General features: G+C 47.8%; 47 protein-coding genes, 1 tRNA gene and 2 rRNA genes (1 of these 50 only partly in view). 32 read left to right on the top strand and 18 right to left on the bottom strand.

Annotated features, from left to right (window positions below; genetic code table 11):
* The 4 genes from ACOMG9_RS19325 to ACOMG9_RS19310 all read left to right on the top strand — a co-directional run.
* A 23S ribosomal RNA gene (locus tag ACOMG9_RS19325) occupies positions 1-1,631 on the top strand (it extends 1,462 nt beyond the left edge of the window).
* Between the two features lie 217 nt (positions 1,632-1,848).
* Positions 1,849-1,964 (top strand): 5S ribosomal RNA (gene rrf, locus ACOMG9_RS19320).
* A 584-nt stretch (positions 1,965-2,548) separates the two neighbouring features.
* Positions 2,549-2,624: transfer RNA gene (locus ACOMG9_RS19315), tRNA-His, on the top strand.
* A gap of 404 nt (positions 2,625-3,028) precedes the next feature.
* The gene (locus ACOMG9_RS19310; RefSeq protein ID WP_422135077.1) at positions 3,029-3,742 is read left to right on the top strand and encodes a glycerophosphoryl diester phosphodiesterase; all 714 of its coding nucleotides are present in this window, start codon (positions 3,029-3,031) and stop codon (positions 3,740-3,742) included.
* Between the two features lie 36 nt (positions 3,743-3,778).
* Here ACOMG9_RS19310 and yjgA read toward each other — a convergent pair whose 3' ends face one another.
* Positions 3,779-4,306: a ribosome biogenesis factor YjgA gene (gene yjgA, locus ACOMG9_RS19305; protein WP_422135076.1), complete on the bottom strand. Its 528-nt coding sequence runs from the start codon at positions 4,304-4,306 to the stop codon at positions 3,779-3,781.
* 203 nt (positions 4,307-4,509) lie between these two features.
* Between yjgA and pmbA the strand changes: the two genes are divergently transcribed.
* Both pmbA and ACOMG9_RS19295 read left to right on the top strand, forming a co-directional pair.
* Positions 4,510-5,865, top strand: coding sequence for a metalloprotease PmbA (pmbA, locus tag ACOMG9_RS19300; protein WP_448218081.1), 1,356 nt, complete (start codon positions 4,510-4,512; stop codon positions 5,863-5,865).
* A gap of 52 nt (positions 5,866-5,917) precedes the next feature.
* Complete coding sequence (locus ACOMG9_RS19295; protein WP_494529254.1) at positions 5,918-7,075, top strand: AAA family ATPase; 1,158 nt, start codon at positions 5,918-5,920, stop codon at positions 7,073-7,075.
* A 604-nt stretch (positions 7,076-7,679) separates the two neighbouring features.
* On the opposite strand, the gene mgtE is transcribed toward ACOMG9_RS19295, so the two are convergent.
* The 12 genes from mgtE to ACOMG9_RS19235 form a co-directional block, all read right to left on the bottom strand.
* Complete coding sequence (gene mgtE, locus ACOMG9_RS19290; protein WP_422137141.1) at positions 7,680-9,038, bottom strand: magnesium transporter; 1,359 nt, start codon at positions 9,036-9,038, stop codon at positions 7,680-7,682.
* 188 nt (positions 9,039-9,226) lie between these two features.
* Complete coding sequence (locus tag ACOMG9_RS19285; protein WP_422135073.1) at positions 9,227-9,496, bottom strand: HPr family phosphocarrier protein; 270 nt, start codon at positions 9,494-9,496, stop codon at positions 9,227-9,229.
* A complete protein-coding gene (gene rapZ, locus ACOMG9_RS19280) occupies positions 9,496-10,353 on the bottom strand; it encodes an RNase adapter RapZ (RefSeq protein WP_422135072.1) in 858 nt (285 codons plus the stop codon). Before rapZ ends, ACOMG9_RS19285 begins: the two co-directional genes overlap by 1 nt.
* A gap of 265 nt (positions 10,354-10,618) precedes the next feature.
* The gene (locus tag ACOMG9_RS19275) at positions 10,619-11,071 is read right to left on the bottom strand and encodes a PTS sugar transporter subunit IIA (protein ID WP_448218079.1); all 453 of its coding nucleotides are present in this window, start codon (positions 11,069-11,071) and stop codon (positions 10,619-10,621) included.
* A gap of 14 nt (positions 11,072-11,085) precedes the next feature.
* A complete protein-coding gene (gene hpf, locus ACOMG9_RS19270; RefSeq protein ID WP_422135070.1) occupies positions 11,086-11,397 on the bottom strand; it encodes a ribosome hibernation-promoting factor, HPF/YfiA family in 312 nt (103 codons plus the stop codon).
* Between the two features lie 170 nt (positions 11,398-11,567).
* On the bottom strand, positions 11,568-13,022 hold the full coding sequence (locus ACOMG9_RS19265) for an RNA polymerase factor sigma-54 (RefSeq protein WP_494529253.1): 1,455 nt from the start codon (positions 13,020-13,022) through the stop codon (positions 11,568-11,570).
* A gap of 257 nt (positions 13,023-13,279) precedes the next feature.
* On the bottom strand, positions 13,280-14,005 hold the full coding sequence (gene lptB / locus ACOMG9_RS19260; protein ID WP_422135068.1) for an LPS export ABC transporter ATP-binding protein: 726 nt from the start codon (positions 14,003-14,005) through the stop codon (positions 13,280-13,282).
* Between the two features lie 100 nt (positions 14,006-14,105).
* The gene (lptA, locus tag ACOMG9_RS19255) at positions 14,106-14,693 is read right to left on the bottom strand and encodes a lipopolysaccharide transport periplasmic protein LptA (RefSeq protein ID WP_494529252.1); all 588 of its coding nucleotides are present in this window, start codon (positions 14,691-14,693) and stop codon (positions 14,106-14,108) included.
* On the bottom strand, positions 14,677-15,249 hold the full coding sequence (lptC, locus tag ACOMG9_RS19250) for an LPS export ABC transporter periplasmic protein LptC (RefSeq protein ID WP_422135066.1): 573 nt from the start codon (positions 15,247-15,249) through the stop codon (positions 14,677-14,679). The genes lptA and lptC overlap by 17 nt, the downstream gene beginning before the upstream one ends.
* 318 nt (positions 15,250-15,567) lie before the next feature.
* On the bottom strand, positions 15,568-16,104 hold the full coding sequence (locus ACOMG9_RS19245) for a KdsC family phosphatase (RefSeq protein ID WP_448218076.1): 537 nt from the start codon (positions 16,102-16,104) through the stop codon (positions 15,568-15,570).
* On the bottom strand, positions 16,101-17,075 hold the full coding sequence (locus tag ACOMG9_RS19240; RefSeq protein WP_422135065.1) for a KpsF/GutQ family sugar-phosphate isomerase: 975 nt from the start codon (positions 17,073-17,075) through the stop codon (positions 16,101-16,103). Before ACOMG9_RS19240 ends, ACOMG9_RS19245 begins: the two co-directional genes overlap by 4 nt.
* Before the next feature lie 245 nt (positions 17,076-17,320).
* Positions 17,321-18,271 (bottom strand): calcium/sodium antiporter, encoded by a 951-nt coding sequence (locus ACOMG9_RS19235; protein WP_448218075.1) that lies wholly within the window; start codon positions 18,269-18,271, stop codon positions 17,321-17,323.
* Positions 18,272-18,666: 395 nt separating this feature from the next.
* Here ACOMG9_RS19235 and ACOMG9_RS19230 point away from each other — a divergent pair, with 395 nt between their 5' ends.
* From ACOMG9_RS19230 to ACOMG9_RS19180, 11 genes are all read left to right on the top strand, one after another.
* Positions 18,667-19,482: an ATP-binding cassette domain-containing protein gene (locus tag ACOMG9_RS19230; RefSeq protein WP_422135063.1), complete on the top strand. Its 816-nt coding sequence runs from the start codon at positions 18,667-18,669 to the stop codon at positions 19,480-19,482.
* Positions 19,479-20,273: a lipid asymmetry maintenance ABC transporter permease subunit MlaE gene (mlaE, locus tag ACOMG9_RS19225; protein ID WP_422135062.1), complete on the top strand. Its 795-nt coding sequence runs from the start codon at positions 19,479-19,481 to the stop codon at positions 20,271-20,273. The genes ACOMG9_RS19230 and mlaE overlap by 4 nt, the downstream gene beginning before the upstream one ends.
* 1 nt (position 20,274) lies before the next feature.
* Positions 20,275-20,736: an outer membrane lipid asymmetry maintenance protein MlaD gene (mlaD, locus tag ACOMG9_RS19220; RefSeq protein ID WP_422135061.1), complete on the top strand. Its 462-nt coding sequence runs from the start codon at positions 20,275-20,277 to the stop codon at positions 20,734-20,736.
* Positions 20,737-20,783: 47 nt separating this feature from the next.
* A complete protein-coding gene (locus tag ACOMG9_RS19215; protein ID WP_422135060.1) occupies positions 20,784-21,455 on the top strand; it encodes an MlaC/ttg2D family ABC transporter substrate-binding protein in 672 nt (223 codons plus the stop codon).
* A 42-nt stretch (positions 21,456-21,497) separates the two neighbouring features.
* Entirely contained in the window at positions 21,498-21,818 is a 321-nt protein-coding gene (locus ACOMG9_RS19210; RefSeq protein ID WP_422135059.1) for an STAS domain-containing protein, read from the top strand.
* A gap of 223 nt (positions 21,819-22,041) precedes the next feature.
* Entirely contained in the window at positions 22,042-22,305 is a 264-nt protein-coding gene (locus tag ACOMG9_RS19205; protein WP_448218074.1) for a BolA family protein, read from the top strand.
* 25 nt (positions 22,306-22,330) lie between these two features.
* Positions 22,331-23,593, top strand: a complete 1,263-nt coding sequence (gene murA / locus ACOMG9_RS19200) for a UDP-N-acetylglucosamine 1-carboxyvinyltransferase (RefSeq protein WP_448218660.1) — start codon at positions 22,331-22,333, stop codon at positions 23,591-23,593.
* A 194-nt stretch (positions 23,594-23,787) separates the two neighbouring features.
* Positions 23,788-24,432, top strand: a complete 645-nt coding sequence (hisG, locus tag ACOMG9_RS19195) for an ATP phosphoribosyltransferase (RefSeq protein WP_422138759.1) — start codon at positions 23,788-23,790, stop codon at positions 24,430-24,432.
* A gap of 78 nt (positions 24,433-24,510) precedes the next feature.
* Complete coding sequence (gene hisD / locus ACOMG9_RS19190; RefSeq protein WP_448218073.1) at positions 24,511-25,815, top strand: histidinol dehydrogenase; 1,305 nt, start codon at positions 24,511-24,513, stop codon at positions 25,813-25,815.
* Positions 25,781-26,524 carry a TVP38/TMEM64 family protein gene (locus ACOMG9_RS19185; RefSeq protein WP_448218072.1) on the top strand — a complete coding sequence of 248 codons (744 nt, stop codon included), beginning with the start codon at positions 25,781-25,783 and terminating at the stop codon, positions 26,522-26,524. Before hisD ends, ACOMG9_RS19185 begins: the two co-directional genes overlap by 35 nt.
* A gap of 74 nt (positions 26,525-26,598) precedes the next feature.
* Positions 26,599-27,174: a hypothetical protein gene (locus ACOMG9_RS19180; protein WP_422472185.1), complete on the top strand. Its 576-nt coding sequence runs from the start codon at positions 26,599-26,601 to the stop codon at positions 27,172-27,174.
* A gap of 7 nt (positions 27,175-27,181) precedes the next feature.
* On the opposite strand, the gene ACOMG9_RS19175 is transcribed toward ACOMG9_RS19180, so the two are convergent.
* Positions 27,182-28,309: a S1C family serine protease gene (locus ACOMG9_RS19175; RefSeq protein ID WP_448218071.1), complete on the bottom strand. Its 1,128-nt coding sequence runs from the start codon at positions 28,307-28,309 to the stop codon at positions 27,182-27,184.
* A gap of 198 nt (positions 28,310-28,507) precedes the next feature.
* Here ACOMG9_RS19175 and ACOMG9_RS19170 point away from each other — a divergent pair, with 198 nt between their 5' ends.
* From ACOMG9_RS19170 to tdh, 5 genes are all read left to right on the top strand, one after another.
* Positions 28,508-29,269 carry a Nif3-like dinuclear metal center hexameric protein gene (locus tag ACOMG9_RS19170; RefSeq protein ID WP_448218070.1) on the top strand — a complete coding sequence of 254 codons (762 nt, stop codon included), beginning with the start codon at positions 28,508-28,510 and terminating at the stop codon, positions 29,267-29,269.
* 154 nt (positions 29,270-29,423) lie between these two features.
* Positions 29,424-30,380 carry a sulfate adenylyltransferase subunit CysD gene (gene cysD / locus ACOMG9_RS19165; protein WP_448218069.1) on the top strand — a complete coding sequence of 319 codons (957 nt, stop codon included), beginning with the start codon at positions 29,424-29,426 and terminating at the stop codon, positions 30,378-30,380.
* Positions 30,380-31,999, top strand: a complete 1,620-nt coding sequence (cysN, locus tag ACOMG9_RS19160) for a sulfate adenylyltransferase subunit CysN (RefSeq protein WP_448218068.1) — start codon at positions 30,380-30,382, stop codon at positions 31,997-31,999. The genes cysD and cysN overlap by 1 nt, the downstream gene beginning before the upstream one ends.
* A 318-nt stretch (positions 32,000-32,317) precedes the next feature.
* Positions 32,318-33,517, top strand: a complete 1,200-nt coding sequence (locus ACOMG9_RS19155) for a glycine C-acetyltransferase (protein ID WP_448218067.1) — start codon at positions 32,318-32,320, stop codon at positions 33,515-33,517.
* A gap of 34 nt (positions 33,518-33,551) precedes the next feature.
* Positions 33,552-34,577 carry an L-threonine 3-dehydrogenase gene (gene tdh / locus ACOMG9_RS19150; RefSeq protein WP_422135049.1) on the top strand — a complete coding sequence of 342 codons (1,026 nt, stop codon included), beginning with the start codon at positions 33,552-33,554 and terminating at the stop codon, positions 34,575-34,577.
* A gap of 221 nt (positions 34,578-34,798) precedes the next feature.
* Here tdh and pstB read toward each other — a convergent pair whose 3' ends face one another.
* The 4 genes from pstB to pstS form a co-directional block, all read right to left on the bottom strand.
* Complete coding sequence (gene pstB / locus ACOMG9_RS19145; RefSeq protein ID WP_448218066.1) at positions 34,799-35,644, bottom strand: phosphate ABC transporter ATP-binding protein PstB; 846 nt, start codon at positions 35,642-35,644, stop codon at positions 34,799-34,801.
* Positions 35,641-36,483: a phosphate ABC transporter permease PstA gene (gene pstA / locus ACOMG9_RS19140; protein ID WP_448218065.1), complete on the bottom strand. Its 843-nt coding sequence runs from the start codon at positions 36,481-36,483 to the stop codon at positions 35,641-35,643. Before pstA ends, pstB begins: the two co-directional genes overlap by 4 nt.
* Entirely contained in the window at positions 36,483-37,394 is a 912-nt protein-coding gene (gene pstC, locus ACOMG9_RS19135) for a phosphate ABC transporter permease subunit PstC (RefSeq protein ID WP_422492182.1), read from the bottom strand. Before pstC ends, pstA begins: the two co-directional genes overlap by 1 nt.
* Positions 37,395-37,490: 96 nt before the next feature.
* Positions 37,491-38,540, bottom strand: a complete 1,050-nt coding sequence (gene pstS, locus ACOMG9_RS19130; protein WP_422135046.1) for a phosphate ABC transporter substrate-binding protein PstS — start codon at positions 38,538-38,540, stop codon at positions 37,491-37,493.
* Positions 38,541-39,275: 735 nt separating this feature from the next.
* Here pstS and ACOMG9_RS19125 point away from each other — a divergent pair.
* The 10 genes from ACOMG9_RS19125 to ACOMG9_RS19080 all read left to right on the top strand — a co-directional run bounded on the left by ACOMG9_RS19125 (position 39,276) and on the right by ACOMG9_RS19080 (position 53,157).
* Complete coding sequence (locus ACOMG9_RS19125) at positions 39,276-40,259, top strand: transposase (RefSeq protein ID WP_494529251.1); 984 nt, start codon at positions 39,276-39,278, stop codon at positions 40,257-40,259.
* Between the two features lie 380 nt (positions 40,260-40,639).
* Positions 40,640-42,133: an RING finger protein gene (locus ACOMG9_RS19120; RefSeq protein WP_448218063.1), complete on the top strand. Its 1,494-nt coding sequence runs from the start codon at positions 40,640-40,642 to the stop codon at positions 42,131-42,133.
* A 71-nt stretch (positions 42,134-42,204) separates the two neighbouring features.
* Positions 42,205-43,653 carry an RING finger protein gene (locus tag ACOMG9_RS19115; protein ID WP_448218062.1) on the top strand — a complete coding sequence of 483 codons (1,449 nt, stop codon included), beginning with the start codon at positions 42,205-42,207 and terminating at the stop codon, positions 43,651-43,653.
* A gap of 749 nt (positions 43,654-44,402) precedes the next feature.
* Positions 44,403-44,561 (top strand): RING-HC finger protein, encoded by a 159-nt coding sequence (locus ACOMG9_RS19110; protein ID WP_448218061.1) that lies wholly within the window; start codon positions 44,403-44,405, stop codon positions 44,559-44,561.
* Positions 44,562-44,953: 392 nt separating this feature from the next.
* Complete coding sequence (locus tag ACOMG9_RS19105; RefSeq protein WP_448218060.1) at positions 44,954-46,237, top strand: RING finger protein; 1,284 nt, start codon at positions 44,954-44,956, stop codon at positions 46,235-46,237.
* Between the two features lie 326 nt (positions 46,238-46,563).
* Positions 46,564-47,991: an RING finger protein gene (locus ACOMG9_RS19100; protein ID WP_448218059.1), complete on the top strand. Its 1,428-nt coding sequence runs from the start codon at positions 46,564-46,566 to the stop codon at positions 47,989-47,991.
* Positions 47,992-48,324: 333 nt separating this feature from the next.
* Entirely contained in the window at positions 48,325-49,746 is a 1,422-nt protein-coding gene (locus ACOMG9_RS19095) for an RING finger protein (protein ID WP_448218058.1), read from the top strand.
* A 305-nt stretch (positions 49,747-50,051) separates the two neighbouring features.
* Complete coding sequence (locus tag ACOMG9_RS19090; protein WP_448218057.1) at positions 50,052-51,326, top strand: RING finger protein; 1,275 nt, start codon at positions 50,052-50,054, stop codon at positions 51,324-51,326.
* A 159-nt stretch (positions 51,327-51,485) separates the two neighbouring features.
* Complete coding sequence (locus tag ACOMG9_RS19085; protein WP_448218056.1) at positions 51,486-52,901, top strand: RING finger protein; 1,416 nt, start codon at positions 51,486-51,488, stop codon at positions 52,899-52,901.
* 19 nt (positions 52,902-52,920) lie between these two features.
* Positions 52,921-53,157, top strand: coding sequence for a hypothetical protein (locus ACOMG9_RS19080; protein ID WP_487247188.1), 237 nt, complete (start codon positions 52,921-52,923; stop codon positions 53,155-53,157).

Below are 53,157 nucleotides of genomic sequence, written 5' to 3'. Positions count from 1 at the left end.
CGATAAAGGGAGTGAGAGGCTCCCTCGCCGGAAGACCAAGGGTTCCTGCGCAACGCTAATCGGCGCAGGGTGAGTCGGCCCCTAAGGTGAGGTCGAAAGACGTAATCGATGGGAAACAGGTTAATATTCCTGTACCCCTTTTGACTGCGATGGAGTGACGGAGAAGGCTAGGCCAGCCCGGTGATGGTTATCCGGGTTTAAGGTCGTAGGCTGTGGACTCAGGCAAATCCGGGTCCACAAAGCCGAGAACTGATGACGAACCCACCAAGGTGGGGAAGTGGTTGATGCCAGGCTTCCAGGAAAACCTTCTAAGCATCAGGTCAAAAGGGACCGTACCCGAAACCGACACAGGTGGTCAGGTAGAGAATACCAAGGCGCTTGAGAGAACCTGGGTGAAGGAACTAGGCAAAATGGCACCGTAACTTCGGGAGAAGGTGCGCCGCTGCCGGTGACCGGACTTGCTCCGTAAGCTGGCGGTGGTCGAAGATACCAGGTGGCTGCGACTGTTTATTAAAAACACAGCACTGTGCTAACACGTAAGTGGACGTATACGGTGTGACGCCTGCCCGGTGCCGGAAGGTTAATTGATGCTGTTATCGCAAGAGAAGCGGTTGATCGAAGCCCCGGTAAACGGCGGCCGTAACTATAACGGTCCTAAGGTAGCGAAATTCCTTGTCGGGTAAGTTCCGACCTGCACGAATGGCGTAACGATGGCCACGCTGTCTCCACCCAGGACTCAGTGAAATTGAAATCGCTGTTAAGATGCAGTGTATCCGCGGCTAGACGGAAAGACCCCGTGAACCTTTACTACAGCTTCACAGTGGATCTTGATGTTGCTTGTGTAGGATAGGTGGGAGGCTTTGAAGTGTGGACGCCAGTCTGCATGGAGCCAACCTTGAAATACCACCCTGGCAATATTGAGGTTCTAACCCAGGTCCTTTAGCAGGATCGGGGACATTGTGTGGTGGGTAGTTTGACTGGGGCGGTCTCCTCCCAAAGAGTAACGGAGGAGCACGAAGGTTGGCTAAGCACGGTCGGACATCGTGCGGTTAGTGTAATGGTACAAGCCAGCTTGACTGCGAGAGGAACATCTCGAGCAGGTACGAAAGTAGGTCATAGTGATCCGGTGGTTCTGAATGGAAGGGCCATCGCTCAACGGATAAAAGGTACTCCGGGGATAACAGGCTGATACCGCCCAAGAGTTCACATCGACGGCGGTGTTTGGCACCTCGATGTCGGCTCATCACATCCTGGGGCTGAAGCCGGTCCCAAGGGTATGGCTGTTCGCCATTTAAAGTGGTACGCGAGCTGGGTTTAGAACGTCGTGAGACAGTTCGGTCCCTATCTGCCGTGGACGTTGGAAGTTTGAGGAGAGCTGCTCCTAGTACGAGAGGACCGGAGTGGACGAACCACTGGTGTTCGGGTTGTGTCGCCAGACGCATTGCCCGGTAGCTAAGTTCGGACGGGATAACCGCTGAAAGCATCTAAGCGGGAAGCCCCCTTCAAGATGAGACTTCCCTGGCCGCAAGGCCCATAAGAGACGTTGAAGACTACGACGTTGATAGGCGGGATGTGTAAGCGTTGTGAGGCGTTGAGCTAACCCGTACTAATGACTCGAGAGGCTTGACCATATAACGCCAAAGCGATTTGCGCAGCGAAGCTGCCAGCAAAAGCTGGAAGCCTGAAGCTGGAAGCTTGAAGCCGTACACAGTGAAAGAGAGTGTTGAGCAAGAATAGACGACACATCTTAAAAGAGATTTGGATTCCAGAGCCTTAGTTTTCGAGAAACAGCTTCAAGCCTCCAGCTTAAAGCTTCCAGCTCGAGAGCCAACGGCTCGACCAGTTTTGCCTGGTGACCATAGAGTGTTGGAACCACCCGATCCCATCCCGAACTCGGAAGTGAAACGACACATCGCCGATGGTAGTGTGGGGCTTCCCCATGTGAGAGTAGGTCATCGCCAGGCATTGAATAAAGCAGAACCCCGGTTGAGAGATTGACCGGGGTTTTTGTTTTGTGGGCAAAGGAATGTGGCAGAACAGAAGTGAAACGAAACATGCCTGGGCGGCCCCACCTGGGCGGCCCCACCTGGGCGGCCCCACCTGGGCGGCCCCACCGATGGTAGTGTGGGGCTTCCTCATGTGAGAGTAAGTCACTGTCAGGCATTGAATAAAAAAAGGCCCAAGATCGAATTCGTTGGGCTTTTTTTATTCAGTGATTTGCGACCTTATACCCATCATAGAGAAAAGTCGCACTGGCATCGGCGATAAGTAAGCGCTAAATCCCCCTAATCGACATCGTCAAAAACTCCGGTTAATGTTTTGCTTTTAACTGGGGTTTGATTATGACGGTAGAAAAAAGCGCCTGAATGAAAGGTCTCTCGTAGCGGTGCTTACAAGGGCAACATGTATCCGGAATATTTCAAGCCGACAGAACAAAAAGATTTCGGTTTTTACCAGAAGTGCTATTTTTTGCTTGCAAGGAACTCGGCTTTCCTTATAATCAGCCGCGTCTTCAGGGATGGCATTTCTTCCCCGAAGCAACGAAGTGGTGGGCGTAGCTCAGTTGGTAGAGCCCCGGATTGTGATTCCGGTGGTCGTGGGTTCGAACCCCATCGTCCACCCCACTTTTAAAAAAGGCCTGACTATCAAGTCAGGCCTTTTTTTTGAACTTAGCACTCATTATTTTCTAATACTTCTGCTGATCTTCACTCAGCTCAAGATAAATCCTGTATTTTCTGTCATAGTCTTCTGCAAGCGATGTGTCAGGAGATAGCGTTTCTTTTCGCTTCATTCAAGCCTTCAGCATAGGAAAGATGACTGCTTGGCAGGTGGTCAATCAATGCTCCCGACACTGATCGAACAACAACGTTGTGTTAAAAGCCTTCAAGGGCTGAAGGCATAAGATGTCATCAGAGGGCTGCATTATTGTGTCAGAAGTCTGCCAGAGCTTTAGTGTCTGGGTTTTTTTGCCGCAAAAATAAGCATAATAGTAGACGAGTAATTCAGCAGGCTTTGAAGAGATAAGCAAATGATTATGGACTCAGTGATCGGGCATCGAGGTGCAGCTGCTCTGGCTCCGGAGAATACTCTGGCTGGTATTCGGAAGGCGGCCGATTTGAGGCTGAAATGGATAGAGCTCGATGTGACACTGCTGGGAGATGGCTCAGCAGTGATGTTTCATGACCCAACAATGAGCAGGACTTCTTCAGGAAATGGGCATTTGAGGGGAAAGAATCTGGCTCAGGTCGCTACTCTGGATGCCGGACGCTGGTTCTCGGAGGCGTTCGCCGGTGAAAAGGTGCCAACACTTCTTGAAACACTGGCTTTGATCAAGAAACTGAAGCTGAGCCTGAATCTTGAGCTGAAGCCCAATCGCTGCGATTTAAAGCTTTTGGTTGAGGAGGTGGTTGCAGCCATAGAAGCAGCTGATTTCCCCGAGGATCAACTGTTGGTATCGAGCTTTAATCATAAACTGCTGGTTCTGTATCGGGCAAAAGCTGGCAGCAGGATTGGTTGTCTTTTCGAGTCGCTGCCTCGAAACTGGAAATACAAAGCCAGACAGGTTGGTGCCAAAACGATTCACCTGAATGGCAAAAAACTCAAAGAGAAAAACGCGCATGACATCAAAGCGGCAGGTTATGAGTTGTATTGCTATACCGTTAACGACAAGGATATGGCTGATCGATTAAGAGCCTGGGGTGTTGATGGCGTCTTTTCGGATAATCCTGCTTTAATCGCTTGACAGAGTGCCGGGCAGGCACTCGGTTGCGAATGAAGATTAGTGCTCTTCGTCTACTTCTCTCAAGTATTTGAATAGTTTTCTGAAAGCTGCGGGAGGTTTGTCCTGTACGGCTTCCTTTTGAGCGTTACGTACCAGTTGTCGTATGTGTTGATGATCGGCTTCAGGGTATTTGTCGAGGTATTCAGTGAGCACCTCATGCCCCTCGTTTATCAACCGGTCACGCCAGCGCTCCAATTGATGAAAGCGACGGCTGTATTCCTCACTGGTGGAATCCAGGCTGTCGAGATATTTCTGGATGGGTTCCAGCTCCTGGTCTCGCATTAATTTGCCTATGAAGCCCAAGTGCCGTTTGCGGGCATTATTGCTTTTAATTCGCTTGCTCTCATCCAGCGCTTCCCTGAGGCGTTCATTCAGGGGCAGCTTGTCCAACATGGCTGGCTTCATATCCATCAGGCGGGCACCCATGGCCTTGAGCTCGTCCATATCGCGTTTGAGCTCGGATTTGCTGACGTAAATGATTTCTTCAGCGTCGTCTTCAAATGGGGAGAGGTCTTGATCTGACATGGTTCAGGTCTACTTAGAGAGATGCAGGCATTTTACTCCAGTTACGGATATTCAGCTATGAGTGTAGAAGGCTGCCAGACTTGTTTTGGGCCAATGGTGATAGTGCTTATGGTGAATGGTTTGTTTTTCTTTCGCTATGGGCATTTGTGGCTGGGCACGGCACAATAGGACTTACACGTATAATTCTGAAAGGCAGGAATTTCATGGGTGATAAAACCAACGCTGTACTGGATCCCCGCTCTGAAGAGGATCGCCTGAAGACCCTGGTCAGCGATATTCTGGCTGAAGCCCGACGTCAGGGCACAGATGCCTGTGAAGTCGGTGTCAGTCTCGATGCAGGTCTTTCGGTGGGCGTCAGAATGGGTGATGTTGAAACAGTGGAGTTTAACCGTGATCAGGGTTTCGGTATCACCGTTTATCAGGGGAAGAAAAAAGGATCAGCCAGTACTTCAGACAGTACACCTGAAGCCATCAGGGAGACGGTGAAGGCAGCTTGTGATATTGCTGGATATGCTTCGGAAGATCCCTGTGCCGGTCTTGCCGATGCAGAGTTAATGGCGACTGAACTGCCAGAGCTGGACCTTTATCACCCTTGGGGTGTTGGTGCAGAAGAGGCTATAGAGCTGGCTTTGAAGTGTGAGGAAGCTGGCAGATCGTTTAGTAGTAAAATCAAGAATTCTGACGGTGCCAATGTCGGTACTCATCAAGGCTGTCGTGTATATGGGAACAGTCACGGCTTTGTAGGCAGCTATATTTCCAGTCGTCATAGTCTGAGTTGTATATTGATTGGTGAAAAAGCCGGTGAAATGCAGAGAGATTATTGGTACACCGTCGCCCGTGATGGTAATGATCTTGAGTCTGCTGCGGATGTCGGTCGCAAGGCAGCGGAAAGAACGGTGGCCCGGCTGGGTGCCAGTAAAGTCCCTACGGGTCAGGTGCCCGTGCTGTTTGCAGCAGAAGTGGCTTCAGGCCTTGTGTCACACTTGTTGGAGAGTATCAGTGGTGGCAGCCTTTATCGTCGGGCTTCATTTCTGCTGGATCATCTGGGTAAGCAGATATTTCCTGACTGGGTGCGCATCCATGAGCAGCCATACCTGAAAAAAGCACTGGGTTCGGCCAGTTTTGATAATGACGGTTTGGCTACCCGGGCCAAGGATTTTATCTCTGATGGCGTTCTGGCCAGCTATCTCCTGAGTACTTATTCTGCCCGTAAGCTGGGCATGAAGAGTACGGCTAATGCCGGGGGTGTCAATAACCTGTTCCTTGACTGCAATGCAGGCGGCAGGGAAGAGTTATTGAAACAGATGGGAACGGGCTTGCTGGTGACCGAGTTGATGGGGCAGGGTGTGAATATTGTCACAGGTGATTACTCAAGAGGTGCGGGCGGCTATTGGGTTGAAAATGGCGAAATACAGCATCCTGTCTCTGAAGTGACTATCGCTGGAAACCTGAAAGATATGTTTATGAATATGGTGGCTGCGGGGAGTGATTATGATCGCAGAGGGAGTATTCAGACCGGTTCGATTCTGATCAGTGAGATGACTCTGGCGGGTGAGTGATAAGGGTTCAGCCTGTTATCTATTTGGCTGAGTATAAAAGCAGGTTAAATGAATGATAATCACATCTTTAAAGCTAAAGAATTGGCGGAACTTCCGTGATGCTGAGATCAATTTGGCCCAGGTTTCTTATATTGTCGGACCGAACGCGTCCGGTAAGTCAAACTTACTCGATGTTTTCAGGTTTATAAGGGATATCTGTAGAGCCGATGGCGGAGGACTTCAGAAAGCTGTGAAGGACCGTGGGGGTATCACAAGACTGCGTTGTTTGCACCATCGTCGAGATACGGAAGTAAAAATAGAAGTTTCTATGTCAGAAGGAGGACAATCGGATGCTGCAAGCTGGAAATATGTACTGGCCTTCAAAACAGAAGGTAAGGGTGCACAGAGGATTATGATTTCCAGCGAAGAAGTATGGAAGAATGGCAAAAGAATATTAAATCGACCTGATAAAGACGATAAAAAAGATGCTTTGTTGTTAACTGAGACTCACCTGGAGCAGACCCGGGCAAATAAAGAATTTAGATCAATCGTTACAAGTTTTTCGGAGGTCACTTATCTCCATCTTGTTCCGCAGCTGCTTAAATATGCAGATCATATTGGCGGGAACAGGCTGGAAAACGATCCTTTTGGGCAAGGCTTTCTTGAGCGATTGGCCAGAACTCCAAAAAAAACCAGGGATTCGAGACTAAAAAAGATTGGGGATGCACTTTCCATTGCCGTACCACGATTTAAAGGCTTGAGATATATACAGAACGAAAGAGGTCAACCTCATCTGGAAGCGCAATATGAACATCATCGTCCAAATGCAGGGTGGCAATCAGAGGAGCACTTTTCTGATGGAACCTTGAGATTGTTGGGTATTCTTTGGAGTTTGTTGGAAGGTAAGGGGGTTCTGCTACTGGAAGAGCCAGAATTATCACTCCACAATGCTGTAGTGGAGCAAATTCCTTTGATGATTGATCGAGTTCAAAGAAGGGCAAAAACGAGAAGAAGGCAGGTCATCATAAGCACTCACAGCGAAGCAATTCTGAATAATGAGGGTATTGATCCAAAGAGCGTAATCATTCTGGAGCCCGGCAGAGAAGGTAGCCAGATTCGAACAGTCAGCAAGGCTGAAAATAAAGCACTTGAAGCGGGTTTGACAGTGAGTGAAGTGATATTGCCTAAAACCCGACCCGCAAATGTCCAGCAGCTAGGGTTGTGGGGATGATACCGCTGTATGTCGCTACTGAGGATCAGTTGAGTAGCGCAGTAGCTGTTTCAATGATAAGGACTGTAGATAAGAAAGGGCTCTTTGATATTCAGATGATAAAGCCCACGGGTAATGGTCAGTTAAAGAGTAAATTGTCAAAATATATAAACCTGTCGTATACGTATCCCGTCTTGATGATAACTGATCTTGACAGGATTTCATGTGCTCCGATTCTGATTTCTCAGTGGCTTGGTCAACAGAGAGTGCCTGATAATATGCTTTTCAGAGTTGCCGTGAGGGAAACGGAAGCATGGTTGCTTTCAGACTCGGATGGCTTTTCGCAATATTTTCAGATTCCTTTGTTGAAAGTGCCAGATCATCCCGAAAATTTAGATGACCCCAAACTTATGCTTTTGAATCTGATTCGAAGGTACGGATTACAGAAGGATAAGCTGGAAATCTTGCCTCCAAAAGTTAGTGGGTCAAAAGTCGGTATCGGATACAACAATAGTCTAATCACTTTTGTAGAGAGAGAGTGGGAAGCAGAAAGAGCCTCTTTGAGATCAGATAGTTTGAGTAAGGCTATGGGGCGCCTTCAAGAGTTATCAGACAGACTCCAGTGTCAGCCATAAAACAAGGCCGCCAGTCCCAGAAAGGATAGGAATCCAACAACATCGGACACTGTCGTTAGTATTATGGTGCCAGCTAATGCGGGATCTATGTTCATGGATTTGAGAACAACGGGCAGGCTGGCACCGACAATAACGGCAGTGCTGAGATTGATGATCATAGCACAGGCGATCACCAGAGAAATGACCGGGTCATGAAACCATAAGTAGGCAATCAGGGAAACCAGAGCAGCCCAGAGTATGCCATTGAGAAACCCTGCCATTAATTCACGACTGAGCAGCCATCGAAGGTTGGTCCGACTGATCTGGCCCAGTGCCATGCCTCGAATCACCAGGGTCAGAGCCTGTCCGCCAGCATTGCCGCCCATTCCTGCAACAATGGGCATCAGGACAGCCAGGGCAACGACCTTGTCTATGGTAGCCTGAAACATACCTATGACAGAAGCGGCAATAAAGGCTGTTATCAGGTTGATACCCAGCCAGACTGCACGCCGACGGGCTGTCTTCAGTGCGGGAGCAAAGGTGTCTTCATCGTCATCCAGGCCTGCCATGCTCATCATGGAGTGTTCGGCTTCTTCCCGGATAACATCTACCACGTCGTCAATCGTAATGCGGCCTAGAAGCTGACCATGCTCCGAAACTACTGGTGCTGATACCAGATCCTGCCGTTCAAACAATTGCGCAACCTGGCTGTCTTCCATATCGGCAGCGATAGGTTTCAGATCGGTCTGCATTACTTCAAAAACTGTGGCTGAAGGGGATGTGGTCAGGAGAACGGATAAAGGCAATGCCCCAATGTATTCGTCTCTGCGGTTGACGACAAACAGACTGTCTGTCATCTCCGGAATATCCTTGTGACGCCTGAGGTAACGAAGCACAACATCAAGCGTACTGCTGGGTCGGATGGTGATGACATCAGTATTCATCAGTCCACCGGCTGTGTCTTCCGGATAAGAGAGAACGGCTTCTACCCGTTGCCGGTCCTGGCTGTCCATAGAATCCAGCACTTTTCGGGTGATGGCGTCGGGTAGCTGCTGTAGCAAGTCAGCTATGTCATCAACGTCCTGACCTTCGGTAATGACTTTGAGTTCTGCCACATTCATCCTGTCCAGGAAAAACTGCCGGACTTCGTCGCTCAGCTCCTGCAATACGTCGCCTTCCATCTCTCGATCGATCAGGCGCCAGAGAAGGCTGCGAAGTTTGGGAGGGGAAGATTCAAGCAGGTGTGCCGCATCCGGAGCCGGAAGACCATTCAGCATACGCCTGAGTTCAGGAGAAACGCCGTGCTCAAGGGCTTCGTTGAGCTCCTGAAATGCCTTGTCTCCGATACTCAGTTGCAGCTGTTGTACCATAGATGCGTATCCGGTTTTTTTGGTAGAAGTGTCTGAGTATCGAACTTCTGTTCTTTTAACCATCAAGTCTGATAGTCAGACTCAGTCATTTCACATGTTATTCTTTGTTAGCTTTGCCGGGCTTTCAATCTCTGGCAAAGCTTTTCGAGAGACCAGTATAAACAGGGATTTAATGATGAAAAGGGTGACTACTCACCCTCTTCAAAAAAATCATTGATCAGATTGCACAGAGCCGAACAGGCCTCTTCTTCATCATGGCCTTCAAATGTCAAATCAAGGACAGAGCCTTTTCCAGCAGCCAGCATCATGACGGCCATGATACTTTTCCCATCCACTTCACGGCCGTTAAAGCTCACCTTCACCTGGCTGGCAAAAGCCGTCGTTGTAGAAACAAATTTGGATGCTGCCCGAGCATGTAAACCAAGTTTATTAATAATGGTGATCTGCTTCTGGATCATTATTTGGAAAGCTCCCGATGTCTGACCTGAACACAGTCAAAACGTTCTTTGAGCCACTCGCCCAGTTTTTCACTAATAAATACGGAACGGTGCTGCCCCCCGGTACATCCGATCGCAATCGTCATATAACTGCGCTGTCCGGATTCGAACCTTGGTAACCATTTTTCCACGAATGTGCTGAGATCTTCAAACATCTCATTCACCATGGGTTCTGATGCCAGAAAATCTTTAACTGGCTGATCCTGGCCAGTGAAGGATCTTAAGGCTTCAACCCAGAAAGGATTAGGCAGACAGCGAACATCAAAGACGTAGTCGGCATCAACTGGCATACCGTGCTTGAAGCCAAAGGACTGAATCATCAGGGTCATACTTTTGCTGGTGGAGCCGCAGAGTCGTTGTCTTATCTGTTCTCTGATTTCATGGACAGACAGTGGCGAAGTGTCCAGCCTAATATCAGCTTCTTCAGCCAGTGGGGCCAGCAGTTTCTTTTCCAGATTAATGGCTTCTGTCAGGGAAACCTTGTCATTGCTCAGAGGATGGCGACGGCGTGTCGAACTATAGCGCTTCATCAGGGTGTTGCTGTCTGCGTCGAGAAAGATTACTTGACACTCAACCCCCTGTTTTTTCAACTTTTCCAACAATGTCGGGAAGCGTTCCAGAGAGCCGGGCACATTACGAACATCGAGGCTGACAGCCATACGGTGCGGTTCGACCAGGTTGCTTTTAAGATTGGTTGGCAGATCATTCAGCATGCTGGCAGGAAGGTTGTCTACACAGTAAAAACCCTCATCTTCAAGGGCGTGAAGGGCGGAGCTTTTGCCGGAGCCTGAACGTCCACTGATGATGACCAGCTTCATGGTGTGTCCTTCCCGATTGTTTGACTGTGTAAACAGGTCTCTCACCTGGTTCCGAGTGAGGCAAGTCTATCAAAACCTAATGAGATTAGAACCAGTCGCTTTCTTTTATTTCTAGCATAGTCCGGATATTTCTATTCCATGCAGTTTTGAAGGATAAATAGGCTTTGTAGTGACAAAAGTGAAGAAGAAAGGATTTCTGAGCAAGAAACATTTTGCCTGCTTCTGTTATCAGATCAGCAAGCAAAATATTTTTTATCTACAGTCGTTAAACGGGGGAACAGATGATGCTGTAAAGTGCCTCGGAATTTTCTGCCGCTCGCATCTGACTTAACAATACTTCTGATTGAAAGCGCTCAGCGACAGCCTGCAATATATTGAGATGTTCCTGAGTATTTTCTTCCGGAACAATAAGTGCGAACACCAGATCGACCGGCTGCTTGTCCACAGAGTCAAAATCTATGGGTTCAGACAGTTTGATCAGAAGTCCGGTAGGATGCTGACAAGCACTGGAGCGACAGTGAGGCAGGGCTATGCCTTTGCCCAAACCGGTGGTACCGAGTCGCTCTCTGTTAATCAGCTTGTTAAACAGATCCTTGGTTTTGATAGCGGGAACATGCTCACTGATGATTTCCGCAACAATTTCCAGGATTTTCTTTTTGCTGGCCCCCTGCACATCGCAGAGGGTGCGCCCGGGGGTTAGAATGTTTTCAATAATCATACAACGATCGATGCTTACAGGCGGCCGTTGGCACCCTGTAGCCGGTCAAGCGTTTTCTCTTTGTGTTTTACCAGTTGTCGATCCAGTTTGTCCGACATGTCATCAATGGCAGCGTACATATCTTCAGCCTCAGCGGTTGCATTAATATCCGCCCTACGAACATGTAGAGTCGCTTCCACTTTGTGCTTCAGTTTCTCAACACTCAGAGTGACCTGAACGTTTGTAATCTGATCAAAGTGGGCGGCAAGGCGGTCGAGTTTCTTGGTGACATAATCTTTCAGAGCCTCAGTCACCTCTACATGATGTCCACTGATGTTGACTTGCATGTAACGCTCTCCTGCTGATCCCGATTCTCGACATTGGACTGCCCCCGGGATTGTACGGGCAACCCTGATTGAAAGTCTATCACTGTCAATGACAGTTAGCGCTGTTCTGAGACAAAAAATCTATGGGGCGATTTGTGGTATAAGGGCTTGTTACCTCAATCGCTGAAGGCTCAGATAAGCTGCTTGCGTTCATTCGATGGCGGTATATTCATTGATTCACGATATTTGGCGATGGTTCTCCTGGCCACTTTGATCCCCTGGTCCCCCAGCAAGCCGGCGATTTTGTTATCACTCAGTGGTTTTTTAGGGTTTTCATCGGATACCAGTTTTTTAATCAAGGCTCTGATGGCTGTTGATGAGCACTCTCCACCAGTGGCTGTGCTGACATGGCTGGAGAAAAAGTATTTCAGCTCAAACACGCCTCTTGGAGTGTGCATGTATTTCTGTGTAGTGACCCTGGAAATAGTGGACTCGTGCATATCCACTGCCTGAGCAATGTCTGCCAACACCAGGGGCTTCATGGCCTGCTCACCCTGCTCCAGAAAATCTTTCTGAAATTCAACAATCTTGCCGGCTACTTTCAGTAAGGTTTCGTTACGACTTTGCAGGTTTTTCAGAAACCAGCGGGCTTCCTGCAGCTGGTTCTTCATAAAGACATTGTCACGACTGTTGTTGGCACGTTGCACCATTGAGGCGTAATTGTTGTTGATGCGAAGTCTGGGCAGGGATTCTGAGTTCAGTTCAACCGCCCAGCGGTCCCTGACTTTGGTGACCGAAATATCGGGGGTGACGTATTCCGTGTCCGCCTGGCCGATTTCTGATCCGGGCCTCGGGTTGAGGCTTTGAACAAGGTTAAGGGCTTCCCTCAGTTGATGTTCTTTGAGACGGGTACGCCGCATGATTTGGGCATAGTCACGACTACCCAGAGCCTGTAGATGATTCTGGATCAGCAGACGTGCTTCTTTCAGGAAGTGGGTTTCTTGTGGCAGTTGATTGAGTTGAACTTCGAGACATTCTTTCAGGTTGGCGCTGGCACAACCCACCGGATCAAAGTGAAGAATCCGTCGTTGCATGACCTGAAGTTCTTCAAACGCCAGTTCCTCTACCTGTTCCTGTAGCGAGAGATAAATTTCTTCCAGGGAGTGAGTGAGGTACCCGTCATTATTGATGGCTTCGATCACAGCCAGGCCCATCAGCCTGTCTCTGTCAGTCATGGGAGTCAGGTTTAACTGCCATTCCAGATAGTCCTGGAGGGACTCATTGGCCCGGGAGCGGGCAAAAGGATCATGTTCTTCATCGGTTGCAGCGGGCAGGCTGGAATAGACATCATCCCATCCGGAGTCAACGGGCAGGTCATTGGGTATGCTGTCAGCCCACTGGGGTTCTTCTGGTTCCGGGGGCTGTTCTGCTTTTTCATTGAAGTCAACAGGCTGTTCCCCTTCATCACCAGATGCAGGTGGTTCCTCAACGGACTCTTCAGACTCCAGCATCGGATTGGATTCAAGAACTTCCTGGATTTCCTGCTGAAGGTCCAGAGTGGAAAGTTGCAGAAGCCTTATGGCCTGCTGCAGCTGAGGTGTCATGGTCAGCTGCTGGCCCATTTTTAGCTGTAAGGATGGCTTCATAGGCAACTGTATACCTTTACTTCGGTGTCTGCACTGAGGGTGCCAGATTTGATGCCATCAGCGCCTGACAGTTATATCTCAGTGTCTGCTCATTATTTTGATTGGGCTACTCTCCATGTCACTGGGATTATAATCACATCTGAAGCTTCGGGAAAGTGATTCATCAAGTCAGCCATGCAACATTCAGAACAAGAGTATGAAAATAAATCAGCTCAACATCTTTGCCCGCTTCTTTCGCGAGACCAGTCAAGAGATGATCAGAGACTGAACTGATGCCCGAGATAAACGTCACGAACCTTTTGATTAGCCAGGACAGTCTGACTATCACCCTCGGCAATAATAGTGCCTTCGCTGACAATGTAGGCCTTCTCGCAGATATCCAGTGTCTCCCGGACATTGTGGTCGGTAATCAGGACTCCGATGTCCCGGGCTTTCAGGTGCGTGATAATGGCCTTGATGTCACCAACAGAAATGGGGTCAACACCGGCAAAGGGTTCATCGAGCAGAATAAATTTTGGGTCAGTGCAAAGAGCTCGGGCAATTTCTACCCTGCGCTTTTCACCACCGGAAAGGCTCATACCCGGATTGTCCCTGATATGATTGATATTAAACTCTTCCAGCAATGACTCCATTTTTGCGATGCGATCTTTCCGGGAAAGGTCGGAACGGGTTTCCAATATCGAGAGCAGGTTATCGGTGACCGTCAATTTCCTGAAAATAGAAACTTCCTGTGGCAGATAACCTACGCCAGCTCTGGCCCGGCCATGCATAGGTTCGTGAGTTAAACTCTGGCCACTAAGGTCAACCTGTCCACCGTCTGCTTTTACGAGACCTACAATCATGTAGAAGCAGGTAGTTTTACCTGCCCCGTTGGGGCCAAGAAGTCCGACAATTTGACCACTGTCGACAGCCAGAGATACATCTTTGACGACCTGTCTGCCTTTGTAGCTTTTACTGAGATGTTCTGCCTTAAGCGTTGCCATCCGGAGTTTGTCTTCCTGTTTAAAAGTTAGCTGTCGTTTTTCTGGCAGCCCTTTCAAGCCTGTTCAGTCGTTGAGCAGTGAGTGTAATGGGATATTAGTACTACTGCTTGCTCTCAGGTTTGGGTTGGTAAATCATTTTGACCCGACCATCCGGGTTGCTTTTGTTCTCGCTGCCCTTGGCATTCACGGTCTGTTTGGTCAGGTCATAATCAATACGTTCACCTGTGAAGGTATCACCCTTCTGGGTCAACTGCGCCTGTTTGATCAGTTGGATCTTATCGCCAGCCACCTGATAATCGATAGTATGACCCCAGGCTTTCAGAATGCCTTGATCATCAGGTTGCTGTTCTTCGTAGTAAGCTCTTTCCTTGTCGCCTTCTGCCACAATTTTTTTAACTTCCTGCTGGACGGAATAGATGGTCACCTTGTCTCCGGTAATTCGGGTGGTGCCCTGAATCATCACAACATTGCCTTTATAGATGGATACACCTTTCTTGTTATCGATATCGGCGGTGTTGGACTCGATCTCAATAGGCTTCTGCCGGTCAGATGGCAATGCTTGTGCCATGACTGGAAGCAGAACCGCGGCCCCCAGCATCAGGTAATATTCGACCCCGCTGCGACGACTCTTTCTGTCTGGCCGCTCATTTGGATCAAGGCGCTTGGCCTGTTCATGGCTTTGGCTCATGAAATCCTCTTACCCTAGACTTGAGTTTAACCAGACTCTCCTTGAAGAAAGCCTCCATACCAATGGCGCGCGTACGTCCAGTGTCGTTGGTGATCAGTACCGGTCGATCAGTGACTGCCAGATCCTTTTCAGAGTATATGGTCATGAAATCAGTGTCTATTCGAACCTTACTACCATTGCCGAGGTTCGTCTGGGTCATCACCACATCATCCCAGAGCTCTATATCCTCGCTGCCGGGCAACAGTTTGCCATAGAGGGCGTCGGCCACCATGGGTTTTCCGGGGGTATTGAAATTCTCCAGATGAGGGGTTTGCAGCAACGTTGTGTCATTGTGCGGGTAATGGGTGATACTGTCTGAGACCAGTATGTAATCCAGTTCGCCCTCTTTGTTGTACTGGGTGACCCTGGTGTCAATGAAATAGTAGTCAGCGTTCTCACGAACCAGAGGCTGTTTTTTCTGAACCCCAACATGGAGTTTGCTGTCATAAGCCCAATAGCCAACGCCGACCATTATCAGCATCAGAAAAGCAATCATTATCAGGTTCCGATTGGGCATCAGATCATTGGCTCCGGGTCACAATCTGGTCAGAGTCTGCAAAGGCAGATACCGACAAAAGAAGGCCATTCAGGAAAATGATGCCCGGTTTGTGCAGTCGGCAGCATTTTCGCAGCAAATGAATTCAGTTTACCATGATTTTATTTGATCATCAGGGGCTGCAGACGAATGTTTTCAAATACTAGACACTCGCTGTCGGCCTTACGTAAGAAGAGTTGAACGGTAGTGCTTTCTTGTCGTCAAAGAAACGCTTGAATGGAAAGGTATCGCTGTAATGGTGGAAAACTATCACAGCGATATTTTGGGTATTTTAACTCTCTATTTCAGGTAACTGGCCAGCATGTCATCCAGCTTGCCTTTGGCTTTAAGAATGAAATCACAAAATTCTCTGGCTGCACCTTCGCCGCCACGATTAGTAGTGATAGCAGGTGAGTGTTCACGAACGTAGTAGTGCCCGTTAGGAACGCTGCAGCCAAAACCAACCTGTCGAATGGCTGGAAGATCTGGCAGATCGTCTCCGATGTAGGCCACTTCATCCAGGCTAAGACCTTGCCCTTCTTCCTGAAGCAATTCTTTCAGAGCGACAAACTTGTCTTCGCGGCCCTGATAGAGAAAATCTACGCCCAGGTCGGAGGCTCGTTTTTCAACAAATACGGATCGACGGCCGGTGATGATGGCTGTTTTTACACCCGACTGCTTGAGCATTTTCAGGCCATGACCGTCGAGAGTATTGAATATTTTCATTGATTCACCATGCTCACCAAACAACAGTTTGCCGTCAGTGAGAACACCATCGACATCAAAAACAGCCAAACGAACCCTGGCGGCGGCAGATTGTAGTGAAGAACTGATCATACAACGCCCGCCTTCAGTAGGTCGTGCATATTAATGGCACCGATCAGTTCATTGTCATCATCAACACAGATCAGAGCATTGATTTTCCGGTCATCCATAATCTTCAGGGCTTCAGCCGCAAGAATCTCGGGGTGGATGGTTTTGCAGTGGCTGGTCATCACTTCATCAATCAGTGTGGATTTGGGGTCGACGCCCTTGTCCAGAGCCCGACGCAGGTCACCATCGGTGAAAATGCCAATGACATGGCGTTTGTTATCGACAATGGCGGTCATGCCCAGGCCTTTGCGAGTAACTTCCAGCAGGGCTTCGCTCATTGGTGTGCCCAGGGGAACTTCTGGTACCCGTCTGCCAATGTGCATGATGTCTTTTACTTTCAGAAGCAGTCGTTTACCTAAAGAGCCACCAGGGTGAGAGAAAGCAAAGTCTTCTGCAGTAAACCCGCGGGCTTCCAGCAGGGCAATGGCCAGTGCGTCGCCCATTACCAGGGCTGTGGTCGTGCTCGAGGTAGGCGCGAGATCCAGAGGACATGCTTCTTTTTCCACCCCGGTGTTGAGATGGGCTTCAGCATCTTTCGCCAGTGTTGAATTCGGGTTGCCGGTCATGCTGATCAGGGGGGTGCCCAGTCTTTTCAGCAGGGGCAATAGAGTAATGACTTCGCTGGTTTCGCCAGAATTGGAAAGAGCCAGAACCACGTCTTCATGGGTGACCATTCCCATATCACCATGGCTGGCTTCCCCGGGGTGTACAAAGTAAGCAGGGGTGCCGGTGCTGGCGAGGGTTGCAGCAAGCTTGCGGGCAATATGTCCCGACTTGCCCATGCCAACGACAATAATCCGGCCACGGCATTCAAGCATAACACGGCAGGCACTGGCAAAACTGCTGTCGATCCTGTCTATCAGGCTCTGAACAGCTTCCAGTTCCATGGTAACGGTGCGGCGACCAATTGAGATGAACGGCTCGTCAGTAGTCATATTACGTACAGATTAGTTGTGACACGGCTATTCTATAGTGCCTTTCGCCACAGTAACAGTTCGGGATTTCTGCATTAAAACCTGTGCACTATGATCAGTTCCTCCTGATTCCGATACTATAGACCTTATCGCAACCGCACGACCGCATGGATGCAGGAGCAGTTGCCGTGCAGGATAGTCTTAACACGGGCTAAAATGGAGAAGCCCGGGAGGCAGGGCTGACCGGTCAGCCCTGCCTGAAAAAGTCAGTGCTGAATGAATAACCAGGCACCATAGAGAAAGTATATTGAGAGCAGCGCAATGCCTGTCATTCTGCCCAAATGTCGAGGTTTCCGGCCAATCACGCAGACCAGGGCCAACAATATTGTCATGCCCAGCATAACAGGATAATCCCGCAGGATAACTGCCTGATCCAGTGCTCCGGGAGCTACCAGTCCGGGCATGGAGAGAACCGCCAGAAGGTTAAACGTGTTTGAGCCGATCACATTACCCAGGGCAATATCATGATGGCCTTTCAGAGCGCTGGTGATGGATGCGGCCAGCTCTGGCAGACTGGTGCCAATGGCAACAATCGTCAACCCGATCACAAGGTCGCTGATGCCCATGGCCTTAGCAATCTCGGTGGCCCCCCATACCAGTAGCTGTGAGCTGCCCAGCAACAGTAAAAGACCAGAACCCAGCATAAACCAGGCTTTTGCTGAGGACAGCTCTGGAATGTCTTCATCTTCCACCACTGCCTCATCCGGGTGTTGTTTCTGCCAGCGAATCATCAGGTAAAGGGTAATGACGAGGCCTGCCAGCAGAATCAAACCATCTATTCGACCCAGATAACCATTGGCAATGCAGAGACCGGAAATAATAGTTATCACCAACAGAAGGGGAATTTCTCTCTTGGTCAGAGCCGCTTTAACAGGCAGGGGGGCTATCAGGGCAGTAACACCCAGAACCAGGCCGATGTTGGCGATGTTTGAACCCATGGCATTGCCCACGGCCAGTCCCGGGAATCCTTGCAGTGCAGCCGATAGAGAGACCAGAATTTCAGGTGCAGAGGTGCCTATGGAGACCACTGTCAGGCCGATTAACATTCTTGAGACGTTCAGATTGCTGGCCGTAGCAGCGGCACCGGCAACAAAACGGTCTGCACTCCAGGTCAGGATAATGAAACCCACCAGGATGGCAGCAAGGGCAATGAGCATAGGATAAATTCTCTTCTCTAATTCAGGATGATTGGCTGAGATACTTTTTTTTTTACCTTGGAAGCGGCAAGATGATTTTATTCAGTCATTATTGTGTGAAAAAACCATTATCAGAAAGGGAGCAGTCATTCTCGGAACGGATCGGTTCATATAGCATTGTTCTGCCAGTCCGGACTCTAGATAAAAAAGCCCAGTCTAAGTCTGTTGATAGTGAAAAGATAGTAAAAAGCCGGTAAAGAAGCTGTTTGGATGCAGTGATACTGATAAGGATACGTTCCCACAGTTCAAAAGGTAGCTGAAAGTCGCCATAATTAGATGCGGGTTGGTGGTAAGCTACCAGGGGATGGCGGTTGCTACTGAGTGCAGTCCACACATAGACAAGGAATAGCCTTCCAATGACAAAGGCAAGTGATAACTTTATTGAGATCCGTGGTTTGACGTTTCATCGAGGCGATCGAACGATTTTCAAGAATGTTGATATCGCCATTCCCAGAGGAAAGGTGGTGGGTATTATGGGGCCATCGGGTACTGGTAAAACGACGTTATTACGTTTGATCGGACGTCAGCTTCGCCCTGACTCCGGACAGATCTTTGTGGATGGCCAGAATCTCGATCTGCTCTCCCGTGAAGAGTTGTTTCGTACCCGTCGTAAGATGGGCATGCTTTTTCAGAGTGGTGCGCTTTTTACCGATTTGTCGGTGTTTGAAAATGTTGCCTTTCCTCTGCGCATTCATACCAGACTGGCTGAGCCGATGATTCGGGATATTGTCTTTATGAAGCTGGAGGCGGTAGGGCTAAGGGGTGCCTGGTCGTTGATGCCGGCAGAACTGTCAGGTGGAATGAACCGTCGTGTGGCACTGGCCAGAGCCATTGCACTGGATCCGGCTATGGTGATGTACGACGAGCCTTTTGTAGGGCAGGATCCTATAGCCATGGGTGTGCTGGTAAAATTGATCAGAATGTTGAACGAAGCACTGAATATTACCAGTATTGTGGTATCACACGATCTTCATGAAACAGCGTCAATCTCCGACTACCTCTACCTGATAGCCGACGGTGAAGTTATTGGCCAGGGTGAGCCGAAGCGTCTTATGAATTCCAATGATTCCCGGGTTAAACAGTTTATGAACGGACTATCTGATGGTCCTGTGCCATTCCATTATCCGGCACCGGATTATAAAGAAGTATTGCTGGGTGGGGAGACCGGATGAGCACAGGTATTCTTGACAGATTATCGCAGCTCGGCCGTTTTGGGTTGGATCAGATTCAATCCATGGGCCGGGCAGGCATTTTTCTGGTACTGGCTATTTTCTCCCGAGCCGGTTTCAGTAACCGATTCTCCTTGTTGATTCAGCAGTTATACAGTGTCGGTGTCATGTCGCTGATTATTGTTACCGTGTCAGGGCTGTTTATTGGTATGGTGCTGGCCTTGCAGGGCTATAACATACTGATACGATACGGCTCAGAAGATGCCGTGGGGCAGATGGTGGCTCTCAGCCTTTTGAGAGAACTCGGGCCGGTAGTTACAGCTTTGTTGTTTGCTGGACGAGCAGGTTCGGCTCTGACGGCTGAGATAGGGTTGATGAAAACCACAGAACAACTGTCCAGTATGGAAATGATCGGGGTTGATCCACTCAAGCGCGTCATTGCGCCTCGATTCTGGGCAGGGGTGATCTCCATGCCATTGCTGGCCGCCATTTTCAGTCTGGTCGGTATACTGGGAGCTGTGATGGTTGGCGTGGATTGGCTGGGTATTTATGAAGGTTCTTTCTGGGCCACTATGCAGGCTTCGGTCAGTCTGGCGGCGGATATAGGGAATGGGCTGATCAAAAGTCTTGTATTTGGTTTTGTCGTGACCTGGATAGCGGTATTCCAAGGATATGATGCCATCCCCACTTCAGAGGGGGTCAGCAGGGCCACAACAAGGACTGTTGTTTATTCTTCGCTGGCCATTCTGGGGCTGGATTTCATTTTGACCGCTGTCATGTTTGGAGAACTCTAAGATGCGGATGAGAACGGTAGAGATAAGTGTCGGCGGTTTCATGTTGGCCGGGATGCTGGCATTGGTTGTACTGGCGCTAAAAGTCAGTGGTCTTTCATTGGAAAGCGGCAAGCAAACCTATACCGTGACTGCCATGTTTGATAACACTGGAGCCCTCAAGCCAAGAGCTAAAGTAGCCCTGGCCGGTGTCATCATTGGCAGGGTCACCAAGGTTGAGCTCGACAAGCAGACCTATATGGCAAAGGTTGATATGGAAATCGATTCCCATATAAATAACATTCCTGTCGACAGCACTGCCTCTATCGTGACGGCAGGGCTGCTGGGAGAGAAATACATTGGTATCAGCATTGGTGGAGATACTGACTACATCAAGCCCGGTGGTCGCTTCGAGGATACCCAGTCGGCTGTTATCCTGGAGGAGTTGATTGGCAAATTCCTTCTGGGTTCAGTCGATAAGGACTAAAGGCTATTAACTCCAATATATAAAGCCTGTAGAGGATGATGGAATCAATGATGAAAATGGTAAAGTCTGTTCAACAATTCATGACGACCCTGGTCTGTCTGATGGTGATGGGTGTATCTTATGCTGCGCCCGCTTTGCAGCCCCCGGAAGTGGAAGTCAGGAAGATTACCTCCGAGTTGCTGGATACTTTCAATAAGAACAAGAAGCAGTACCAGAAAGATCCTGAAGGTTTTTTCAAGGAAGTCGATCGTCTTTTATCTCCGGTGGTGGCTTTTGACCAGGTAGCCCGCTATGTCATGGGCAAGTACGCTCATCGCAATCCTGAACAGGTTGAGAAGTTTGAGTCGGTATTCAAGGATAGTTTAATCCGTTTCTATGGCAAGGCACTGTTGTCTCTGGACGACACTAGTCTGGTTATCGAGAGTGTGGATAAAACCTCACCTGAGTTGCTGAAAAAATATCAGGAAGGTCAAATCAGCCGTATACCCGTCAGGATGAAGGTTCGTACCAGCACCAACACGGTCGAGATCTTTTACTCAATGGTGCATGTTGATGGTCGCTGGAAGCTGCGTAACGTGACAATCGAAGGAATCAATATTGCCAAGCAATTCCAGAGCCAGTTTGCAGACGCTATGAAAAAGCACAAGAAAGTATCCTACGTGATAGATAACTGGGCTGCTATCATGTCCGCTTCAGCAGACGGCAGCAGTAAGAAGTAGTTTTGTCCATTTTTTTGCTATGAGCATTCAGGAATCAAAATCATGCAGCTTGAACGATTGGCACCGGGACAGTTTTCTCTTAACGGGATTGTCAATTTTGATAATGCTGTCGAGGTGGAGAGTGAGGGGCGTAAGCTGTTGGAAGAGGACGTAGCTCCCGGAGGCGTCCTGAGAGTCAGCCTTGGGCAACTGCATAAAGGGGATAGCTCAACCCTGTCTGTTTGCCTGTCCTGGATCAGGCTGGCTCAGAGTAGAGGTGGTCATCTCTGCCTTTCTGACATACCGGAGGAGCTTGCTGCCCTGGCCAAGGTCTGTGGAATAGCGTCGATTCTGCAGGAAAGCACTTGCCCTTCTGCTTCCTGATTAAATGCAAGTGAGTGACGCCCTTTTGCCTGTTTATTCGCTACCAGTCTCCTTTCGGGACTGGTCAGTACAGTCAATGTCCGATATGATCCATCGATTTGCCCGCGAGTACGTACAAAGAGTACGGGCTTGTTGAGTGGTTGTTATTTTTTCATGAAAATACTGCTGTTGGGTGGTGTTTTTGTGTTTATGCTTTTAAGGCGTGAGGCGGTCTTTCCGGCTCATGACTGTTTTGAGAGGTGAATGCATGCAAGCCACCGAAGTGAAGGCGCTGCTGGAAGAGAGTTTCCCGGGTTCAGAGGTTCTGGTAGAAGGAGAAGGGTGTGACCTTCGGCTGACCATTATCAGTGACCAGTTTGAAGGGGCCCTGCCTATCAAACGTCAGCAGATGGTGTACAAACACCTCAATGAACTGATCTCCAGTGGTGCCATTCATGCGGTGACCATGATCACCCAGACACCTTCAGAAGCGCAGCGTCAGGCCTAACCAGCGAATCACAGGTGAAACTATGATGGATAAACTGATTATCACTGGTGGTACGCGTCTGGATGGCGAAATCCGTATCTCCGGTGCCAAGAACTCTGCACTGCCTATTCTGGCAGCCACCCTGCTGGCGGATGATCCTGTTACTGTCTGCAACCTTCCCCATTTACACGACATCACTACCATGTTTGAGCTGTTTGGCTGCATGGGTATCGATCTGATGGTCGATGAGCGTATGAACGTTGAAGTTCATGCCAGCACCATCAAGCAGCTGAAAGCGCCCTATGAGCTGGTAAAAACCATGCGGGCTTCCATTCTGGTTCTGGGGCCTTTGCTGGCCCGGTTCGGTCGTGCTGAAGTCTCTTTGCCCGGCGGTTGTGCCATCGGCAGTCGACCTGTGGATCTGCATATTCGTGGCCTGCAGGCTATGGGTGCTGATATTTTGGTTGAAGATGGTTATATCAAGGCCAGTATCAGGGATCGTCTGAAAGGTGCCCGTATTTTCATGGATACCGTGACCGTAACCGGAACTGAAAACATTCTTATGGCAGCCTGTCTGGCCGATGGTGAAACCATTATCGAGAATGCTGCCCGTGAGCCGGAAGTGGTTGATTTGGCAGAATGTTTGAAAACCATGGGGGCCAAAATTGAGGGTGCTGGTACCGATGTTATACGTGTTCAGGGGGTTGAGCGTCTTAAAGGGTGCACCTATTCCGTTCTACCTGATCGAATTGAAACCGGTACTTATCTGATCGCGGCAGCTGCAACCGGAGGCCGCGTTCGTCTCAAGGACACTCAACCTGATCTGCTGGATGCGATTCTGATTAAATTGCGCGAAGCTGGTGCTTCCGTAGAATGGGGTGAGGATTGGATTGAGCTGGATATGAAAGGTAAGCGTCCGGAAGCGATTGATCTTAGGACAGCTCCCTACCCTGCCATGCCAACCGATATCCAGGCCCAGTTTACGGCGTTGAACCTGATTTCTGATGGCGTAGGCAGCATCACAGAAACCGTCTTCGAAAACCGCTTTATGCACATTCAGGAAATGAAGCGGATGGGAGCTGACGTCAAAGTAGAAGGCAATACCGTTGTGATTAAGGGGGTTGACTCACTGAAGGCAGCTCCGGTTATGGCGACTGATCTGAGAGCATCAGCCAGTCTGGTGATTGCGGGCCTGATTGCTGAAGGTGACACGGTTGTGGAACGTATTTACCACATTGATCGTGGTTATGAGTGTATTGAAGAGAAACTTCAGCAGCTCGGTGCGAAAATTCAGCGTGTACCTGCCTGATAGCATTCTGTTCATTGCAGCTATGTAGCAGGGGCAAGCTTCAAGCTTGTCCCTGCTGAGCCTCTTAGATCAGTTCTGAATCTTTCTCTCTCATAAAAGTATAAAAATCCTCAGTCGGCACGGGTGTATGACACCCACGTTATCTTCTGTTTGGTGTAAACTACGCCACTTAAAGCAAAGGAAGCCTGTCCCGGATGTCCAGTCAGATCACAATAGCGCTTTCCAAAGGGCGCATACTCAAAGATACACTGCCTCTTCTCAAGGCGGCGGGTATTGAACTAGCTGAAGACCCTGCCAAGAGCAGGAAGCTGATTATTTCTACTACTCATCCAGACGTCAATCTGTTGATTGTCAGAGCCAGTGACGTACCCACCTACGTTGAGTACGGCGCTGCGGACGTCGGTGTGGCTGGAAAAGATGTGTTGCTGGAGCATGGATCGACCGAGCTTTATGAGCCTTTGGACCTGCAAATTGCTCAATGCAAACTCATGACTGCTGGTAAAACCGGGCATGAAGAGCCAACAACCGGTCGGGTCAAAGTAGCGACCAAGTTTGTGAATGTTGCCAGACGCTACTATGCATCCCAGGGGCGTCAGGCCGATGTTATCAAACTCTACGGTTCTATGGAGCTGGCGCCACTGGTGGGCCTGGCAGATATCATTGTTGATGTCGTGGATACCGGTAATACCTTGAGGGCCAATGGGCTGGAGCCAAGAGAATTGATCACTCAGGTATCCTCCAGGCTAGTGGTGAACAAGGCTTCCATGAAAGTGAAGTTTGAAGCCATTAATGCACTGATTCAGCAGTTGAGAGCTGCTGTAGACGCCCAAACCCATTAACTGCCATGACGGAAGAGCGTTTTTGTTCCAATCCGGGATGAAAAGTTTTTATGATAAAAAGTGCGACGGAGTAATACGATGACGGTGAATCCTGTACAACTGAGCTACGGAAACCGGGATTTTAATGAGCAGCTGGGTCTTCTACTGGCCTGGGATAGTGTCTCTGACGAAGAGGTTCAGCATCGTGTTAAGCATATCATCGCCGAAGTGCGCTCCCGTGGTGACGAGGCTCTGGTAGAGTTCACCCATCGTTTTGATCGCCTTTCTGTTTCCGGTATGGCAGATCTTACTCTGGGAGCAGAGCAACTTCAGAAAGCGCTGGAAACCATCCCGCAGGAGCAGAGGCAGGCTCTGCAAACAGCGGCCAGCAGAATCAGAAGCTATCACGAGCGACAGGTGCAATCTTCCTGGACTTACCAGGAAGAGGACGGAACCGTGCTTGGACAACAAGTGTTGCCTATGGATCGCGTCGGTCTCTATGTGCCCGGAGGGAAGGCTGCCTACCCTTCATCCGTAATGATGAATGCCATTCCGGCTCATGTTGCTGGCGTAAAAGAAATTATTATGGTGGTGCCCACACCGGATGGTGTAGTCAATGACATGGTGCTTGCCGCTGCCGCTGTTGCTGGCGTCAAAAAAGTGTTCACCATTGGTGGAGCTCAGGCCGTGGCTGCTCTAGCCTACGGTACAGAAACCGTTCCCGGCGTCGACAAGATCGTTGGCCCTGGCAATATCTATGTCGCCACCGCCAAGCGTGAGGTGTTTGGTCAGGTGGGCATTGATATGATCGCAGGTCCATCGGAAATCCTGATCCTATGCGATGGTCACACGGATCCGGACTGGATAGCCATGGATCTGTTTTCACAAGCTGAGCACGATGAAGACGCTCAGTCAATTCTGGTGTCTCCGGATCAGGCTTTTCTTGATCAGGTTGTAGCAAGTATGCGCCGCTTGTTGCCTGACATGGAGCGCAGGAAGATCATTGCAGAATCGGTGAATAACCGAGGCATTATGATCCATGTTCCGGATATGAAAGCCGCCTGTGAGGTCAGCAACCGAATTGCTCCCGAACATCTGGAGTTGTCTGTAGAAGATCCTCAGGCTTTGTTGTCTGATATTCGTCATGCCGGTGCTATTTTTATGGGTCGTTATACGGCCGAAGCCTTGGGTGACTATTGTGCCGGTCCTAATCATGTATTGCCCACATCCGGTACGGCCCGGTTTTCCTCCCCGCTGGGGGTTTACGATTTTCAGAAGCGCTCTTCACTGATTCACTTTTCACCCGAAGGGGCTTCAGAAATAGGTAAAGTGGCTTCTGTAATGGCAAGAGGAGAATCCCTGACAGCTCATGCCCGTTCAGCAGAATACCGCATCAAGAAATGAAGCATCGACTTCTGGTGTGTCGTTGTTATCACTCTTCAGGAAAAACAGAAAGCCTGTTATAGCTGCGCTTATGCTCAGCTGTACACCACTACTATTCAGTTCCTGGGCGGCTTCACTGTTAATCCGGTATCAGGTTGACCTTTCAGCCCTCAGTGTTGGGCAGTGGTTACCTTTCTTTCTATTGAGTGCTGTGACCATGGCTCTGGCTCTGACGCCCAGCACTTTTGTGGCACTGGTAGCCGGTTTTTTTCTTGGCTGGGATGCTATTCCCTATGTGTTGTCAGCTTATCTGATGGCTTCAGTAATGGGCTATTGTGCGGGAGCACTTCTGGATGGTGGACACCTGATGCATACCTTTCGAAACAGCCCGCGTGTCAAAAAAGCACTGAAAACCCTCAATGCCAGTGGCTGGAGCCTTATGTTTCTGGTCAGGCTTTCGCCCGTTTTGCCTTTTGCATTAATGAACCTGTTGATGCCCGCATTGAAAGTCCCGTTTTCGGTTTTCCTGCTAGGTGGGTTCCTTGGCATGTTGCCCAGAACGCTTTTCTCCATCTGGCTGGGTCTCGGAACCTACGACATTGTTTCCCTGATGAATAGTGAAGCATTAGCGTCTCAGTCAAGCTGGTTGGTCATGCTGCTGGTCGTCCTGTCTGGTGCAGGGTTGTTCTTTCTACTGAATCGTGCGGTAAAACAGGCAAAGACGATATAACAGGAAGAGTATCAGATGAGCTTTCTCACTAACTGCTATGTTTGTCACTCTCAGTCGAATAAAGAGGGGCAATTATGTGTAGGACTGTTCTGCGGCCACTGCTTGGAAGTGTATGTCTGATTTTAATGTGTCTCAATAGTTGGGCTCTGGGCTATTCTGAAACAGAAGCCGTTTGTCACGTTTCTGGAAAAAAAGTGTGTGTGACTGTTGAAAAGACCACTTCTTATGAAAAGTGGCTTTGGTTTTCCACATCATGCGATTTGAGGTGCGAGTATTATCATGATGCTTTTGTGGAACAGTTTTTTCCGCTGGAACATCTGAGCGAGTTTGATGGTTTCGGAATAAATCTCCGAAAAAAATCAGATGGCAGGCTGGTTTGGAGTCATTACATGCTCGGCAGAGGGTATAAAAAGCAGGCTTTGATCGTCGAGATAGAAGTGACGAAGGAGGATCGCTTTGAGAGTCCTGAAGGCAAACTGTTTAACCAGCTGTTATTAGAAGATCTGTCGAGACTCCAGCCTGTAACCCCGGAATTATTGAAACGTCACAGCACCAATTACAGGGGATGGCTTTGGTGGGGGCTGGGTCATACTGTGAGTTTATTTTCTGGTTTTTTTGGTTCCTTTTTATTTCTGGCTTTAATGTCATAAACCTGAATCAGTTGACCATATTGGGTCGGGTCGCGACAACCGCCTTCATTTCAAGAGGGTGGTTGTTGCGCAGAATTTGTAGGGTGACTTCACTCCCGGGTGCTTCCTGAGCAACCATATTCATGACCTTCCTGCCATCATTGGTGCTTATGTTGTTGATGGCCATCAGAATGTCTCCACGTTTCAGGCCGGCCAAATCTGCTGGACCATTGTCGTAGACACCCGAAATCAAAATGCCAACATTGCTTTCAACACCGTACGCTTGCGCCAGTCGACTGGTGAGTGGCTGTGATTCTATGCCCAGCCAGCCTCGCACAACACGACCGTATTTGATGATGGACTGGGTGACAAATCGTGCCATGCTGGAGGGAATCGCAAAGCCAACGCCTTCATTACCTCCTCCTCTGGAAAACAGCAGCGTGTTAATGCCCACTAATTCACCACGGGCGTTGATCAGGGCGCCCCCTGAGTTACCCACGTTGATGGCGGCGTCGGTTTGAATAAAATCTTCATAAGTATTGAGACTGAGGTCATTCCTGCCAGTAGCGCTGATAATCCCCATGGTGACTGTTTGACCCAGTCCGAAGGGGTTACCTATAGCCAGAACCACGTCCCCAACCTCGGTCTGGCCAGAATCGGCCAGATCCAGGCTGGGTAAATCGTTTAAATCAATTTTCAGTACTGCCAGATCCGTCTCTGGGTCCCTGCCGACGATGGTTGCGGATTCTTCTCTGCCATCTTTCAGCACAGCCACAATACGGTCAGCGCCATCAATAACGTGATTATTAGTCAGCAGGTAGCCATCAGGGCTGATAATGACTCCGGAGCCGAGGCTGGTTTCTACCTTGGCTCTGCCAAGGTTGTTTTCTGTGAAGGGACTTTTCGGCATTCTGGAGGGGCTGGATTCATTGATCAGTGTGGCGGTAGCAATGTTAACCACGGCAGGTGCTGCTTCCTTGACTGCCGAGCTGAAGGAAACCTCACCAATGCCCAATAGTTGTTCGCCTCTGCTGAGCAGATTACTGAGACTCAAATGGGGCAGACCCAGCCATTTCGGAGCAAGCAACATCACCAGCAAGGCAACAATCAGGCCTGACAGGGCGGGATAGATGAGCTGGTTGAGGAGTCTTTTCATGATCTGCTTGTCAATGATTGTGGGCCGAGATTTCTGCTGCTGGAAATAAAAATTCTTGAAGCCCGAAAGCCAGCAGTATAATTCTCTAATATACCTGTATTTTGTGGCTGATAGATAGCCCCCGAACTTGTGGGAAGCTGGTCATGATCATGACGTGACAGCTTCCCGGACCCAATAAAATAAACAGTGGAGTGAAAAATGAGCATCACGCTGAAGCAGCTGGTGAAGATTCTCGAAGATGAACTGCAACCGGGGCTGTTCAAAGATTACTGCCCTAATGGTCTTCAGGTCGAAGGAAGTGAACAGATTAAACGTCTTGTGACCGGTGTGACGGCTTGTCAGGCCCTGATTGATAAGGCCGTTGAGCTCAGAGCCGACGCTATTCTGGTTCACCACGGCTACTTCTGGAAGGGTGAAGATTCTGCTATTGTCGGCATGAAGAAGCGCCGGATTGAAACACTTCTCAAGCACAACATCAGTTTGATCGGCTATCACCTGCCGCTGGATGGGCATCAGGAGCTGGGTAACAATGCTCAGCTAGCCAGACTCCTCGGCTGGAAGACAGAAGGTGGCATGGAGCCGGGAAAAGCTCGCTCGGTAGGCAGTTGGGGAAGGCCTGAGACACCTGTTTCTCTGGAAGTTCTGGGCAAGCAGATTGAAGAAAAACTGGGTCGTAAACCCCTGCTGATTGTGGGCGGTGACCATGAGATTAAAACTCTGGCCTGGTGTACTGGTGCGGCCCAGCGCATGATTGATCTGGCCCTGGATCTGAAGGTAGATGCTTTTGTGAGTGGTGAAATCTCCGAGTCCACAGTCCACTTTGCTCGCGAAAATGGCATTCACTACATCAGCGCCGGACACCACGCTACTGAGCGCTACGGTGTCAGGGCTTTAGGTGAATGGCTGGAAGAACAGCAAGGTGTTGAACATACCTTTGTCGATATTGACTCTCCTGTCTGAGCTTTTGATCAAACAGGCAGACCGATAGTTTATGGCGTTTCAGGGTTAATATAATGTTATGAATTATTGGTATAATTTTTTTGTTTTATATTCCATTGATGCTGCTAGTATTCGAACTAAGAACAACTCTTAGCCAGCTTCGGGTTTAGCATTCATGTCTGACATAGCCACTCAGGAGAGCACTAAAGAACGTGCTATCGAGCTTTCTGGAGAGCGCCTCAACCATTTGAAGCAGCTCGAAGCAGAAAGCATCCAGATTATCAGGGAAGTTGCTGCCGAGTTTGATAACCCGGTTATGCTCTATTCCATTGGCAAAGATTCAGCGGTAATGCTGCATCTTGCCATGAAAGCCTTTTATCCGGGTAAACCGCCTTTTCCGCTCATGCATGTGGACACCACATGGAAATTCAAGGAAATGATTCAGTTCCGTGACCAGTTGGTCGATGACCTGGGTCTTGAGTTGATTGTGCATATCAATCAGGACGGCGTAGAGCAGGGCGTTGGCCCTTTTTCCCACGGCAGCGCGAAACATACTGATATCATGAAAACCCAGGCCTTGAAACAGGCTCTGGACAAACACGGTTTTGATGCTGCATTCGGTGGCGCTCGTCGTGATGAAGAAAAGTCACGGGCGAAAGAGCGGGTTTACTCTTTCCGTGACAGGCACCACCGCTGGGATCCCAAGAACCAGCGGCCGGAACTCTGGAATATCTACAACAGTGAGGTAGAAAAAGGCGAAAGCATTCGGGTCTTCCCTCTGTCCAACTGGACTGAGCTGGATATCTGGCAGTATATCTATCGCGAAAATATTCCTATTGTTCCTCTCTATCTTTCTAAAGAACGCCCGGTGGTAGAACGTGATGGCAACCTGATTATGGTTGACGATGAACGTATGCCTCTGGAACCAGGCGAGAAACCAGTGATGCGGAAAGTGCGCTTCCGAACTCTGGGCTGCTACCCATTGACGGGAGCCGTTGAGTCAGAAGCTGACACTCTGCCTGATGTTATTCAGGAAATGCTGCTCACCAAAACCTCTGAACGTCAGGGGCGGGTCATTGATCACGACAGTGCCGGATCAATGGAGAAGAAAAAACAAGAGGGGTATTTCTAATGTCTCATCAGTCTGATCTGATTGCTTCGGATATTCAGGAATATCTCCGCAGGCACGAGCAGAAAGAGATTCTGCGTTTCCTGACCTGTGGCAGTGTCGACGACGGTAAAAGCACCCTGATTGGTCGGCTTTTACATGACACCAGCATGATCTACGAAGATCAGCTGGCCTCTGTTGAGAACGACAGCAAACGTGTAGGAACCCAGGGCGAAAAAGTTGATCTGGCTTTGCTGGTGGACGGTTTGCAGGCTGAGCGGGAGCAGGGCATTACTATTGATGTGGCCTATCGCTACTTCTCTACAGAAAACCGGAAGTACATCATTGCTGATACTCCGGGTCACGAACAATACACCCGAAATATGGCCACCGGAGCTTCCACCTGTGATCTGGCCATTATTCTGGTAGATGCCCGCCAGGGGGTGCTGACACAAACTCGTCGTCATACCTACATTGCCAGCCTGCTGGGTATCAAACACCTGGTAGTAGCGATCAACAAGATGGATCTGGTGGGTTTCAGTCAGGCACGTTTTGAGGAAATTCGTAATCAGTACCTGGACTTCTCGGAATCACTGAACCTGGGGGACGTTCGTTTTGTTCCTGTATCGGCTCTGGACGGAGACAACGTTGTTCATCGCAGTGACAAGGCTGACTGGTATACCGGGCAGACTCTGATGGAAGTAATGGAAAGTGTTGAGGTGGCTAATGACCGTAACCTTGATGACTTCCGTCTTCCGGTTCAATATGTGAGCCGACCCGACCTCGATTTTCGGGGGTATGCAGGCACTATCGCTTCCGGTGTGGTTAAGCCCGGCGACAGAGTAAAGGTATTACCCTCCGGACTGGAAAGTTCTGTGGCGCGAGTGGTGACCTACGACGGCGATCTGGAAAAAGGTTTTGCGGGTCAGGCTGTAACTCTGACGCTGGAAGACGAGATCGATATCAGTCGCGGTGATATGCTGGTGCATGCCCGGGATGATATTTCGGTCTCTTCGCACCTGAATGCCAGTGTTGTCTGGATGGCAGAGCAGGTCATGAAGCCTGGGCGCCAGTACCTGATCAAATTTGCCACCACCAAAGTAGCGGGAAGTTTCACAGCCATTAATCACAGGGTGGATATCAATACCCTGGAACAACAGGAGGCCGATCAACTGGCTCTGAATGAGATAGGCTCCTGCCAGCTGGTGCTGACACAACCTGTTGTTTTTGATCGTTATGAGGATAACCGTCAAACCGGTGCTTTTATTGTTATTGATCGCTTGAGCAATGCGACCATTGCCGCAGGCATGGTTGAATCTGCTGCAAACGAGGGTGCTACCGCAGAGACGGTTCTGGCCAGCGACAGGGCGAATCGACTGGGTCAGGGCGCCGCTCTGGTTATGGTTGATGGCTCTGAAGGTTATCTGCAGAAAGTAGAGCGTCATTTGTTTGATGGTGGGCTTTTACCGGTCGTCGTTGATCATCAGGACCAACACTGGGTTCAGAAAACAGAAGCCCTGCTTCAGGCGGGACTGGTTGTTCTGGTGGCCAGGACTGAACTGAAAGACCTGCAGGTTGAAGTTTTACACAGCATTAATGAGTCAGACAGTCTGTCGGCTCTCGTCAATTCTCTGTCTTTGTAGCTGAGACGGGCTATCGCAGTTGTCCGGTTGCGATAGCCCTTTTTCCTTCCCTCCGGGACACTGTCTGATCATTTATCATTCTTTCTGTAGGCACGCCAAGTAAGGTTGAGAGCTGAAATACGTACAAATGCTGGTACAGAGTCTCGACACCCTGATTCAATATTGCAACTCTTCTACAATGGGGAATTGGCACCTTATTCAGCCTGAGATATGTTTGGAGGTTGAATCGGGACTGCTTCCCTCAGAGTCTGACTGTGAAGAGAGCAGCAACTGCCTGTTCCGGCCAGCCCCTCATATTCTTAGTTTTCTGGAGCCGAAATGAAAGCCAACTTTTATGCTGGACTGCGTGAGCAGCTGGAAGACCTTAAAAAAGAAGGTTTGTACAAAAGCGAGCGAGTGATTACCTCGCAGCAGCAGGCTGATATTACTGTTGATACTGGCGAAGAAGTGATTAATTTTTGTGCTAACAATTATCTCGGGTTGGCCAATTCCCCTGAGCTGATAGACGCAGGCAGGCAGGCGCTGGATAAATATGGCTACGGTATGGCTTCCGTACGTTTTATCTGTGGAACCCAGGATGTTCACAAAGAGCTGGAAAAGCGTATTTCCGAGTTCCTGAGCATGAATGACACTATCCTGTATTCCTCCTGTTTTGACGCTAATGCCGGCTTGTTTGAAACCCTGTTGGGCCCTGAAGACGCTATCATCAGTGACTCTCTGAATCATGCCAGCATCATTGATGGTATACGTTTGTGCAAGGCGAAGCGCTTCCGCTATGCCAACAACGACATGGCAGATCTGGAAGCCAAACTGAAAGAAGCTGCAGAAGCAGGCGCCCGTTACAAGCTGATCGCAACGGACGGTGTATTCTCCATGGATGGCGTGATTGCCAACCTCAAAGGTGTCTGCGATCTGGCGGACAAGTACGATGCCATGGTCATGGTAGATGACTGTCATGCCGCAGGTTTTGTCGGTGAGAATGGCCGTGGTACCCACGAACACTGCGGTGTAATGGATCGTGTTGACATTATTACCGGTACTCTTGGCAAAGCTTTGGGTGGTGCTTCCGGTGGTTATACCTCTGCCCGCAGCCCGGAAGTCATCGACTGGCTGCGCAACCGCTCCCGTCCTTACCTGTTCTCCAACACCCTGAGTCCAACCATTGCCAGCGCTTCTATCAAGGTGCTGGATATGCTGGAATCGGGCGGTGAGCTGCGTGAGAAGCTGCGCCACAACTCGAATTACTTTCGCACCGAGATGGAAAAGCTGGGCTTTACCCTGGCGGGTAATGGCCATGCGATCATTCCCGTCATGCTCGGCGATGCTTCTTTGGCGGCCGAGTTTGCGGAACGAATGCTGAACGAGGGAATCTATGTAGTAGGATTCTCTTTCCCTGTTGTTCCAAGGGGCGCAGCCCGAATTCGTACCCAGATGTCAGCTGCTCATAACCAGGAACATATGGATAAAGTTATTGCAGCCTTTGCTAAAGTGGGCCGTGAGCTGGGCGTTATCTCCTGAAGGACCTGCGGAGCTGAGTGAATAGGAAGCTGACATGAAAACCCTGGCAAAACTGAAAGCGGAAAAAGGCATCTGGCTGGCCGACAAGCCCAGGCCGGAACCTGGCTACAACGATGTTCTGATCAAGATTCGCAAAACAGCGATCTGTGGAACCGACATGCACATCTATAACTGGGATGAGTGGTCACAAAAAACCATTCCTGTTGGAATGCATGTAGGACACGAGTTTATTGGTGATATTGTGGAAATGGGCGAAGGCGTGCGCGGCTTTGAAATAGGTCAGCGTGTGTCCGGTGAAGGTCATATTACCTGTGGCCACTGCCGTAACTGCCGTGCCGGCCGTCGCCACCTTTGTAATTTCACGGTTGGTGTGGGTGTCAATCGGGAAGGAGCTTTCGCAGAGTACCTCTGTATACCAGCGACCAATGCTTTCCCGATTCCCGATGACATCAGTGATGATCTGGCCTCCATCTTCGATCCCTTTGGCAATGCTGTACACACTGCTCTGTCGTTTGATCTGGTGGGTGAAGATGTATTGATCACCGGTGCCGGTCCTATCGGCATTATGGCGGTTGCAATCTGCAGGCATGTCGGTGCTCGTAATGTTGTCATTACTGACGTCAACGAATACCGTCTGGATCTGGCCCGTAAAATGGGAGCTACCTGTGCTGTTAACGTTGCCACTGAAGATCTGCAAGAGGTCATGGCAAAACTGGGGATGGTAGAAGGCTTTGACGTAGGTCTGGAGATGTCTGGTAATGGTCGTGCTTTCCAACAGATGCTGGAAAACATGAACTACGGTGGCAAGGTATCCCTGCTGGGTATTCCTTCCAGCGATACCACTATTGATTGGAATCAGGTGATCTTCAAGGGTCTGGTCATCAAGGGTATTTATGGCCGTGAGATGTACGAAACCTGGTATAAAATGACCAGTATGCTCCAGTCCGGTCTGGATATTTCCCCGGTGATTACTCATCGGATGCCGGTGGATGATTTCCAGAAAGGTTTTGAAATCATGGGGTCCGGCCAGTCTGGCAAAGTGATTCTTGATTGGAGTTGACCATCTCTAACATCGACCTGTCCAAGCGATAATAGGGCTTAAATCTGGTTCCCATTCTTCGGTGGGTGTCTTAAAAGCTCTTCATAAAAGCTCTGGTTCTCATGCATCAGCGTGGGAACCTGTGGATTATGGTTTTCCATGAAAGAGTTTCTTTCACTGAAGCTGAGAGTTCTGTAAAAGAAAATGTGGAGCCGAAAGGCTCCACGATCAGAAGTTAATGCTTAACCAAAGTCACCCGCGATATAGTCACGGGTCTTCTGATTTTCAGCTTTGTTGAAGATCTTGCCGGTTTTATCAAACTCAACCAGCTCACCCAGATACATAAAGCCGGTGTAATCAGAGATACGCATGGCCTGTTGCATGTTGTGAGTCACGATCACAATGGTGTACTTCTGACGCAGTTCAGTAATCAGTTCTTCAATGGCGCTGGTGGCCAGTGGATCGAGAGCCGACGTGGGTTCGTCCATCAGGATGACTTCCGGCTCCAGGGCAATGGTGCGGGCGATGCACAGACGCTGCTGCTGACCACCGGACAGGCTGCTGGCATCGGCATTCAGCTTGTCCTTCACTTCTTTCCACAGATGGGCTCGCTTCAGGGCCTTTCTGGCACGAATAGCCATTTCCGGCTTGCTCAGTCCACCTTTCATCTTCAGACCGAAGGTGATGTTGTCGTAAATGGACATAGGGAAAGGCGTAGGCTTCTGGAAAACCATACCGACTTTGGAGCGCAATTCATTCAGATCCACACCACGTTGCAGGATATTTTCGTTATCCAGCAGAATCTCACCTTCAGCCGACTGACTGCCATACAGGTCGAAGATGCGATTCATGGTGCGCAGCAGGGTGGATTTACCACAGCCGGAAGGACCAATCAGAGCCGTTACCTTGTTGTTGTAAATCGGCATGTTGATGTTCTTCAGGGCTGGTTCAGAACCTTTGCTGTAAAAGAAACTGAGGTCTTTTACTTCCATTCTGGGTTGCAGAATATCATCGGCCAGACCGGATTCTGTCTTGATTTGACTCAGGCTTTCTGTAGCCGCAGGAGCAGTAGCAATGTTCATGTTCATTTGGCTGCCTTTCGAGCTTTGATCCAACGCGGTAAAGCAGTGGACAGAATATTGATAATCAGAATAAATACGGTTATCAGCAGTGCGCCGGCCCAGGCCAGTTGATTCCAGGATTCAAAAGGGCTCATGGCATACTGATAAATGGTCACCGGCAGGTTAGCCATAGGCTTGTCCAGATCGGTGCTCATGAAGTTACTGTTGAGGGCGGTAAACAACAGGGGGGCTGTTTCACCGGTAATCCGCGCTACAGACAACAGAATACCGGTAATAATACCGGGGCCGGCTGCCCGATAGCACAGCTGGGTAATGACTCGCCAGCGCGGAGCGCCCAGTCCGCTACCTGCTTCTTTCAAGGTGGTGGGAACCAGACGCAGCATTTCTTCTGTGGTGCTGACGATAATGGGCAGTGCCAGAATAGCCAGTGCAATGGCACCTGCCCAACCAGAAAAGGAGCCGGTGGTGACCACCACAACCTTGTAGACAAACAGGCCGACCAGAATAGAAGGTGCGCTCATCAACATACCGTTGAGAAAGCGCAGTGCTTCAGCAATTTTTGAACTCTTGTCGGATTCAGACAGCCAGGTACCAGCCAATACACCCAGAGGTGCGGCGATCAGAATACCAAGAGCGGTCAGAATCAAACTGCCAACAATGGCGTTTTTCAGGCCACCGTGGCTACCGGGTCCGGGAGTGAGTTCGGTGAAGACATGCAGACCCATGCCGGAAATACCTTTTCCGACCAGGCTGTACAGTACGCTGGCCAGAACCACCAGGCCAAACAGTGCACAGAAGGTACAGAAGCCGATGAAAGCGTAGTTCTTGAGTTTCCTGACTGGCATTATCGCTTCCTCAACAGCAGACGGGCAGTACCCATCACAATAAAGGTCAGTACAAACAGTACCAGGCCCAGACTGATCAGAGCCGAGATGTGCATCTCATTAGTCGCTTCGTTGAACTGCTGCGCAATCGTAGAAGAAATAGAGCTCGCAGGCATGAACAGTGAAGTCTCTATACGGTTGGCGCCGCCTATTACAAAGGCAACTGCCATGGTTTCTCCCAGGGCACGACCCAGGCCGAGGATTCCGGCACCCACTGCGGCATTCTTGATACTTGGCAGCAGCACTCGGGTAATGACTTCATAGGGCGTAGCGCCAACACCGTATGCTGCTTCTCTGACCACATTGGGAATGGTTTTCAGGGCGTCACGAGTTAAAGCCGTAATAATGGGCAAAATCATGAACGACAGAATGATGCCCGCCGTTAGCAGACCTATACCGATGGGGGGACCGTCAAACCAGTGGCCAATCAGAGGCAGGCCAACCAGGTTTTCCAGTGCCCAGAATTGGAAGCCTTCTGAGAACCAGGGTGCGAAGACAAAAAGACCCCACATACCGTAAATAATACTGGGTACAGCGGCCAGCAGCTCAATGGCCATGCTCACGGGGCGACTGATCCAGTCGGGGGCCAGCTCGGCCAGGAAGATCGCCGTGCCCAGACCGACAGGAATGGCAATAATAATGGCGATAAGCGAAGAAACCAGGGTGCCGTAAATAGCAGAAGCGGCACCAAACTCACTGTTTACCGGGTCCCAGACATTACGAAATACAAAGCCGGGGCCAAACTCGGAGAGAGCCAGCCAACCGCCGTCAATCAGGGAAAGGATAATCCCGATCAACACCAGAAAAATCAGAATGGCGCTGGTGAAGCTCAGTCTGTAGAAGATTGAGTCACCCTTTATAGCGCTGGGCATCGCAGTTAAAAGCATAAGCTACAACAAGACAGCTGACCAGCGCTATGCTGATCAGCTGTCGTTCGTTTCCTGTTTAAGAAAGGCTAGAATAACCGGTTACTTGATAATGGTTTGTCCGTTGCTGGTCAAGTCTTCTTTCCAGACATTCTCTACCATGTTAACTACGCTTTCCGGCATTGGGATGTAGTCCAGACCTTCTGCAAGTTCGCCGCCTTTCTCGTAGCTCCACTCGAAGAAGTCGATGATTTGCTCAGCTTTCTCGGCGTCAGCCTGATCTTTATGCATCAGGATGAAGGTCGCTGCTGTCATAGGCCAGGAGTCAGCACCAGGCTGGTTGTTCAGCAGCAATTCGAAGCCCGGAGCATTCTCCCAGTCGGCATTGGCAGCGGCAGCCTGGAAGGTTTCCATGCTTGGCTTCAGGAACTTGCCATCAGCACTGGCCAGCTGGGTGTAGGTCAGGTCGTTTTGTTTTGCAAAGGCATATTCTACATAACCGATAGCACCACGGGTACGGCCCACGAAGTTGGCGACACCAGCGTTACCGTTACCACCGATAGTGGTAGCTGCTTTTGGCCAGGTGATGTCGGTGTTTCTGCCGATATTCTCACTCCACTCCGAGCTGATCTGGCTCAGGTAATCGGTGAAGTTGTAGGTGGTACCGGAACCATCGGAACGATGGACGACATAGATAGCCTGGGCAGGAATCTCAAGATCCGGGTTCAGAGCAGTGATGCGCTCGTCATTCCACTTCTTGATTTTACCCAGGTAGATGTCTGCCAGGACTTCACCGGTCAGCTTCAGAGCACCGGACTCAATGCCAGGCACGTTGATCACTGGAACAATAGCACCCATCACCATTGGGAACTGGATCATCTCTTCTTTATCCAGTCGCTCTTCGTTCAGAGGTGCGTCGCTGGCGCCAAAGTCGACGGTCTTGGCAGTGATCTGACGGATACCACCGCCGGAACCGATGGCCTGGTAGTTGATGCGAATACCGGTTTCTTTCTGGTATTCCTCAGCCCATTTGGCATAGATCGGATGTGGGAAACTGGCTCCCGCACCGTTGATAACTTCTGTCTTGGCAGATGCAGAGAAGGACGCTGCAGCCAACATGGAGGACATTACAATAGACTTCAGAAACTTCACTTCTATTCTCCCCGAGAAACTCGCTTGGAGTGTACTTGCGTTTACAAAGAAAAATCTTTTGCCGTGCCTTAATCTGTCAGTGGGTTGTGCAAAATATTTTTCTGTTACCTCAAAATTTGATGGGTGCAAGGATAGGGGGGGAATATTTCAGTAATGTTACAGGTTTGTTTGGATTTTATGAAAATGACAGTTTTTGACTCCAGGGTGTCTGTCCTGTCTTTCTGTCCTGTCTTTTTGGCATTCCGGTATCTCATAACTTGCAGGCTTAAAGGTTGGATGTTTCGGTGTTAAAAGCCCTACCCATACCCAGTGGACTTGGTGATATGGTCAGGCGGAAAACGAGCATAGCCCTTTGAGCCAGAAAAAAAAGACACCCATCGAGTAACCCATGGAGAAGAAGCAAAAAAAGACATCCATAAATTTGCTTCCCCATCCACCTAGTCTACTTTTTCACCCATCACTGATTTTTAGCAAAAAAAGACATCCATAAATTTGCTTCCCCATCAAAAAAAAAGACACCCATAAATTTGCTTCCCCATCCACCTGGTCTACTTTTTCACCCATCACTGATTTTTTACCCAGACAGGTGAGTTCATGGCTCAGGCCCGCAATACTCTGATTGACCCCGGCTCAACGCCTTATTACCAAAAAAAAAGACACCCATAAATTTGCTTCCCCATCCACCTGGTCTACTTTTTCACCCATCACTGATTTTTTACCCAGACAGGTGAGTTCATGGCTCAGGCCCGCAATACTCTGATTGACCCCGGCTCAACGCCTTATTACCACTGCATGGCAAGATGTGTTCGTCAGGCTTACCTCTGTGGAGAGAACCACCTGACTGGCAAGAATTACGAGCATCGCCGCCAATGGGTGGTGGATAAACTTCAGGAACTCGTTTCAGTCTTTGCTATCGAAGTTTGCGCTTACGCTGTCATGTCGAATCATTATCATGTGGTTTTGCATATCAATCAGTCATCTGCCAGGAGCTGGTCACGGAATGAAGTGCTGCATCGTTGGACGACCTTGTTCAGAGGTCCACTTCTGGTGCAAAGGCATCTGGCCGCTGACAAATTGGGCAGCGCTGAATTGGCCCGTATTGATGAATATGCTGAGGAATACCGGCGTCGTTTAGCGGATATCAGCTGGTTTATGCGCTGCCTGAATGAACATCTTGCTCGTGAGGCCAACAAAGAAGACGAGTGTAAAGGACGCTTCTGGGAAGGACGCTTTAAAAGCCAGGCATTGCTGGACGAAGCAGCGTTACTGACCTGCATGACCTACGTTGACTTGAATCCGATTCGGGCTGGAAAGGCAGAAACACCGGAAGAGTCGAACTACACGTCGATTCAGGAACGGGTGGAGCAGGTTACACATTCTGAGACTAAAAAACAGCCGCTGACCCTGAAACCTTTCTGTTTGCAGGGACAGGAAACGGACGTTGCCCTTCCCTACCTTCTTCACGACTATCTGGAACTGGTTGACTGGAGCGGTCGCATTGTCAGAACAGATAAGAAAGGTTCCATCCCGTCGTGCACCCCTCCGATTCTTCAAAGGTTGGACATTGATCCGGATGAGTGGCTGAAAACCATGCAATGGAATAATCGTTTTTATCGGGCAGTTGGCCGTCTGAAGGCGATGAAGGCTTATGCACTTGAAGCCGGACAGAAGTGGCTTCGAGGTTTAAACGCCTGCAGTCGTTTGTACCTGACAGGTTAGCGTAGAAGTCAGTTAAGACGTCAAAGACCCTCTCTTTATCTCTTCGACTTATGTCGGAATGGATTTGCATTGTCTGAATTATGGCTTGGACAGCCTTTGTTCGTTGGATGGCGATGTGTGGCTCAATGATACGCTACTTGAAGATAGATTTTCTGATCCTTTTTGGGAATACAGTTTTTGAAGGTCTTGTTTTTATTTTTATGGGTGTCTTATTTTTTTATGGGTGTCTTATTTTTTTATTTTTTTATCGGGATAGAACTGAGACCGGACAACAAGTGGCTGGCCTCAATGGCAACATCCAGACCTGCTTTTTCTATGGGTCTTCATAGCCTATAAATATATGTGCTAAGGAAGCTCACATAAGGCTCACTGATAGCAATGTGGCTTTTTTAACGAATACAGGTGAAAGTATGGCTATAACATGTGTCTTAAAGACACTTTTGTTTTCAATGTTTTTGTTTTTTTATCAGCAGGGGCTTGCAAACGACACCTATCGTCTTGAAAAATTTCGTAACTATCAAATGAAAAACTGGAAACCCCTTTCAAAAGAGCAACAAAACTGCAGAGATCAATCCGACATAAGCCCACTTGAAAATATTCGTATTGGCTTTGTCAGGCTTAACTTAGAATCTGATGACCTATCCGGAGATGAGCGACTGGAAACCTGTGAAACTTACGAAGTTGATGAGCAAGACTTTAATCGTATGACCAACTTTTATTTTAATTATGTGAACACGGGTAATCCTGAATTTCGAAAAAATCGCATTCAAAGAGTATTGAGACTCATACATCGTATATTCGCTATTAATATAAACAGGTTCAATAGTCAAAGCCGCTTAGAGAAAGGGGTGGTCTATACAACGGCAAGAAGCCTTTTTGATCAACTGTTTTTGTCTGTCAACATAAATGGCAGAAGTAATCCCTATTTCAATTATTTTCATTTAGTTCAGGGGGAAAAACAGTGCAATTATGTTGGGGTTAATAACGGTCTGGTCCTGATGTTTCTTGCTTTTCTTGCACCCAACTTTCTTTCCAGGGATCGACTTTATACCTACTTTTGTATCTTGGCTGACATATACACCGGAGAAAGCTGCGATCAAGCATTCGACCGTGCATTGCTTTGTGAAAATATCAATGCATATGATTGTCCGCAGTCGCTTTCAAGTCAATTGAAAGCAGCCGAATTGGACGCAGGAATAGCGCTTCTGATCGGTTTAACTGCAATGGCATCAGCGGCTTTCCAGCGCATTGATTCAGGACTGGAGTCAGGGGAGACACTGGAAAACTTGTTGATAAGATGCTTGCCCTACGAGCTTCTGCCGATTATCTACAGTAATGCAGCCAGGCATTGTCGCCCGGGACGCTCATGCCCTGTACCTGCGTTTATGCATACCGTGAATGGCATGCAAGAATTTATATCCAGTATTATGGGTATTAACCTCACACCTTTAACGGAGGCATCATCGTTCGAAAGTCTGAAATTTCTAATGGATTATATTGAGCTTTCAGATAGTGAAGGCTCAGATAGTTTAGGTTCATACAATGAGTTTGCTCTTGAGGAGTCGGATTCTGAGGATCAGGATCAGTCAGTAGTCGTTCGGCAACAAAATGAACTGATAGGTCAATTACGACAGGAATTGGCAAACCAATCAGCAACGGAAGAAGTGGGTGCTGTCGGAGGCGCTTTAGCAGGAACTAAAAAATGTCCAATTTGTACCGACCCATTAACAGACATTACAGTGTTAAATCGTTGTGGACATGCCGGTTTTTGCAAGACTTGTGCTGAGCGGCTTATAAATGAGCAGAGAGAATGTCCCTATTGTCGGGAAATACCCTTGTCATACATGAAGGTTATCGATATGTCTTTGCCCTGAATGTGTGCCAAGGATGCTGATAAAAAGCCCATTAACAACAGGAAGCTTTTTTAACGAGTGCAGGTTAAAGTATGATCCCACAATATGCCTTAAAGACGCTTTTGTTTTCAGTAATTTTGTTTTTTTATCAGCAGGGGCTGGCAAATGACACCTATGATCTTGAAGAGTTTCGCAAGTATCAAATGAAAAACTGGAAACCGCTTTCAAAAGAACAACAAAGTTGCACAGGTCAACCCGCCATGAGTCCACTTGAAAACATCTGTATTGGTTTTGTCAGACTTAATATGGAATCTGACGATGTATCTGGAGATGGCCGACTGGAAATCTGTGAAAATTACGAGGTTACTGAGCAAGACTTTAGGCTTCTGGTCAACTTTTATTTTAACTATGTGAACAGTACTGATACTCAAAATGATCGAAAAATGCGCACTCAAAGAGTACTGAGACTGATACATCATATATTCGCTATAAATATAAACCAGATCAATGGAGCAAGCCCTGACAAAAAAGAGCTAATCAGAGTTGCAGCACAAAGCCTCTTCGAATGTTTTTTTTCTTCTGAAATGAGAAATGGCGGGAAAAATCCTTATTTCCATTATTTCTCTTTAGATTCGCTAGCAAGTCAGTCCGACTATGTCGGTTTAAATAATGGTTTAGTCCTGATGCTTCTGACTTTTCTTGGTCCTCATTTTCTTTTCAGCAATGATTTTGATAACTACTTTACCGTGCTGCGTAACAGTTATACTGAAAAAAGCTACGATCGGGCATTATCCCGTGGATCGCTTTATGAAAATATCAATGAAAATTCTCCACATAGCATTGCCAGTTATTTCACTGCAGCCGGATTGGACACAGAAACAGCACTTCTAATTGGTTTAACTGCAATGGCATCAGCAGCTTTCCAGAGCCTCAACTCAGGGCAGGAATGGCCAGAGACACTGGAAACTTTGTTGCAAAGATACTTACCCTGCGAGATTCTGGGCACTGTCTACTGGAGTTTGGTTGGCCTTTTTCCTGCAGGACGTTCATGGCCTGTACCTGAGGTCATGTTTACCGTAGAGGGTATGCAAGAGTTTACACAGGTTATTTTGGGTATTGACGACACGGCTGAGTCTGCATTATTGCAAGCAGAATCTTCTCAAAGTCCGGACTGTCAATCGGATTATTCTCAGGGTTCAGACAATCAGGCTGAGGACCCTGACGGGGAGCCGCATTCTGAGCATCAGGATCAGCTAATAGTCATAAAGCAACAAAATGAACTGATAACCGAACTACGGGAGGAATCAGCAGACCAACCTGCTACGGAGGAAACGGGTGCTGTCGGAGGAGCCTCGGCAGGAACCAAAAAATGTCCACTTTGTGCCGACCCACTGACAGATATTATCGTGTTAGATTGTTGTGAAGACTCCGGCTTTTGCAATACTTGTGCTGATCGACTTATATATGAGCAGAGCGAATGTCTCTTTTGTCGGAACGTACCCTTGTCATACATGAAGGCTCCTGAGATGTCTTTACCTTGAATGTACGCGCAGTGCCAGTCTGATGCTTCTCCTTCCTGTTCAGTGCGGTCAGCACTTTTCCCCGGCATATACACCTGAGACCAGGCTGCAGGTGACTGGTATCAATGGCAACATCCAGATCAGCTTTTTCTATGGGTCTCTGTAGACTAATTACCTGGCCAGTTGGTTTCGCATATTCTGGCGAGTGGATTTTTTCATCCTTCAAGGCGCAACGACGGGCGCGTAGCCATAGCTACGCAACCAGAGTTGGAACGCAGAAGGATGGAAAAAGCCGCCGTCCAGAATATGCGAAACCAACTGGTTAGGTACTTATATACATGTGTGCCAAAGGATGCTGATGCAAAGCTCATTAACGGTCGCAAGCTCTGTTAACGAATGCAGGTTAAAGTATGACCCTACCATGTGCCTTAAAGACGTTTTTGTTTTCACTATTTTTGTTTTTTATCAGCAGGGGCTGGCAAACGATACCTACGGACTTGAGGAATTTCGTCATCATCAAAAGAAAAACTGGAAACCGTGTTGTTAAAATACCTTCCATTCGGTTTTCTGCCTATTGTCTACAAAAATATAGCCCGCCATTGCCTCCCTCCCTCCCTCGCGCCCTGTACCTGGGGTTATGTCGACAGTGAGCAGTATCCAGGAGTTTACACAGAGTATTTTGGGTATTGACCTCACACCTGCATCATCGTCAGAAAGCCGCCATATAAGGTTTTTACATTACATAACGTTTTATTCTGAGGATTCAGACAGTGAAGGTTCTAGTGAGGAACCTGTTGTTGGCACGTTGTGGACACGCTGGTTTTTGCAAAGATTGTGCTAAGCGAATCATAGATGAACAGAGGCACTGTCCCTTTTGTCGGGAAAAGCCCTCATCATTCATAAGGGTTATCGACATGTCTTTTCCTTGAACGTGGCACAGTGCCAGTCTGATGCTTCTCCTTCCGGATGAGTGGGATCGGCACTCTTCTCCCCAGTGGGGTACACCCGAGACAAGGCTTCAGGAGATGGGTGTTAATGGCAATATCCGGATCAGCTTTTTCTATTGCTTTCCATGTCCTATAAAAGTATGTGCTAAGGAAGATCACAGAAAGATCATTAATAGTAGTGCAGCTGTTTTGACGAATGCAGGTGAAAGTATGGCCATATCATTTGCCTTAAAAACGCTTTTGTTTTCAGTGTTTTTTTTTATCAGCAGGGGCTGGCAAACGACACCTATCGCCTTGAAAAATTTCGCGATCATCAAATAAAAAACTGGAAAGAGCTTTCAAAAGAGCAACAAAAATGCACGGGTCAGCTCGGCATGAGCCCTATTGAAAATATCCGCATAGGTTTTGTCAAGCTTAATTTAGTCTCTGACGATGTGTCTGGAGATGAGCGACTGCAAATTTGTGAAAATTACGAGGTTGCTGAGCAAGACTTTAAACGTCTGCACAACTTTTATTTCGATTATGTGGAAATGGGTGATCCTCAATATCGAAAAGTTCGCATTCAAAGAATGCTGAGACTATTACATCGTATATTCGCTATGAATATAAATATGACCAATGAACAAAGCCGGGAAGAGAAAAAGATAATCATTACAACGGCACAAAGCCTTTTTGAACAGTTTTTTTCGACTGTCAACATAAATGGCAAAAGCAATCCTTATTTCAATTATTTCTATTCAATTCCGGAGGCCCCTCTGTCTGATTATGCTGATGTTAATAACGATCTGGTTCTGATAGTTCTTGCTTTTCTTGGTCCTCACTTTCTTTACAAGGAACAACTTTTTACCAGCTTTGTTATGTTGGCTGGCATATATACCGGGCAAAGCTTCGATCAAGCATTCGACAGTGCGCTGCTCTGTGAAAATATCAATGAATATAATTCTCCGCAAAGCCTTGCCAATCAATTAAATGCAGCTGGGCTGGACGCAGGAACAGCGCTTCTAATCGGTTTAACTGCAATGGCATCAGCTGCTTTTCAGCGCATGAATTCAGAACTGGAATCGCAGGAGACACTGGAAAACTTGTTGATAAGATGCTCGCCATTCGAGCTTCTGCCCATTATCTACAGCAATATAGCCTGCCATTGCCGCCCTGGACGCTCGTGCCCTGTACCTGGGGTTATGTATACCTTATATAGCATGCAAGAGTTTACAAACAGTATTTTGGGTTTTGACCCTACATCTACATTATTATTGGCATCATCGGCAGAAAGTCTGAACTTTCTCGTGGATTATATTGTGCTTTCAGATAATGAAGGTTCAGACAGCGAGGGTTCTGTTGATGATTCGGATTCAGGGGATCAGGATCTGTCAATAGTCGTTCAACAACAAAATGAACTGATAGCCGAGCTGAGGCAAGAATTAGCAAACCAAACTGAAAAGGAGGAAGCGGGTGCTGTTGGAGGTGCCTCAGCAGAAACCAAAAAATGTCCACTTTGTACCGACCGCTTGACAAACGTTATAGCGTTACAAAGCTGTGGACACGCTGGTTTTTGCAAGAATTGTGTTGAGCGACTCATACGTGAGGAGAGGGAATGTCCCTTTTGTCGGAGCGTGCCCTTGTCATACATGAAGATTCTCGACATGTCTTTACGCTGAATCTCTGCACAGCACCAGTCTATTGCCTGATGTTTTGAAACACATCGACGAAGTACTTATAAGAATCTATGCCTGAAAGAAGACAACTGTCAAGTAACGTCTGGAACAGGGCAGGGTTATCTGAACGTTCTTTTTGTTCAGCTAAAAAGGCCAGTTTTTTCTCCCCATCGGGATACATTGGGGACTAGACTGCATGTGATTGTTGTCAATGGCAACATCCGGATCCGCTTTTTCAATTGCTCTTCATAGCCTGTGTAAATATGTGCCTGGGAACTCACAAAAAGAACGTTAACAGTAGTACAGCTTCAACGAGTGAAGGTGAAAATATGACCATGCTATGCGCCTTAAGGATACTTTTGTTTTTAGTATTTTTGTTTTTTTTTCAGCAGAGCCTGGCAAACGATACTTACAACCTTGAAGAATATCGCCATCATAAAAAGACAAACGGGAAACAGCCTTCGGAAAAACAACAAAACAGTACAGGTCAACCGGCCATGAAACCACTTGAAAACATGCGTCTTGGCTTTGTAAGGCTTAATTTAGCTTCTGACGATGTATCTGGAGATGAGCGACTGGAAATTTTTGAAAATTACGAGGTTGCTGAGCAAGACTTTAAACGTCTGGAGAGCTTTTATTTTGATTATGTGAATATGGGTGAACCTCAACGTCGAAAAGTTCGCATTCAAAGTGTATTGAGACTTATACATCGTATATTCGCTATTAATATAAATAGATTTACTGTTCAAAGTCGAGCAGAGCAAGTGTTAATCAATGCAATGGCAAAAAGCCTTTTTGATCAACTGTTTATGTCTGTCAACGTAAATGGCAGAACCAATCCATATTTGAATTATTTCTATATAGCTCCGAACGTATATTCATCCAGTTATGCTGATGTTGACAACGGTCTGGCCCTGATGTTTCTTGCTTTTCTTGGGCCTCACTTTCTTTCCAAGATTGGCTTGTATACCAGCATTAGGATATTGCAAAACATATATACCGGAGTAAGCTGCAATCAAGCATTTGATTGTGCATTGCTTTCAGAAAATATCGATGAGTATCATTCTCCAGAAAGCCTTGCCAGTCAATTAAATGCAGCCGGATTGGACGCAGGCACAGCGCTTCTAATCGGTTTAACTACAATGGCATCAGCCGCTTTCCAGCGCATGAATTCAGGACTGGAATTGCTGCAAACACTGGAAACCGTATTGATAAGATGCTTGCCGTTCGAGCTTCTGTCGATTGTCTACAGCAATATAGCCAGGCATTGCCGCTCTGGAAACTCACGCCCTGAACCTGCGCTTATGTACTCCGTGTATGGTATGCAAATATTTACACACAGCATTGTGGGTATTAACCCCGTGCCTTTATCGGAGGCAGCATCGTTAGAAAGTCTGGAATTTTTAGTGGATTATCATGAGCTTTCAGACAGTGATTCTTCTCTTGAGGAATCGGATTTCGAGGATCAGTCAATCGTCGTTCAGCAACAAAATGAACTGATAGGCCAACTTCGACAGGAATTGGCAAGCCAATCCGCAACGGAGGAAGCGGGTGCTGTCGGGGGAGCCTCAGCAGAAACCAAAAAATGCCCACTTTGTACCGACCGCCTGACAGACCTTGTAGCGTTACATAGTTGTGGACACGCTGGTTTTTGCAGGAATTGTGCTGAGCGACTCATACGTGAGGAGAGGGAATGTCCTTTTTGTCGGAACGTACCCTTGTCATGCATGAAGATTCTCGACATGTCTTTACCCTGAATGTGTGAACAGTGCCGGTCTATTGCCTGGCGCTTTGAAGCACATCGACGAAGTACTTGTAAGGATTAATGCCTTAAAGAAGACAGCTGACAAATAATGTCTGGAACAGGGCAGGGTTATCTGAACGTTCTTTTTGTTCAGCCAAAAAAGTCAGTTCTTTCTCCCCATCGGGATACATCAGAGGCTAGACTACACATGATTAGCGTCAATGGTAACATCCGGATCAGCTTTTTCTATTGCTCTCCGTAGCCAGTATAAATATGTGCCGAGGACGCTCACACAAGGCTCATTATTGGTAGTGGTACATCTGTTTCAATCAGTGAAGGAGAAAGTATGGCCATGCTATGCGCCTTAAAGACGCTTTTGTTTTTAGTGTTTTTGTTTTTTTATCAGCAGGGGGTGGCAAATGATACCTATAACCTTGAAGAATTTCGCCAGCATCATATGACAAACTGCCAGCCGCCTTCAAAAAAACAACAAAGGCTTACAGGTCAACCCGCAGTGAGCACACTTGAAAACATCCGTATTGGTTATGTAAGACTCGATCTGGAATCTGACGATGTATCTGGAGATAGGCGGCTGGAAATCTGTGAAGATTACGAAGTTGATGAGCAAGACTTTAATCGGCTGAACAACTTTTATTTTGATTATGTGAATATGGGTGAGCTTCAGCATCGAAAAGATCGCATTCAAAGAGTACTTAGACTGTTGAGTCGTATATTCGCTATGAACATAAATATGATCAATAAACAAAGCCCGGAAAAGAAACCGTTGGCAAATGCAAAAGCAACAAGACTTTTTGAAAAAAAGTTTTTGTCTGTCAGGGTAAACGACAGAATCAATCCTTATTTCCATTATTTCTATCCGGATTCGACAGAAAATCAGTCGAATTTTCTCGGTGTTAATAATGATTTAGTCCTGATGTATCTTGCTTTTCTTGGGCCCCACTTTCTTTTTCAGAATGACTTATATGCTTACTTTGACGTACTTCATAATAGCTATGCCGATAAAAGCTGCGAGCAAGCATTCGACCGTGAATTGCTTTCTGAAAATATCAATGAATATGACTCTCCGCAAAGTCTTGCCAATCAATTAAAAGCAGCTGAATTGGACGCAGGTATAGCACTTTTAATCGGTTTGACTGCAATGGCAGCATCAGCTTTTCGGCACATGCATTTAGGACTGGAATGGCATGAGACACTGGAAGCTTTGTTACGAAGACACTTGCCAGACGAACTTTTGGCCGTTATCTACAGCAATATAGACGAACATTGTCATCCTGTGTCATCGTACACTATACCTATGGTTATGTTTACAGCGGGCGGTATGCAAGAGTTTACATACAGTATTATAGGTATTGACCCCCACGCATTATCGTCAGAAAGCCCGGACAATCGATTGGATTATTCTGAGAGTTCAGAGACTGAGTTTTTTCTTGAGGAATCGGATCCTGAGCATCAGGATCAATCAATAGTCATTCAACAACAAAATGAACTGATAGCCCAGTTACGAAGTGAGTTGGCAAGCCAAACTGCAACGGAGGAAGCGGGTGCAATTGGAGGAGCAGCAGGAGTCACCAAAAAATGTGGAGTTTGTCACGAGCCACTGCAAGAAGTAATGGGTTTTAAAAGTTGTGAACACGCTGGTTTGTGCCAGATTTGTATTGAGCGAATTATACGGGAGCAGACCGGCTGTCCCTTTTGTCGGGTAAAATCGGAATCATACAAAAGGCTTTTGGATATGTCTTTTCATTGAAAATGGGTTGTCATCTCCCCGGCTGCATCAGAATAAGCTTTTCTTATTGGTCATTATGACCATAAGTAGTTGCCAGGGACGCTCATACAAAACTCATTAATAGCAGTGCAGCTGTTATAACGAATACAGGTGAAAGTATGGTAAGACCATGTTCCTTAAAGACACTTTTGTTTTCAATGTTGTTGTTTTTTTCTCACCAGTTGATGGCAAATGATAGTTATGATCTTGAAAGATTTCGCGAGTACCAAAAAACAAACTGGAAACCACCTTCAAAGAAAAAACAGAGGCAATCAGGCCAGCCTGTCATGGGCCCACTTGAAAACATCCGCATTGGCTTTGTCAGGCTTAATTTAGAATCTGACGATTTGTTTGGAGATGTGCGACTGGAAATCTGTGAAAATTACGAGGTTTCTGAGCAAGACTTTCAACGACTGCTAAACTTTTTTTTTAACTATATGAACATAGGTGATCCTAACTATCGAAAAACACATATTCTAACGGCACTGAGACTCATACACCGTATGTTCGATATCAATATGAATACGTTCATGGGACAAAGCCCGGAAGAGAAAGAATTAATAACTACAATGGCAAAAAGCCTCTTTGAGCAATTGTTTTTATCTGACAATGTAAACGGCCGAAGGAATCCTTATTTCCTTTATTTTCATTCAGTTCCAGCAGACGATAGGTCTTATAATGCCGGTGTTAATAACGGTTTAATCTTGATGTTTCTTGCTTTTCTTGGTCCCCATTATCTTTCTCGGTATGACTTGTCTGAATGGTTTAGCGTGCTTCAAAGACGCTATACCAAAAAAAGCTACGGTCGAGCATTCTCCTGTGAGCTGCTTGCTGGAGATGTCAATGAATATAATTCTCCGCAAAGCATTGCCAATCAATTGACTGCAGCCGCACTGGACACAGAGACAGCACTTCTAATTGGCTTAACCGCAATGGCACCAGCCGCTTCCCGGTGCCTGTATTCAGGACAGAGATGGCCAGAGGCACTGGAAACCTTGTTGATGTGTCACTTACCAGACGAACTTCTGGCCACTATCTACAATAATTTAGCCAGCCTTTGCCACAACGGACGCATCTTCCCTGTCCCCACGGTTATGTACACCTTGAGTGGCAGGCAAGATTTTACGCATAGTATTTTGGCTATTAACCCTGAACCTGCGATATCATCGGCATCATCGTCAGAAAGCCTGGACTATCAATCGGATTATTCACTGGATTCAGACAATGAGGTTGAGGAGCCTGGTGAGGCGTTGGATTCCGGGCATCAGGATCAGTCAATAGTCATTCAGCAACAAAATGAACTGATAGCCCAACTACGACAGGAAATAGCAAGCCAACACAGAGCGGAGGAAGCCGGTGCAGTGGGAGGAGCCCCAGAAAAAGTCATAGAATGTCCGGTTTGTTTCGAACCACTGCAAGAAATAACGTTATTAGAAACTTGTGGACACGCGGGTTTATGCAGGGTTTGTGCTGAGCGATTTGTTCGGGAACAGAGGGGATGTCCTGTTTGTCGGAAAGAACCGGAATCATTCAGAAAGATATTCTTAATGCCCCCTCATTGAATGTGTATGCAGTGCAAGTTTATTGCCTGATACTCTGACTCCATGGGAACGATAGAGTCAGTTTGTACCCATTATCAAGAGAAAGCGTTCGAGCGGGGTTCAGACCACGCTATTTGTCGAGATCGGATGGCAGCTGTTTCAAGGAATTCAGGTGGAAGTATGACCATAGAATGTGCCTTAAAGATGCTTGTGTTTTCAGTATTTTTGTTTTTTTATCAGCAGGGGCTGGCAAACGACACCTATGACCTTGAAGAATTCCGGCAGCATCAAAAGAAAAACTGGAAACCGCCTTCAGAAAAACAACAAAGTTGCACAGGTCAGCCCGCCATACCCCCTCTTGAAAACATTCGTATTGGTTTTGTCAGGCTTAATTTAGCTTCTGACACTGTATCGGGAGATGAGCGACTGGAAATCTGTGATGATTACGAGATTTCTGAGCAAGACTTTAATCGTTTGAATAACTTTTATTTTGATTATGTCAACGCGACTGAACAATCTCGAAAACTTCGCATTCAAAAAATGCTGAGACTAATGAATTTTATATTCACTATAAATATAAACAGGACCAATGGGAAAAACCCCGAAGATAAACGAAGAATAAATGCAATAGCAGAAAGCCTCTTTGAGAAAAACTTTTTGTCGGAAAGTATAAATGACGGGAGTGAACATTATTTCCATTATTATGATTTTGAATTCACAGCGAATCATTACAGTTATGACAATGTTAATAAAGATTTATTTCTGATGACTTTTCTTGGTCCCCACTTTCTTTTACAGAATCAATTATATGACCACTTTAAAGTGCTGCATAACAGCTACACCAGAACAAGCTACTATCATGCATTTGAACGTGAATTACTTTCTGTAAATATCAATGAATATCATTCTCCGCAAAGTCTTGCCAATCAATTAGATACAGCTGAATTGGACGCAGGAACAGCACTTTTAATCGGATTAACTGCAATGGCATCAGCGGCTATCCAGCGCATTAATTCAGGAAGGGAATGGCAAGAGACCCTGGAAACCTTGCTGATAAGTTACTTGCCATACGAACTTCTGGATGTTGTCTACAGAAATATAGTCATTCATTGCCACGCTGGACGATCGTATCCAGTACCTATCGTTATGTTTACCGTGAATGGTATGCATGAGTTTACAAACAGTATTTTGGGTATTGACCCCACACCTGCATCACCGCCAGAAAGGCGGGGCCACTCAGTGGATTCTTCTGAGAGCTCGGACAGTGATGGTCATATTGAGGAAACAGATACGGAGCATGAGGATGCGTCAAAAGTGATTCAACAACAAAATGAACTGATAGCCGAACTGCGACGGGAATTAGCAATCCAGTCCGAGAGGGGGGAAGCTGGTGCAGTTGGAGGAGCCTCAGGAGCAGTCAAAAAATGCCCACTATGTCGCACACCACTGGAAGACATTATGCTGTTACAGAGTTGTGGGCATGCTGGTTTTTGCAAGAATTGTGCTGAGCGAATTATAAACGAGCAGAGGGACTGTCCCTTTTGTCGGGAAGCTAGCTTATCAGTCATTAGAGTTATCGACATGTCTCTTCCTTGAATGTGTGCACAGTGCCAGATTGCCTGATGCGCTGGAGCAAATCTACGAAGTAGTTGTATGGATCAATGCCTGCAAGAAGACAACTGACGATCAATGTCTGGAGCAGACTAACGCTGTTTGTCCCATCTTCTGTCCGGCTAAAAAGTCACTGCTTTCTCTCCATCGGGATACACCCGAGAGCAGGCTTGAGGTGATTGCTGTAATGGCAACATCCGGGTCAGCTTTTTCTGTGGGTCTCCATGGCCTATATAAATAG

This window comes from Endozoicomonas sp. PH6C (assembly GCF_059322965.1).
This window is presented reverse-complemented; position numbering and strand designations above follow the sequence as displayed.

What these genes read in the sequence shown, in the direction of transcription:
- cysN (WP_448218068.1), top strand. Translation starts at nt 30,380, where the DNA reads ATGTCTCATCAGTCTGATCTGATTGCTTCGGATATTCAGGAATATCTC.
- ACOMG9_RS19240 (WP_422135065.1), bottom strand. Translation starts at nt 17,075, where the DNA reads ATGACTACTGACGAGCCGTTCATCTCAATTGGTCGCCGCACCGTTACC.
- ACOMG9_RS19310 (WP_422135077.1), top strand. Translation starts at nt 3,029, where the DNA reads ATGATTATGGACTCAGTGATCGGGCATCGAGGTGCAGCTGCTCTGGCT.
- cysD (WP_448218069.1), top strand. Translation starts at nt 29,424, where the DNA reads ATGTCTGACATAGCCACTCAGGAGAGCACTAAAGAACGTGCTATCGAG.
- ACOMG9_RS19115 (WP_448218062.1), top strand. Translation starts at nt 42,205, where the DNA reads ATGATCCCACAATATGCCTTAAAGACGCTTTTGTTTTCAGTAATTTTG.
- ACOMG9_RS19245 (WP_448218076.1), bottom strand. Translation starts at nt 16,104, where the DNA reads ATGATCAGTTCTTCACTACAATCTGCCGCCGCCAGGGTTCGTTTGGCT.
- pmbA (WP_448218081.1), top strand. Translation starts at nt 4,510, where the DNA reads ATGGGTGATAAAACCAACGCTGTACTGGATCCCCGCTCTGAAGAGGAT.
- ACOMG9_RS19085 (WP_448218056.1), top strand. Translation starts at nt 51,486, where the DNA reads ATGACCATAGAATGTGCCTTAAAGATGCTTGTGTTTTCAGTATTTTTG.
- ACOMG9_RS19275 (WP_448218079.1), bottom strand. Translation starts at nt 11,071, where the DNA reads ATGATTATTGAAAACATTCTAACCCCCGGGCGCACCCTCTGCGATGTG.
- hisG (WP_422138759.1), top strand. Translation starts at nt 23,788, where the DNA reads ATGTCCAGTCAGATCACAATAGCGCTTTCCAAAGGGCGCATACTCAAA.
- ACOMG9_RS19210 (WP_422135059.1), top strand. Translation starts at nt 21,498, where the DNA reads ATGCAGCTTGAACGATTGGCACCGGGACAGTTTTCTCTTAACGGGATT.
- lptA (WP_494529252.1), bottom strand. Translation starts at nt 14,693, where the DNA reads ATGAGCCAAAGCCATGAACAGGCCAAGCGCCTTGATCCAAATGAGCGG.
- pstB (WP_448218066.1), bottom strand. Translation starts at nt 35,644, where the DNA reads ATGAACATGAACATTGCTACTGCTCCTGCGGCTACAGAAAGCCTGAGT.
- ACOMG9_RS19180 (WP_422472185.1), top strand. Translation starts at nt 26,599, where the DNA reads ATGTGTAGGACTGTTCTGCGGCCACTGCTTGGAAGTGTATGTCTGATT.
- ACOMG9_RS19205 (WP_448218074.1), top strand. Translation starts at nt 22,042, where the DNA reads ATGACTGTTTTGAGAGGTGAATGCATGCAAGCCACCGAAGTGAAGGCG.
- pstA (WP_448218065.1), bottom strand. Translation starts at nt 36,483, where the DNA reads ATGCCAGTCAGGAAACTCAAGAACTACGCTTTCATCGGCTTCTGTACC.
- ACOMG9_RS19105 (WP_448218060.1), top strand. Translation starts at nt 44,954, where the DNA reads ATGAGCCCTATTGAAAATATCCGCATAGGTTTTGTCAAGCTTAATTTA.
- ACOMG9_RS19155 (WP_448218067.1), top strand. Translation starts at nt 32,318, where the DNA reads ATGAAAGCCAACTTTTATGCTGGACTGCGTGAGCAGCTGGAAGACCTT.
- ACOMG9_RS19235 (WP_448218075.1), bottom strand. Translation starts at nt 18,271, where the DNA reads ATGCTCATTGCCCTTGCTGCCATCCTGGTGGGTTTCATTATCCTGACC.
- yjgA (WP_422135076.1), bottom strand. Translation starts at nt 4,306, where the DNA reads ATGTCAGATCAAGACCTCTCCCCATTTGAAGACGACGCTGAAGAAATC.
- pstC (WP_422492182.1), bottom strand. Translation starts at nt 37,394, where the DNA reads ATGCCCAGCGCTATAAAGGGTGACTCAATCTTCTACAGACTGAGCTTC.
- ACOMG9_RS19090 (WP_448218057.1), top strand. Translation starts at nt 50,052, where the DNA reads ATGGGCCCACTTGAAAACATCCGCATTGGCTTTGTCAGGCTTAATTTA.
- ACOMG9_RS19215 (WP_422135060.1), top strand. Translation starts at nt 20,784, where the DNA reads ATGATGAAAATGGTAAAGTCTGTTCAACAATTCATGACGACCCTGGTC.
- mlaE (WP_422135062.1), top strand. Translation starts at nt 19,479, where the DNA reads ATGAGCACAGGTATTCTTGACAGATTATCGCAGCTCGGCCGTTTTGGG.
- lptC (WP_422135066.1), bottom strand. Translation starts at nt 15,249, where the DNA reads ATGCCCAATCGGAACCTGATAATGATTGCTTTTCTGATGCTGATAATG.
- rapZ (WP_422135072.1), bottom strand. Translation starts at nt 10,353, where the DNA reads ATGAAGCTGGTCATCATCAGTGGACGTTCAGGCTCCGGCAAAAGCTCC.
- hpf (WP_422135070.1), bottom strand. Translation starts at nt 11,397, where the DNA reads ATGCAAGTCAACATCAGTGGACATCATGTAGAGGTGACTGAGGCTCTG.
- lptB (WP_422135068.1), bottom strand. Translation starts at nt 14,005, where the DNA reads ATGGCAACGCTTAAGGCAGAACATCTCAGTAAAAGCTACAAAGGCAGA.
- ACOMG9_RS19265 (WP_494529253.1), bottom strand. Translation starts at nt 13,022, where the DNA reads ATGAAGCCATCCTTACAGCTAAAAATGGGCCAGCAGCTGACCATGACA.
- murA (WP_448218660.1), top strand. Translation starts at nt 22,331, where the DNA reads ATGGATAAACTGATTATCACTGGTGGTACGCGTCTGGATGGCGAAATC.
- ACOMG9_RS19095 (WP_448218058.1), top strand. Translation starts at nt 48,325, where the DNA reads ATGGCCATGCTATGCGCCTTAAAGACGCTTTTGTTTTTAGTGTTTTTG.
- tdh (WP_422135049.1), top strand. Translation starts at nt 33,552, where the DNA reads ATGAAAACCCTGGCAAAACTGAAAGCGGAAAAAGGCATCTGGCTGGCC.
- ACOMG9_RS19175 (WP_448218071.1), bottom strand. Translation starts at nt 28,309, where the DNA reads ATGAAAAGACTCCTCAACCAGCTCATCTATCCCGCCCTGTCAGGCCTG.
- ACOMG9_RS19170 (WP_448218070.1), top strand. Translation starts at nt 28,508, where the DNA reads ATGAGCATCACGCTGAAGCAGCTGGTGAAGATTCTCGAAGATGAACTG.
- mlaD (WP_422135061.1), top strand. Translation starts at nt 20,275, where the DNA reads ATGCGGATGAGAACGGTAGAGATAAGTGTCGGCGGTTTCATGTTGGCC.
- mgtE (WP_422137141.1), bottom strand. Translation starts at nt 9,038, where the DNA reads ATGGTACAACAGCTGCAACTGAGTATCGGAGACAAGGCATTTCAGGAG.
- ACOMG9_RS19100 (WP_448218059.1), top strand. Translation starts at nt 46,564, where the DNA reads ATGACCATGCTATGCGCCTTAAGGATACTTTTGTTTTTAGTATTTTTG.
- ACOMG9_RS19230 (WP_422135063.1), top strand. Translation starts at nt 18,667, where the DNA reads ATGACAAAGGCAAGTGATAACTTTATTGAGATCCGTGGTTTGACGTTT.
- ACOMG9_RS19185 (WP_448218072.1), top strand. Translation starts at nt 25,781, where the DNA reads ATGCCCGTTCAGCAGAATACCGCATCAAGAAATGAAGCATCGACTTCT.
- ACOMG9_RS19285 (WP_422135073.1), bottom strand. Translation starts at nt 9,496, where the DNA reads ATGATCCAGAAGCAGATCACCATTATTAATAAACTTGGTTTACATGCT.
- ACOMG9_RS19295 (WP_494529254.1), top strand. Translation starts at nt 5,918, where the DNA reads ATGATAATCACATCTTTAAAGCTAAAGAATTGGCGGAACTTCCGTGAT.
- hisD (WP_448218073.1), top strand. Translation starts at nt 24,511, where the DNA reads ATGACGGTGAATCCTGTACAACTGAGCTACGGAAACCGGGATTTTAAT.
- ACOMG9_RS19125 (WP_494529251.1), top strand. Translation starts at nt 39,276, where the DNA reads ATGGCTCAGGCCCGCAATACTCTGATTGACCCCGGCTCAACGCCTTAT.